This window comes from Pseudomonas sp. Sample_11, assembly GCF_004307505.1.
GTDB classification, from domain to species: domain Bacteria; phylum Pseudomonadota; class Gammaproteobacteria; order Pseudomonadales; family Pseudomonadaceae; genus Aquipseudomonas; species Aquipseudomonas atacamensis.
On sequence record NZ_RCOD01000067.1, the window covers coordinates 1 to 50,436 of the forward strand.

Consider the following 50,436-nt stretch of genomic DNA (forward strand, 5'->3'; position numbering starts at 1 on the left):
GGCGATCTGCACTGGGGTGATTGTGTTCCGGACCATACCTACCTCACATCTCATGAAAAACGCCGCGAAGTGCGACGATTGAAAGAATGTCCGGTGGTCCGGTTCATATACCCTAAGCGTGTATAAAAATTAAATAAACTAACTTTTAGGAATATGTATAGAAGGGTGGATGTTCGGCTTGGTTAACGAGGGTCAGGTGAGAGATAACTGACCTCCCACCCCTGAGCAGGTCTCACTTGGTACGTGATTCAGCGGCCTTGAATTCGGGTTTCAACGGGACTTTTACGTACGGATTCACGCAACCGATTTTCAACGTGCGCGGCGGTGCCCAGCGCGAGTTGTTACCGACCCGGTCGAGGATGCAGTAGGTCACGTCCAGCCGCAGGTCTTCGCCCGCTTCGACAATGACCGCCGGTGGCACCCAGACCTGAATCGGCAGCCCGACGTCGGCCGCAGTGAGCGCCGCCAGATCCATGCGCACATCGCCCCAGCGCAATGTGATGGCGTCGTCTTCTGCCATGTTCAGGTAAGGCTCTATAGTCAGCGGCACGCCGCGTTTGATCTGGCTGGGATTCACGCCTTGACGGCGAATCGCTTCGGGGATGGTCACTGGTGCCAGTTGCTGGTTTTCGTCTTCGCACTGCCCAGTGGGCTGGCCCCCGGGGCAATCGAGTTTGACTTGCACCCGGGTCGCCGCCGACAGTGCCGGACCTTGGCCGACCTGCATCACGCGATAGTGAATGCGCGCGGTGCCATTGGTGATGAAACTCTCCGGCACCCGCAGGCTGACCGACTCACCCACATCGTCTGCGCTGAGGACTTTTGACGCGACATAGCATTTGTTCCAGAACAGTTCGATCAGATCGCCAACGTCCATGTCGCGGTAGGGCGGTACATCGATCAGCAGATGGGCCGCTGTCGCCTGGTTGATGCCGGTTTTTTGTGCGCATGCCAGCGTTGGCGCTGCAAGTTCGGGTGTATGCGAAGTGCGGGTCATCGGTTTCTCTCCTTGAAGTCTTGCAGCGAAATCCGTTTCTGGAAAAAAGGCGCGAATCAACTGGCAATAAAAGCGACAAGTATCTGCTCGGTATTAGTGCGGGTTGTTTGAACTAAGGGGCGCCGGTTGCCGACTAGATAAAAGTCTACGGAGAGGGGTGTCAATAGAGGGGGTTAGTTAATGCGTAAATTACAAGTTAATCAGAAAGCTCCTACGTCATCGAGGCACTAAGCCTAGGTGTAAGCGCGAAATCAGCTACAGATAAACAGCGGTTTTGCGGCGTTTTGTGCGGGTTCGTTCACCGGCAAACGTATGGAAATATGACGAATCGAGAATGTGCGTCATCGTTGCGCAATGTATATCTACGCGCACAAGTAATAAATGTTCAGAAGAATGAAATACCGGGACAGGGATAACTTCCGTCCGTGGAAGTTGAGGGCTGTGGCAGAGAAAGTTCTCAGGCGTGATTCAGAAACTTGCTGAGAAACTGTTTGGTGCGTTCTTCTTTCGGGTTGGCAAACAGTGCCTTGGCTTCACCCTGTTCAACAATTACGCCCTTGTCGAAAAACACCACGCGATTGGCCACGTCACGGGCAAAACCCATTTCGTGGGTGACAATCACCATGGTGCGATTTTCTTCGGCAAGACCGCGAATGGTTGCCAGCACTTCACCGACCAGTTCCGGGTCGAGCGCTGAAGTCGGTTCGTCGAACAGAATCACTTCCGGCTCCATCGCCAGCGCCCGGGCAATCGCCACGCGCTGTTGCTGGCCACCGGAGAGACGGCGCGGATAGGCGTCCTCTTTGCCGGCAAGCCCCACTTTGGTCAACAGCTTTTTACCCAGAGCAACTGCCTGGTCGCGCGGCATCTTCTTGACCACGATCGGGCCCTCGATGACGTTTTCCAAAGCTGTGCGGTGTGGGAACAGGTTGAAATTCTGGAACACGAAGCCGACGTGCTGGCGCAGGTTGCGCACCAGACTCTGCTGCTGGTTCAGCGGGCGGCTGGTATCGATTTCGATATCGCCGACCTTGATCCGGCCGCTGGTGGGTTCTTCGAGGAAATTCAGGCAACGCAGGAACGTCGTTTTCCCCGAGCCACTGGGGCCGATGATCGCGACGACTTCGCCTTCCTTTACCTCAAGGTCGATGCCGTTGAGCACGACCTGACCCTTGAATTGCTTGGTCAGTTTTTCCACGACAATCATCGCGTCAGGACTCCTGGTCGTGCCGATTGACCCGCTCTTCCAACTTGTTCTGCAAGTGCGAAAGCACCGTGGCCAGAATCCAGTAGATCAGCGCGGCGGCAAGATACATGGTGAAGACTTCGAAAGTCCGGGCGGTAATCAGCTGCGCCTGACGGAACAGCTCCGGCACCTGAATGGTCGCGGCCAGCGCCGTGTCCTTGACCAGCGAAATGAAGCTGTTGCCCAGCGGCGGCAATGCCGTGCGCATCGCTTGCGGCAGGATGGCCCGGCGCAGGGTCTGCGCGCGGGTCATGCCGATACTCGCGGCAGCTTCCCACTGACCGCGTTCGATCGAACCGATCGCGGCACGGAGGATTTCACAGGCGTAGGCGGCCATGTTCAGCGAGAAACCGATCAGCGCTGCCGGCAGCGGATCAAGCTCCATGCCCAGTTGCGGCAAGCCGTAATAGATCACGAACAGCTGCACCAGCAACGGCGTGCCGCGAAAGAACGACACGTAAATGCGTGCCAGCCAACTGACCGATTTGAAGCGCGACAGGCGCATCAGCGCGAGGCCGAAGCCCAGCAGCAGACCGAAGAACATCCCGCCGAGGCTGAGGACTACCGTGTAGTACGCGCCCTTCAACAGAAAGGGCGCGGAATCCAGCGCGAGTTGGAAAGCCTCTTCCATTATTTAGTGACGTCTGCGTTGAAGTATTTCTTCGACAGTTTCTCGAGAGTGCCGTCAGCACGCAGTTCGTCGAGCGCCTTGTTCACCGCAGCGAGCAGTTCAGGCTCGCCTTTGCGCAGGGCGATACCGGATTCCTGACGCGAGAAGGCCTCACCGGCAGCGACGGTTTTCGGGGCTTTCTTGGCGTATTCGAGGGCAGCCAGACGGTCGATCAGGATGGCATCGGTACGACCGTTGTTGAGGTCGGCGAACTTGGTCGGATCATCATCGTAGGTGCGCACGTCAGCACCCGGCACGTTGGCGCGAACCCACTGCTCGTAGTTAGTGCCCAGGCCGACACCGACTTTCTTGCCGGACAGGTCAGCGGCAGTCTTGATGTTCAGCGCCGACTCTTTGCTTTTCAGCACGAGGGCCTGGATGCCGGAGACGGTGTACGGTTCGGAGAAGTCATACTTCTTCTTGCGCTCGTCGGAGATTGTCACTTGGTTGACCACCAGATCCAGACGCTTGGATTCCAGTGCGGCGAGGATGCCATCCCATTTGGTCGGCTGGATCTTGGCTTTGACGCCGAGCTTTTGCGCCAGCGCTTCGGACAGCTCGACTTCAAAACCCGACAGCTTGCCGTTCTCGTCGACGAAGCTGAACGGTGGGTAAGTGCCTTCCAGGCCGACGTTGAGCACGCCTTTGTCCTTGATCTGTTGCAACTGCTCACCGGCCACTGCCTGACCGATCAGGCCGGCGCTGAGCGCAAGACCCAGCGAACCGACCAGCAGAGTGCGACGTAGTGCGGAAAAATTCATGACAAGCCCCTGTGTTTTCTTATGGAAGACGCTTAAGGAATGTAGGCAAATTGGTGATTTGAACGACAGCGCTATCCTGCCTTAAAGCAGCTTAAGCGTCTCGCCCGAAATTCGCCTGCGGCGAGACTATAAGATGTCTGTTTTAGACTTGAAAATACTAGATTGTGTTTCTTTTAGAGTTTTTTGGAATATGTGCCAGTTCTGTTGTGGCGAGGAGATTTATCCCCGTTCGGCTGCACAACAGTTGCGAAGTCCTGCGACGTTGTACTCACTTGCGAAAGCAAGGGGCCGCTCCGCGACCCAACGGGGATAAATCCCCTCGCTACAGATATCTGCAATCTGCAGTGATCATCTTGTGAGAAAATCCTTGTAGGCAAACAACGCCGGCGCGCCGCCGGTGTGCAGGAAGATGATCGGGCCGTCATCGAAGCGCTGCCGGCCAATCCCGTCGAGCAGACCGGCCATGGCCTTGCCGGTGTAGACCGGGTCTAGCAACAGACCTTCCTGAGCCGCCAACAGTTTCACCGCCGCCAGCGTTCCGGCATTCGGCTCGCCATAACGCGGGGCGAAATATTCGTCCCACAGCTCGACCTTGAAGCTGGCCGGCAACTCGACGCCCAGCAGCTCCGCCGTGCGTTCGGCCAACCCCTGCACCTTCGGGCGCTGATCTTCTTCACTGCGCGAAACGGTCACGCCGATCACCGGCAGTTGCGGCAGCGCCTCACTCAGCGCCAGTCCGAGGCCACTGTGAGTACCGGCACTGCCCGACGCCAGCACCACTGCGGCGAAATCGAGGCCGCTGTCCTTGATCTGCTCGGCCAGCTCCAGCCCGGCGCGCACATAACCCAGAGCACCAAGGGCGTTGGAGCCGCCGATCGGCACCAGATACGGCTTCTTGCCGTTGCTGCGCAGGCGCACGGCCAGTGCGGTCAGTTGTTCGTCGGCGTTGTCGAGGTTGTCGACCAACTCGACCTTGGTGTCGAACAGATCCAGCAGCAGGCGGTTGCCGTTGCCGGTGTAATTTCCGTCATCAGTGCCCAGCGGGTTTTCCAGGAGCGCCACACAACCGAGGCCGAGTTTCGCCGCCAGCGCGGCGGTTTGGCGCACGTGGTTCGATTGCAGCGCACCGGCCGTGATCAGCGTGTCAGCACCTTGCGCGAGCGCGTCGGCGGCGAGGTATTCGAGTTTGCGCAGCTTGTTGCCACCCATCGCCAGCGGCGTCAGGTCATCGCGTTTGATGTACACCTCGCGACCGAGCCAAGTGGACAGGCGCTCGAGTTTTTCCAGCGGCGTGGGGTGGCTCAGCAGTTCGAGACGGGGGAAGCGTTGCAGCTGTTGTTTGATCATGGGTCCGTACTGGCGCAGAAGAATGAAAGGACTATAGGCACGCGTTTTTGCACGGGCAACCGCCAATCGCTTATAGCCAAATGGACTGAGGCCAGCACTATCGGTTCTTAATCCGTCGGCAAAGGCATGCCGTAAAGTAGGCGCCGATGACGCGGCCAGATAGTCCGGCCGCCCGTAAGGAGTCTTTACCGTGAGCGAGCGTTCCAGCCATTGGCAATTGCAGACCATCGTCAGCCAGCTGCGCAGCGCGCGGGATCAGTGGCGCGCACAGAATGGCCGGGCTTCAGGGGAGCAGGGCGGCCGCGAATTGCCATCGCGAGCGGCGATGGCGGAAATCCTCGAGGCGCTGTGTGGCGCGCTGTTCCCGATGCGTCTGGGGCCGGTCGATCTGCGTGAAGAAAGTGAAGATTTCTACGTCGGCCACACGCTTGATGTAGCGCTGAATGCCTTGCTGGCGCAGACGCGCCTGGAGTTGCGTTACGTTGCCCGCCACAGCGCGCAGGACGACAGTGAAGTCGAAACCCGCGCCATCCAGATCGTGCAGGATTTCGCCTTGGCCTTGCCGGGCCTGCGCACGCTGCTCGACACCGATGTGCTCGCGGCCTATCACGGCGACCCGGCGGCACGCAGCGTTGATGAAGTGCTGCTGTGCTATCCGGGCATTCTTGCGGTGATTCACCATCGCCTCGCGCACCATTTATACCGTGCCGGGCTGCCGCTGCTGGCGCGGATCAGCGCGGAGATCGCCCATTCGGCGACGGGCATCGATATCCACCCGGGCGCGCAGATCGGCCGCAGCTTCTTTATCGATCACGGCACCGGTGTGGTGATTGGCGAAACCGCGATCATTGGTGAGCGGGTGCGCATTTATCAGGCGGTGACGCTGGGGGCCAAGCGATTCCCGGCGGATGAGGACGGCCAGTTGCAGAAGGGTCATCCGCGTCACCCGATCGTTGAGGATGACGTGGTGATTTACGCCGGGGCGACGATTCTCGGACGGATCACCATCGGCAAGGGCTCGACCATTGGCGGCAACGTCTGGCTGACACGTAGCGTGCCGGCGGGGGCGAATCTGACGCAGGCGAATCTGCAGCATGATGACGGGACGCAGAAGTAAGTCTTGAATCTGTGTTGTTGTATCGGGCCTCTTCGCGAGCAGGCTCGCTCCCACATTGGAATGCGTTTCAGATGTGGGAGCGAGCCTGCTCGCGAGATTTCCAGGTCGGATTAAGGTAGTGGCCTTAAGCCAATTCATCAGTGAACGAATCTCTCCAAACCCGCGTCATACCCCTCTTTGGGCGCTGTAGGAAACCTACCGCCCAGCCCTGCGATTAGTCCTTACCACCCCATTCATGTTTAACTTGAACGTTCATTCAAGTTAAACCGGTGGTTCGCTGCCCGCTCACAACAGGAGGCTTGCCTTTGCTGAGTCCGATCATTTCAGCCACGCTTCAAACCTTCGAGGTGCACGTTTCATGAGTGCATCGTCTACCCCCGCCAGCGGTCTGGTACGCATGAATCCGCCGGTGTTCTACTTCGCCGCGACGGTCATTCTGCTGTTTGGTCTTGTCGTCATCGCCATCCCTGAGCAGGCCGGCGCCTGGTTGCTGGAAGCGCAAAACTGGGCGGCCAACACGGTCGGCTGGTACTACATGCTCGCGATGACCCTGTATCTGGTCTTCGTGGTGGTCACCGCCTTATCCGGCTACGGCAAGATAAAACTCGGTGCCGACCACGACGAGCCCGAATTCAGTTACCTGTCCTGGGCCGGCATGCTGTTCGCCGCCGGGATCAGCATCACGCTGTTCTTCTTCTGCGTCTCCGAACCGCTGACCCATATGCTCCAGCCACCGCAAGGCGACGCGGGCACGGCGGATGCGGCGCGCCAGGCGATGCAGATTCTGTTTCTGCATTGGGGCCTGCATGGCTGGGGCGTGTTTGCCTTTGTCGGCATGGCACTGGCCTATTTCGCTTATCGGCACAATCTGCCGCTGGCCCTGCGTTCGGCGCTGTACCCGCTGATTGGTAAACGCATCAACGGCCCGATCGGCTACGCGGTGGACGGCTTCGGCATCATCGCCACGGTGTTCGGCCTTGGTGCCGACATGGGCTTCGGCGTGTTGCATCTGAATTCCGGTCTGGATTATCTGTTCGGCATCGCCCACACCCAGTGGATTCAGGTCGGCCTGATCACCCTGATGATGGGCGCGGCGATCATCGTTGCGGTCTCCGGTGTCGATAAAGGCGTGCGGGTGATGTCCGACATCAACATGCTGCTGGCCTGCGGGCTGCTGCTGTTCGTGCTGTTCGCCGGGCCGACACAGCACCTGCTCAACACGCTGATCCAGAACGTCGGCGACTACCTCGGCGCCCTGCCGATGAAGAGTTTCGACCTCTACGCCTACGACAAACCGAGTGACTGGCTGGGTGGCTGGACAGTGTTCTACTGGGCCTGGTGGATTGCATGGTCGCCGTTCGTGGGCCTGTTCATTGCGCGGATCTCCCGTGGCCGCACTATCCGTGAATTCGTCTTCGGCGTGCTGTTGATCCCGCTCGGTTTCACCCTGGCGTGGATGTCGATCTTCGGCAACAGCGCCTTGGACCAGGTGCTCAATCACGGCATGAGTGCGCTGGGCATGTCGGCCATCGACAATCCGTCGATGAGCATTTATCTGCTGCTGGAAACCTACCCATGGAGCAAGACCGTCATCGCCGTGACGGTGTTCATCAGCTTCGTGTTCTTCGTGACGTCTGCGGACTCTGGCACCGTGGTGCTCTCGACCCTGTCGGCGAAGGGCGGTAACCCGGATGAAGACGGGCCGAAATGGCTGCGGGTGTTCTGGGGCGCGATGACCGCGCTGATCACCAGTGCGCTGCTGTTCTCCGGCAGCATCGATGCGCTGAAGTCGGCGGTGGTGCTGACCTCGTTGCCGTTCTCGTTGATTCTGCTGCTGATGATGTGGGGCCTGCACAAGGCGTTCTATCTGGAATCGCAGAAGCAGATCGCGCAGCTGCATTCGCTGGCGCCGGTCTCCGGTTCGCGGCGTGGCACCGGCGGCTGGCGTCAGCGCCTGAGCCAGGCCGTGCACTTCCCGTCCCGCGACGAGGTGTACCGCTTCATGGAAAGCACAGTGCGCCCGGCGATCGAAGAAGTGACCGCCGTGTTCGTCGAGAAAGGTCTGCACGTCGTCACTCAGCCGGATCCGGCGCATGACAACGTCAGCCTGGAAATCGGTCATGGCGAGCAGCATCCGTTCATCTATCAGGTGCAGATGCGCGGCTATTTCACGCCATCGTTCGCGCGCGGCGGCATGGGTTCCAAGCAACTCAACAATCGCCGCTACTACCGCGCCGAAGTGCACTTGAGCGAGGGCAGTCAGGACTACGATTTGGTCGGTTACACCAAAGAGCAGATCATCAACGACATCCTCGACCAGTACGAACGGCACATGCAGTTCCTGCATCTGGTGCGTTGATCCAGCGGCTGAGCGCCGGGTCTGCTCGGGATTCGGCGCTCAGCAGCATGAACAACACCGTTGCTGCTGCCGGCATGCCGAATACCGCGCTGCCAAGCGCTATTTCCAAACCCAGCGGCCGCCCGCATGAACTACGCCGACTGCGCCATTGATCAGGGTCATCGCAAGCCATAGCGCTGCGAAGCGGTAGGCCATGGTCTGGCGGCTGAAGCCAATGGGGTCGCCGATGTAAAGCATCAGTGCGAGCAGGACCAGGCCGGAGAAAGTGATGATGGTGATGTGCATGGCAGTTTTGGCCTGGTGAATGGGTGTTGCCTGATCGGCCGCCTTCGCGAGCAGGCTCGCTCCCACAATGGATCTCGGCTGGACATGAATTTCATGTTCACAGGAGAACTCTGTGGGAGCGAGCCTGCTCGCGAAGGGGCCAACTCGGTGTCACTTTGAGCATGGCCAATCCAGCGAGGCTGAAGCGCAGGAAAAAATGTGAAACGTTTCAGCAATTGGTCGAACCGGAGGTCGGCGTCGCGCCGCTTGGGCGTATGCTGGGCGGGTTGTTCAGAATTGGATATGAAGGCCGGACGTTGCGGCAGAACCTGGAGCTGGTTCGACCTGCAAATCGCTTTGCCTGATTGATGGGGCTTTTGTGGCGAGGGGATTCATCCCCGTTCGGCTGCGAAGCAGTCGTAAAACCAGCGCATTCGGTACACCAGATTCGCCGAGGTTTCAGGTTTTGGGGCGGCTTCGCCATCCATCGGGGATAAATCCCCTCGCCACAAAGGTGTCCGGTTGCAGATGACTAAAAGACAGACAAGAGAGGATTCGATGACTTACACCGCTGCCGAAAATCGCTACGACTCCATTCCCTACCGCCGCGTCGGCCGCAGCGGTCTGGTGCTGCCGGCATTGTCGCTGGGCCTGTGGCACAACTTTGGCGACAGCACTCCGATCGAGACCCAGCGTGCCTTGCTGCGCACCGCGTTCGATCTGGGCATCAACCATTTCGATCTGGCCAACAACTACGGCCCGCCATACGGCAGCGCCGAGATCAATTTCGGTCGCCTGCTGCGCGAAGACTTCAAGCAATACCGCGACGAGCTGATCATCTCCAGCAAGGCCGGTTGGGACATGTGGCCCGGCCCGTACGGCCAGGGCGGCGGTTCGCGCAAATACGTACTGGCCAGCCTCGACCAGAGCCTGCAACGCCTCGGCCTGGACTATGTGGACATCTTCTATTCGCACCGCTTCGACCCGGACACTCCACTGGAAGAAACCGCCAGCGCCCTCGCCACCGCCGTGCAGCAGGGCAAGGCTTTGTACATCGGCATCTCGTCCTACTCAGGGGTGAAAACCCGAGAAATGGCCGCGCTGCTGAAAGAATGGAAAGTGCCGCTGCTGATTCATCAACCGGCGTACAACCTGCTCAATCGCTGGGTGGAAAAGGATCTGCTCGATACCACTGACGAACTCGGCACTGGCGTCATCGCCTTCACGCCGCTGGCGCAGGGTTTGCTCACCGACAAATACCTCAATGGCGTGCCGGCCGATGCGCGAGTCAATCGTCCCGGCGGTGGTTCGTTGCAGGCTTCGCACTTGTCCGAGGCCAACATCGCTCACGTGCGGGCGCTGAACGAGATCGCCCAGCGTCGCGGCCAGAGTCTGGCGCAACTGGCACTGGCGTGGACGCTGCGTGATCCACGAGTGACCTCGGCACTGATCGGCGCGAGCCGGCCGGAGCAGATCATCGAGAACGTCGGCGCGCTGAAGAATCTGAATTTCAGTGCTGAAGAGCTGGCGGAGATTGACCGGTTTGCCCAGGAGGGCGGGATCAATCTTTGGGAGAAGCCTTCGACAGCCGAATAAGCCGCTGAGAGGATCGTTCCCACGCTCTGCGTGGGAATGCCGCCCGGGACGCTCTGCGTCCCATCTAAAGCCGAACGCGGAGCGTCCGTTGATGCATTCCCACGCAGAGCGAGGGAACGATCATCAGCTATCACTTGAAGAACGGCACATCCCCCAACACCGTCGCCCGCTGCATCACCCGCCGCGCCGGGCGGTAATCATCCACCGCGTAATGCTGCGTCACGCGGTTATCCCAGAAGGCGATGTCGTCTTTCTGCCAGCGCCAGCGAATGGTGAATTCCGGTCGCGTCGCATGGGCGAACAGATACTTCAGAATCGCCTCACTCTCGGTTTCCGACAGCTCGTTGATCTTCGAGGTAAACCCTTCATTGACGAACAGTGAGCGCCGGCCGCTCACCGGGTGCGTACGGATCACCGGGTGCGACAGCGGCGGATTCTTGCGCCGCGCTTCTTCCCACTGCGCCAGCGCTTCAGGCGTGTTGCCGTAGCGCTCGAGTGGAAACGATCGGGTGAAATCGTGGGTGGCGCTCAGACCTTCGAGCAGGCTTTTCATCGGCGCCGACAACGCTTCATATGCCGCGATCCCGCTGGCCCACAACGTGTCGCCACCGAACTCCGGCAGCAACTTGGCGCTGAGCACTGCGCCCATCGCCGGCGTCGGCAGGAAGGTCACGTCGGTGTGCCAAATCGCGTTATCGCGCACGTCGGTGACGGCGGTGTCGAGGATCAGTACTTCCGGTTGTTCCGGCACATTCGGGTAGATCGGGTGAATGTGCAGGTCGCCGAAATAATGCGCGAAGCGTGCCTGTTGCGCTGGCTCGATCGGTTGGTTGCGGAAGAACAGCACCTGATACTTGAGCAGCGCCTGTTCGATGGCGTCGCGGTGTTCCAGGCTCAGCGGCTGGCTGATGTCGACGCCACTGATCTGCGCACCGAGGGCCGAGCTTAATGGGGTGATGCTGAGGGTGCTCATGGTCGTTCTCTTCAATTCGGTGAGACCACCCTTTGTAGGAGCTGCCGAAGGCTGCGATCTTTTGATCTTGCTTTTTAAGAAGATCAAGATCAAAAGATCGCAGCCTTCGGCAGCTCCTACATGGGTGATTCAAAAATTTGTCAGTGCGCCTGGCCGTGCCACGGCACCAGTCTGCGCTGCAATGCGCGCAGGCCCATTTCCATGGCGAAGGCGATCAGGGCGATGACCAGAATCCCCAGCACCACGACATCGGTGACCAGAAACTGCGCGGCCGACTGCACCATGAAGCCCAGGCCACTGGTGGCCGCGATCAGTTCAGCGGCGACCAGGGTCGACCAGCCGACGCCCAGACCAATGCGCACGCCGGTGAGAATGTCCGGCAGGGCGCTCGGCAAAATCACATGGCGAATCAACTGCGCGCGCGTCGCGCCCAATGACTGAGCGGCGCGCAGTTTTGCTGGATCAACCGTGCGCACACCCGTCGCGGTGGCGATGGCAATCGGCGCAAAAATCGCCAGATAGATCAGCAGCACTTTCGACAACTCGCCGATGCCGCACCAAATTACGATCAGCGGCAGATAGGCCAGCGGCGGGATCGGGCGGTAGAACTCGATCAGCGGATCGAGCACACCACGGGCGATGCGGTTGGCGCCGATGGCAATGCCCACCGGCACGGCGGTGAGAATCGCAAAAGCGAGACCCAGGCCGATGCGGCTCAGGCTCGCGCCCAGGTGCTGCCACAGCGTCGAATCCATATATCCCGAGGTCGCCAGCAACCAGCCCTTTTGCAGGACGGCGGAGGGTGGCGGCAGGAACAGCGGTTCGATCAGGCCGGTCGCGGTCACCGCCCACCAGATCGCCAGCAGGCCGAACAGGGTCAGCAGGCTGATCCAGCGAGTGCTGAGGCTGCGGCGCACCGGGATGCTCACCGAAGGTGTTTTCACCGCCGCAGCGGAAACGTCGTAACTGCTCATGCGCGCTCCTGCCGGGGTACGGCGCTGCGTTGCGAGAAGACTTTGCTCAGCACGTGCTCGCGGGTTTCGATAAAACGCGGATCGGATTTGATCGCACGGGCCGACTCGCCAGCGGCATAACGCTGACCGAAATCCAATTGCAGACGCTCAACGATCTGCCCTGGATTCGGCGCCAGCAGAATCAGGTCCGTGGCGAGGAACACCGCTTCTTCAATATCGTGGGTAATCAGAAAAACCGGCTTGGCGGTGCGTTGCCAGACTTGCAGCAACAGCTCCTGCATCTGCTCGCGAGTGAATGCATCAAGCGCACCGAACGGCTCGTCCATCAGCAACACGCGCGGGTCGGCGGCGAGGGCGCGGGCGAGGCCGACGCGTTGTTTCTGGCCGCCGGAGAGTTGCCAGATACGACGGCTTTCGAAACCGGAAAGATCAACCAGCGCGAGCATTTCGCGGGCGATTTTTTCGCGTTTGTCCCTAGCGACACCGGCCAGTTCCAGACCGAACGCGACGTTGGCCAACACATCCTGCCAAGGCAACAAGGCGTCGTCCTGAAACACCACGCCACGTTCGGCGCTCGGGCCTTTGACCGGCACGCCGTCGAGGGTGATGCGCCCGGCACTCGGCTCGACGAAGCCGGCAATCAGGTTCAACAGCGAAGTCTTGCCACTGCCGGACGGGCCGAGGGCTACCAGCAATTGCTGCGGCCCCAGGGTCAGAGAAATATCCGCCAGCACCGGCTCCGGGCTGCCCGGGTACTGTGCGCTGATGCGCTCCAGCTGTAGCAAGGCCATCGCTGTTATCTCCCGATCAGTTGGTGATGTATTTGGCGCTGACGTAAGGCGCGTAGTCCGGCAGGACGGCTTCGACCTTGCCTTGCTCCTTGAGGAACGCGGCGGTGTCAGTGATGGCTTTGGTGGTCGGCGCGCCGAGGTCACTGACCTGATCCGCCGCCAATGGATAGACGTTGCCCTGCAGCAGCAATGGGATGTCGCTGGCCTTGGCGCCGGAGAGTTTGACCAGTTTGTCGACGTTGCTCTGATTGGCCAGCCAGGCCTGCGGATCCTTGCGGTAAGCGGCGTAGGCGTCGAGGGTGACCTTGGCGAACGCGGTGACGATTTCCGGGTGCTTCTCGGCGAAGTCCTTGCGCACGATCCAGGCATCGAAGGTCGGCGCGCCGAACTTGGCCAGCTCGCCGGAGGTGATCAGCACTTTGCCGTTTTCCTTGGCCACGCCCAGTGCCGGATCCCACACGTAAGTGGCGTCGATGTCGCCGCGTTTCCACGCCGCGATGATGGCTGGCGGCGCGAGGTTGAGCACGGTGACTTTCGACGGGTCGATGTTCCAGTGCTTGAGCGCGGCGAGCAGGCTGTAGTGCCCGGTGGAGACGAACGGCACGGCGATTTTCTTGCCGATCAGATCCTGCGGAGTCTTGATGCCGGAGCCGTCGCGCGCGACCAGTGCTTCAGCGGCGCCGATTTGCGTGGCAATCAGGAAGGTTTCTACCGGTACCTTGCGGGTGATCGCGGCGGTCAACGGGCTCGAACCGAGATAGCCGATCTGCACATCGCCGGACGCGATGGCGGCGATGATGTCGGCGCCGTTATCGAATTTGCGCCAACTGATGTCAGCCTTGGTGGCTTTCTCGTAGGCGCCGTCGGCCTGCGCGACTTTGGCCGGGTCGACGGTGGTCTGGTAGGCGACGGTGAGATCGGCCGCCTGGGCCAGGAAGCTTGCAGCGGCCAGTGAGGCGGCGGCGAGCAGGCGAAGCGGGAAATTCAGTTTCAATTGAGAGCTCCAGATCAGGCGACCGAATGTCGGCATGAGTGGAGACTAAATGATCTAAGAATCGCGAAATAAATAACTTTTTCGAATGAGCTTATGAGCGGAAAAATCTAAGGATAGGAGAGGGTGTGGGGATTTCGGATGATTCGTTCGACGTCAGAACTTTGCCCCCTCACCCCAGCCCTCTCCCCCAAGGAGGCGAGGGGGAAAGGGAGCTGATCTTCATGCTTTTCAAGGCCTGAGTTCGGCCCGGTATTTCAGGTCGGTGTAGCTCGCAAGAACAACGCGGTCAGTCCCCTCTCCCTTTGGGAGAGGGTTAGGGTGAGGGGCTTTTAATTGCTGATGGCGAGGATGCTCGCCTGATACGCGCCGACAAACACATCGAAATCGCCTACTTCGTTCTGCTCAAGCTCGGTCTGCTGCGCCAGCGATGCGCGCGCCAGTTCTTCAAACTTCGCTTGCTCGTCAGCCGCCAGCGGCTCGCTGCGGAAGAACTCGGCGTGGGTCTGGCTCTGGCGCAGGGAGAACTGCGCAAAGCTTTCCTTGTGCTCGGCCATGGCCGCCAGTACCTGCGCCGATGGCGTCAGGGACGGGTCGTTGACCTTGGCCAGTTGCGCATCCAGCGCCTTGCTGTGGGCATCGCCGCCGACGCTCTGGTCGAGCATCGCCGCCAGCGGAGCAATCTGTTCCAGCAGTTCAGCGGCCCATTGCTTCATCTCGACCGGCTGACCGTCACGCTGCAATTGCAGGCCCGGACGGCGACCTTCCTTGACCACGCTGAGGAAGTTCGAAGTGGCGTTGCCGCACGAAGTGTTGGTCAGCAGCGGACTGTCGTTCAACGCGCAATACAGCAGGAAGGCGTCGATGAAGCGCGACTCGGTGAGGTCGATGCCCATCGGCAGGAACGGGTTGATGTCCAGGCAGCGCACTTCGACGTACTGAATGCCGCGCGCCATCAGCGCCTGGATCGGCCGCTCGCCGGTGTAGGTCACGCGTTTCGGGCGGATGTTGGAGTAGTACTCGTTTTCGATCTGCAGGATGTTGGTGTTGAGCTGCACCCACTCACCATCCTTGTGCGTACCGACTTCAACATACGGCGCATACGGCGTGGCCACGGCTTCGCGCAGGCTGTCGGTATAGCTCGCCAGATCGTTGTAACACGGTGTCAGGCCGGCCTGGGCGTTGCTCTGATAACCGAGATCGCTCATGCGCAGGCTGGTCGCGTACGGCAGATACAGCGTGTCCGGGTCGAGCTGCTCGAGCTGATGCGAACGCCCACGCAGGAAACCGGCGTCCAGCGCCGGCGAGGCACCGAACAGGTACATCAGCAGCCAGCTGTAGCGACGGAAGTTGCGGATCAGCGCGATGTAGGACACCGACTGGAAATCGCGATCGGTGCCGACGAAACCTTCGGCCTCGCGCAGCAATGGCCAGAGTTGTTCCGGCAGGGAAAAGTTGTAGTGAATCCCGGCGATGCACTGCATGGTCTTGCCGTAACGCAGGGCCAGGCCCTTGCGATAGACGTATTTGAGCTGACCGATGTTGGAGGTGCCGTAATAGGCAATCGGGATGTCTTCCTCGGCCGGCAACGGGCACGGCATCGATGGACTCCACAGGTACTCGTTGCCGAGTTTGCTGTAGGCAAAACGATGAATCTTGTCCAGGCTCGCCAGCGTGTCGGCCGGATCCGGCAGGGCAGGCGTGATGAATTCCAGCAGCGACTCGGAGTAGTCGGTGGTGATCTGTTCGTTGGTCAGCGCGGAACCCAGGGCTTCGGGGTGCGGCGTTTGCGCCAGGCGACCTTCACTGGTCACACGCAGGCATTCACGTTCGATACCGTGCAGGCACTGCTTGAGCAGAGAGAGGTTAGCGCGCTCGCCAAGCAGAGCCAGGCGGCGGTTGAGAAGTTCGCTCAATTTGGATTCCTTCACGCGTCAGTCGCCCCAATATGGGGGTGGGCAGGACGGTCTACAAGGGTGAAGTTGAAACTGGCGTTATCGCCTGGTTTTTCTAGCCGGTCATCCACACACATACCCTGTAGGAGCTGCCGAAGGCTGCGATCTTTTGATTTTGTTTTTCAATAGCAAGATCAAAAGATCGCAGCCTTCGGCAGCTCCTACAGGATTCATTGCGCCGAAATTAACTCAAAATGATGACCGGTAGCTACAGGACAGCGAACGTGCCTTGCGCTTTTGCGACCAGTTTGTCGCCCTGCATCACCTCGGCTTCGACCACCAGCGTGCGCCGGCCCGGGTGGATCACCCGCGCCGTGCACAGCACCTCGCCCTCGGAAACGGCGCGGATGTAGTTGATCTTGCATTCGATGGTCGCACTCTGCTGATCGAAGCCATGGCTGCTGGAACACGCCAGGCCCATAGCAATATCGACCAGACTGAACAGCGCACCGCCGTGCAGTTTGCCGCCACGGTTGCGCAGTTCGGGCTCAAGCGCCAGGGCGACTTGCGCCACCCCGGTTTCGAGACTGTGCAGGCGACAGCCCAACAGCTTGAAAAACGCGCTCTCGACGAGCCCGGCCGGCATGTCCATCAGCGTTTCTTCAACTGCTTGGCGTTGGCGAACAGCGAGGCCATCGCATTGTTTACCGGCGCGGCGGTGACGGTTTCCTTGCGTGGCGCATTGTTCGACGGCTGGCGTTGTGCCGAGCCCGGGCGCGAGCCACGGGCGCCATCGATTTTCTCGCCCGGGGTGTCGCCCATGCGCATCGACAGGCCGACGCGTTTGCGCGGGATATCGACTTCCATGACCTTCACTTTCACCACGTCACCGGCCTTGACTGCTTCGCGCGGGTCCTTGATGAACTTTTCCGACAGCGCCGAGATGTGCACCAGACCATCCTGATGCACGCCGATGTCGACGAACGCACCAAACGCCGTCACGTTGGTCACCACGCCTTCGAGGATCATCCCCAGTCGCAGATCCTTGAGGTCTTCGACGCCTTCCTGGAACTCGGCGGTCTTGAACTCCGGACGTGGGTCGCGACCGGGTTTTTCCAGTTCTTGCAGGATGTCGGTGACGGTCGGCAGACCGAAGGTTTCGTCGGTGAATTTCTTCGGATCCAGACGCTTGAGGAACGCGGCATCGCCGATCAGCGAGCGAATGTCGCGGTCGGTTTCAGCGGCAATGCGCTGCACCAGCGGATAGGCTTCCGGGTGAACCGCCGACGAATCCAGCGGATTGTCGCCGTTCATCACGCGCAAGAAACCGGCGGCCTGTTCGAATGTTTTTTCGCCCAGACGCGCGACTTTCTTCAGCGCTGCACGAGTCTTGAACGCGCCGTGTTCGTCACGGTGAGCAACGATGTTCTGCGCCAGCGTTGCATTGAGGCCGGAAATCCGTGCCAGCAAGGCCACGGAGGCGGTGTTCACATCCACGCCCACGGCGTTCACGCAGTCCTCGACCACGGCATCCAGGCCGCGCGCCAGTTTCAGTTGCGAGACGTCGTGCTGGTATTGGCCGACACCGATGGATTTCGGATCGATCTTCACCAGCTCGGCCAGCGGATCCTGCAGGCGACGGGCGATCGACACGGCGCCACGGATCGACACATCGAGGTCCGGGAATTCCTTGGCCGCCAGTTCCGACGCCGAGTACACCGAGGCGCCGGCTTCGGACACCATGACCTTGGTCATTTTCATCGCTGGATATTTTTTGATCAGCTCGATCGCCAGCTTGTCGGTCTCGCGGCTGGCAGTGCCGTTACCGATGGCGATCAGGTCCACCGAGTGTTTGGCGCACAGCGCGGCGAGAATTGCGATGGTTTGATCCCATTTGTTGTGCGGCACGTGCGGGTAAACCGTGGCGTGGTCGAGCAGCTTGCCGGTGGAGTCGACCACGGCCACCTTGCAGCCGGTACGCAGGCCCGGGTCGAGGCCCAGGGTTGCGCGCGGGCCGGCCGGAGCGGCCAGCAGCAGGTCGTGCAGGTTGTGCGCGAACACGTTGATCGCTTCGGTTTCGGCGCCATCGCGCAGCTCGCCGAGCAGGTCGGTTTCCAGGTGGGTGTAGAGCTTGACCTTCCAGGTCCAGCGCACCACTTCACCGAGCCATTTGTCCGCCGGGCGGTTCTGGTTCTGGATGCCGAACTGCTGAGCGATCATGCCTTCGCACGGATGCATCGTGCCGGGCAGCTCATCGCCGACTTTCAGCGCGGAGCTGAGAATGCCTTCGTTGCGGCCACGGAAAATGGCGAGGGCGCGGTGCGACGGCATGCTTTTCAGCGGCTCGTCGTGTTCGAAATAATCACGGAACTTGGCGCCTTCCTCTTCCTTGCCAGCGATGACGCGGGCACTGAGGATCGCTTCCTGTTTGAGGAAATTGCGCAGCTTTTCCAGCAGGCTGGCGTCTTCGGCGAAGCGCTCCATGAGGATGTACTTGGCGCCTTCCAGCGCAGCCTTGACGTCGGCCACGCCTTTTTCGGCGTCGACGAAGCGCGCGGCTTCGGTTTCCGGCGACAGGTTCGGGTCGTTGAACAAGCCGTCGGCCAGTTCGCCGAGGCCGGCTTCGAGGGCGATCTGGCCCTTGGTGCGGCGCTTCTGCTTGTACGGCAGGTACAAGTCTTCGAGACGGGTTTTGGTGTCGGCGAGCTTGATGTCGCGCTCAAGGGCAGGGGTGAGTTTGCCTTGCTCCTCGATGCTGGCGAGGATGCTGATGCGCCGTTCGTCGAGTTCTCGCAGGTAGCGCAGGCGCTCTTCCAGATGACGCAACTGGGTGTCATCGAGGCTGCCGGTGACTTCTTTCCGGTAACGGGCGATAAAGGGAACGGTAGAACCTTCATCGAGTAGCGCGACGGCCGCTTCGACCTGTTGTGGGCGTACGCCGAGTTCCTCGGCGATGCGGCTGTTGATGCTGTCCATAAAACCACCTGACATAGTATGAAAGCAGGCTCGCAGGCACGCAGATAATGGCCTGGAGGCTGATTGAGCGGCTGGAAAATTGCCGCTGCCTGGATCAAGAAGCTGCCCATTGACCCGTGAAATCGAACAGTTACTGCACAGGGCCGGAAAAAATACCGGCCACTTACGGTAACGATTCAGACGTTGCCTGGCGCAAAACGCCGCGCATTATAACCAGCGTTCTGTCATTCGGGGGCGTTGCAGGCTGTAGGCATAAACCCCGGTTTTCTGGCAGTGAAGGAAAAATCTGCTAACAATGCACACGGTGCGTATAACGACAGCTACGCCATAATGCGCGCCGAGCTAAAAGGAGCATCCAATGAGCAGCACTGCACAAACGGCTGAAGGCGAAAAAATTCTTATCGTTGATGACGATCCGGGGCTGAGCAGCCTGCTGGAGCGTTTCTTCGTCAGCAAGGGCTACCGTGCCCGTACCGTTCCGAACACCGAGCAGATGGATCGTCTGCTGGCGCGTGAAGTGTTCAATCTGGTCGTTCTCGACCTGATGCTGCCGGGCGAAGACGGCCTGACCGCGTGCCGCCGTCTGCGCAGCGCGAATAACCAGATTCCGATCATCATGCTCACCGCCAAGGGCGATGAGCTGAGCCGTATCAAGGGGCTTGAACTGGGCGCCGACGATTACCTGGCCAAGCCGTTCAATCCGGACGAGCTGATGGCGCGGGTCAAAGCGGTATTGCGCCGTCAGGCCGCACCGGTGCCGGGCGCGCCGGGCAGTGAAGACGAAAACGTCACCTTCGGTGATTACGTGTTGTCGCTGGCGACCCGCGAGCTCAAGCGTGGCGATGAAGTGCACATGCTCACCACCGGTGAGTTCGCGGTACTCAAGGCGCTGGTGATGAACGCGCGTCAGCCGCTGACCCGCGACAAGCTGATGAACCTCGCCCGTGGCCGTGAATGGGATGCGCTGGAGCGTTCCATCGACGTGCAGATCTCGCGTCTGCGCCGGATGATCGAACCCGATCCGTCGAAACCGCGTTACATCCAGACCGTCTGGGGTGTGGGTTACGTGTTCGTACCGGATGGCACCGCCACCAAGTGATCGGTGATTTGTAGGAGCGGGTCTGCAAGGCTCTGGTCGCACGGCCATTGCCACAGACTCGCAATCCGCAATATGCGAGCATTGCTCGCTCCTGCAAGTGTGTAGCGGTTAAAGATGAAAACCCCCGTCTGGTTCCCCCAAAGTTTTTTCTCCCGCACCCTCTGGCTGGTGCTGATCGTCGTGCTGTTTTCCAAGGCGCTGACCCTGGTTTATCTGTTGATGAACGAGGACGTGCTGGTGGACCGCCAATACAGCCATGGTGTCGCTCTGACGCTGCGCGCCTATTGGGCCGCCGACGAAGAGAACCGCGCAAAAATTGCCGATGCCGCGACCCTGATTCGTGTGGTCGGCGCCGGTGTGCCGGAAGGCGAGCAGCACTGGCCGTACAGCGAAATCTATCAGCGGCAGATGCAGGCGGAACTGGGTGCCGACACCGAGGTGCGTTTGCGCATGCATTCGCCGCCGGCACTGTGGGTGAGGGCACCGAGCCTGGGCGATGGCTGGCTGAAAGTACCGCTGTATCCGCATCCGTTGCGCGGCCAGAAAATCTGGAACGTGCTCGGCTGGTTCCTCGCCATCGGCCTGTTGTCGACGGCGTCGGCATGGATTTTCGTCAGCCAGCTCAACCAGCCGTTGAAGCGCTTGGTGTATGCCGCGCGGCAACTCGGCCAGGGCCGCAGCGTGCGCCTGCCGATCAGTGATACGCCGAGCGAAATGACCGAGGTTTATCGCGCCTTCAACCAGATGGCCGAGGACGTCGAACAGGCCGGGCGTGAGCGCGAGCTGATGCTGGCCGGGGTTTCCCACGACTTGCGTACACCGCTGACGCGCTTGCGCCTGTCGCTGGAACTGATGGGCGATCACACCGACCTCACCGACGACATGGTCCGCGACATCGAAGACATGGATGCGATTCTCGACCAGTTCCTCGCGTTCATTCGCGATGGTCGAGACGAGTCGGTGGAAGAGGTCGACCTCAGCGATCTGGTGCGCGAAGTCGCCGCGCCGTACAACCAGAACGAAGAGAAAGTGCGCCTGCGCCTGGAACCGATCCAGCCGTTTCCGCTGCGTCGAGTGTCGATGAAACGCCTGCTCAACAACCTGATCGGCAACGCCTTGAACCATGCCGGCACCGGTGTTGAGGTCGCGGCTTATGTGTCCGGAGATACCAGCGCGCCGTATGTGGTCCTGAGCGTGATGGACCGTGGCGCGGGGATTGATCCGTCCGAGCTTGAAGCGATCTTCAACCCGTTTACCCGAGGTGATCGGGCTCGCGGTGGCAAAGGCACCGGGCTGGGGCTGGCGATCGTGAAAAGGATTGCGGCGATGCATGGCGGCAACGTCGAATTGCGCAACCGGTCCGGGGGTGGGCTTGAAGCCCGCGTGAGATTGCCGCTGGGGTTGATGTTGCCCCGAGATGCGGTTTAGAAGCAGCTACAAGCTACAAGCTACAAGCTACAAGCAAGAGCGATTTCACTTGCCGCTTGAAGCTTGCCGCTAGCAGCTGCTTCTCTACCCCTTGCCCTTGGTGCGGGTCATATTCGGCCCGCCATTCTTTTCCAGATGCTCGATGATGATCCCGGCGACATTCTTGCCCGTAGTGGTTTCGATGCCTTCCAGTCCCGGCGACGAGTTCACTTCCATCACCAGCGGACCGTGATTGGAGCGCAGGATATCCACACCCGCCACCGCCAGGCCCATGACCTTGGCAGCGCGTAACGCGGTCATGCGCTCTTCCGGTGTGATCTTGATCAGGCTGGCGCTGCCGCCGCGATGCAGGTTGGAACGAAACTCGCCCGGTTTGGCCTGGCGCTTCATTGCCGCGATCACCTTGTCGCCGACCACGAAGCAGCGGATATCCGCGCCGCCGGCCTCCTTGATGTATTCCTGAACCATGATGTTCTGCTTCAGGCCCATGAACGCTTCGATCACCGACTCTGCCGCCGTCGCGGTTTCGCACAGCACCACGCCGATGCCCTGAGTGCCTTCGAGTACCTTGATCACCAGCGGTGCGCCGTTGACCATGGCGATCAGGTCGGGGATGTCGTCCGGCGAGTGGGCAAAACCGGTGACCGGCAAACCGATTCCGCGCCGCGACAGCAGCTGCAGCGAACGCAATTTGTCCCGCGAGCGGGCAATCGCCACCGACTCGTTGAGCGGGAACACACCCATCATTTCGAACTGACGCAACACCGCGCAGCCGTAGAACGTCACCGACGCGCCGATCCGCGGGATCACCGCGTCGAAACCTTCCAGCGGTTTGCCGCGGTAATGGATCTGCGGCTTGTGGCTGGCAATGTTCATGTAGGCGCGCAAGGTGTCGATCACCACCATTTCATGCCCGCGCTCGATTCCGGCTTCGACCAGACGGCGGGTGGAATACAGACGCGGATTACGCGACAGCACAGCGATCTTCATGCAACACCTGTGGAGGAGGTAGATACCGGGAACACCGGCTTGTCTTGTACATACTTGATGCCCGGATTGACCACCAACTGGCCATCGATCAGGGCTTTGGAACCGAGCAACAGGCGATAGCGCATGGACTTGCGGCAGGCCAGGGTGAACTCCACCGGCCAGACCCGATCACCGAGGGCCAGCGTGGTGCTGATCACATAGCGCACCTGGGCATGGCCATTGGAACTCTTGATGGTTTTGCGCGTGACCAGTGGCGCTTCGCAGCGCCGGTGACGCAACTGCACCACGGTGCCGAGATGCGCAGTGAAGCGCACCCATTTCTCGCCGTCGCGTTCGAACGGTTCGATATCGGTGGCGTGCAGGCTGGAGGTGCTGGCGCCGGTGTCGATTTTTGCGCGCAGGCCCGCGACTCCCAGGCCCGGGAGCGCCACCCACTCGCGCAGACCGACAACGGTCAAATGATCAAATGTCTTCAAAGAAAAAAACCAAGGGTTAACGCTTCCAGGCCTCGTCCGGCACCTGGGCCAACGCTTTGAATGCAGGTCTGGCGAACCAGTAGCCCTGCATCAGAAATATTCCACAGTCCGCGAGGAAATCCCGTTCCCCGGCGCTTTCTATGCCTTCGGCAATGACTGTAACGTCCAACTCCGCACACATTGTGACAATCCCCCGCACGATCACCTGACGGACACGGTCCTGGTCAACATCGCGGATCAGCGCCATGTCGAGTTTGATCAGGTCCGGTTGGAAATCAGCCAGCAGATTGAGCCCCGAATAACCGGCACCGAAATCGTCGATGGCGGTCTTGAAGCCGAATTCGCGGTATTCACGCAGAATATTGGTCAAATGGCGATAATTATCTACGTGCTCGATTTCCAGGGTTTCGAAAATCAGTCGGTCGATCGGAAAGTTGTGTTTGCGTGCGGCCTCCAGTGTGCTGCGAATGCATAGCTCTGGACGGTAGACGGCGTTGGGCAAAAAGTTGATCGACAAGTGTGTCTGCATATTAAGGCTCGCCGCGCCTTCGATGGCGCGGGTCCGGCAGAGCTGGTCGAAACGGTAGCGGTTGTCTTCTGTAACCTGATTTAACACCGACAGTGCACCTTCCCCGGCCACGCCTCTTACCAACGCTTCGTGGGCAAACACCGATTCATCGCGCAGATCGACGATCGGCTGGTAGGCGAAGGCAAAATCGAAATCCAGCGGTTCGCTCTGCTGGCAGCCCTGGCAACCGCCCTTGGGTGAGGTCAACGAAGTTGGAAATTTAGTCACGCGGTCACTCCAGGCCGGTCAGGCGGCGAAGATCACAGTCTATCTGGAGGGCTGAGTTCTTGCGCCCGACAGAAACGGTAGTACAGTTCCGACTACTGGCTGAGCGAGGAATTCATATGGGACAGAAGCAGGAGGAGGACGACAAGGTCCGTCTCGATAAATGGCTATGGGCAGCGCGTTTCTACAAGACCCGTGCATTGGCCAAAGCCGCCATTGAAAGTGGCAAGGTGCATTGCCGTGGCGAGCGCTGCAAACCTGGCAAGGAGCCGCGCATCGGTGATGAGTTCGAGATTCGTACCGGCTTCGAAGTGCGCACGGTGAGGGTCGAGGCATTGTCGATCGTGCGTCGTGGCGCACCCGAGGCGCAGACCTTGTATGCCGAGACCGAGGCGAGTGTTGCCAAGCGTGAAGCAGCTGCGGCGATGCGCAAGGCGGGATCGTTGGGCGTGAGCACCGATGGCAAGCCGAGCAAGAAACAGCGGCGTGATCTGTTCAAGTTTCGCGGTAGCAACGACGAGTAAAAAGATCGCAGCCTGCGGCAGGTCCTACAGTTGGAATGCGATCCCTGTAGGAGCTGCCGAAGGCTGCGATCTTTTCGAGGCTCCACCATTTACCGGGCGGAAATTACACTCATCCGCGACACCATCGGCAGCTTGCCCAGCAACGCGAAAACCGGCGCGGTCAGCTTCAACCAGAAGTTCGCCGCGTGATAGGCAAACGGTGTGTAGTAACCCCAGCCCAACGCCCACACCGCCAGCAGCACGCCGCCGATGTAGTCGTCCTGACCCCAATGCGCGCCGGCCACCAGACGCGGCAGCATGAACAACACGGCCAGACCCCATACTGTTAGAAATTGTCCGACGGTGCGGCTGAACACGCCCATGAACAACGCCCAGATCAACAACACTGAGGCATGATCACCGGGGAAACTCTGGCCGGAACGGTCCTTCAGCTCCCAGGTTTTTTCCAGGTGCGGAAAGTAATCGCTGATGTGCACGGCGCCCTCAAGCACCATTGACGGGCTGCTGTGCTGCCAGCCCATGTGATCGGCGAATTTGGAAAACAGCGCGCGGATCACCACCATCAGCAGCAGGATCGAGAAAAAACCGAAGAACGCGCGACGCACGTCGATCGCCCTGAAGACCCAGTCGCCCTTGATCAGCAGCGTCAGCAGAATCAGTCCGACGACGATGTCGAACGGGCGCAGACTTGCAATTGCCCAAATGTGGAGCCATATCGGGTTGCTGGCCAGCGGTGCATTCAGCGAGCGGAACAGCCACTCGTCGAAAATCACACACAGCATCTGGCCGGTAGGCCATAACCAGAAAGCCAGTAGCGCCAACGGCACTACGTTACACAGAACCAGCCGGCCGAGGTTCCACCTTGATTGGAACAAACCCGGATTGTTCATAAAATGCCTCCCATGGCGAAAAAGCGCCGGCACCAAAAAAAGTGCCAGCAAGCGCAAATTTTCACGTTTTGTAATCATTTTGTCATCACATTCAGATACCCAGACCTATGACCGACCTAGCGGATACCGATTTCACTCAACGCTTCATCTTCGATGACAGCGACACTCGCGGCGAACTGGTAGCGCTGGAGCGCAGCTACGCTGAAGTCCTCGCCAAACACCCGTACCCGGAACCTGTCGCGCAGTTGCTCGGCGAACTGATGGCGGCCGCTTCGTTGCTGGTCGGCACGCTCAAGTTCGATGGCTTGCTGATTTTGCAGGCACGCTCGGAAGGGCCGATTCCGCTGCTGATGATCGAGTGCTCCAGCGAGCGTGAGATCCGTGGTCTGGCGCGTTACAACGCCGAGCAGATCGCCGCAGACGCCACCCTCAGCGATCTGATGCCGGACGGCGTTCTGGCCCTCACCGTCGACCCGACTGTTGGCCAGCGCTATCAGGGCATTGTCGATCTCGACGGCGAAACACTGTCGGACTGTTTCACCAACTATTTCGTCATGTCGCAGCAGGTTGGCACGCGTTTCAAGCTGTTCGCCGACGGTCGTCGTGCCCGCGGCATGCTGTTGCAACAACTCCCCGCCGATCGCTTGAAAGACGAAGAGGATCGCGCCGCCAGCTGGCAGCACCTCACCGCGTTGGCCAGCACTCTGAGCGCCGATGAGCTGCTGAGCCTGGACAACGAAACCGTCCTGCATCGCCTGTACCACGAAGAACAAGTGCGCCTGTTCGATGTGCAGCATTTGCGCTTCAGTTGCAGTTGCTCGCGGGAACGCTCCGGCAATGCGCTGGTCAGTCTTGGGCTGGAAGATGCGCTGGCGCTGGCAGCCGAGCAGGGCGGCAAAGTCGAGATCGATTGCCAGTTCTGCAATCAGCAGTACCTGTTCGACGCGGCCGATATTGCTCAATTGTTCGCTGGCGCGGGCGTCGATACGCCGTCAGATACCCGTCACTAAAACGGTTCAGCGCAGGTAAATTCACTGCGGAATGACGGAATATCGCCGTTACGACGGGAGGACCCTACTCTTTTTGGGCTTTTCTGGCATAATCCGGCCCACTTTTTTCGCGGTAGTAGTGCACGACTTTCTACTACAAAACGTTTGGAGCACACTCGGCCACTGGCCGACGGGGAACCTCATGACGCAAGCCAATAACGCCGTGTACACCGATCTGAGTGTTGATGATCTGGTAAAAGAAGCCCTGAATCGCGGTGAAGGCGAGCTTGCCGATACCGGCGCTCTGGTTGTTCGCACCGGTCACCGCACCGGCCGTTCGCCAGTCGACCGTTTCATCGTTGAAGAGCCTTCCACCCAGGCTGCTATCGCCTGGGGCCCGATCAACCGCAAGTTCCCGGCCGACAAGTTCGATGCCCTGTGGGCTCGCGTCGAGGCCTTCAACAACGCGCAAGAGCACTTCGTTTCCCACGTGCATGTAGGCGCGGCGGAAGATCACTACCTGGCCGTGAAAATGACCACGCAGACTGCCTGGCAGAACCTGTTCGGTCGTTGCCTGTTCATCAACCCGGCCCAGTACAACCCGGCTGGCCGTGAAGAATGGCAAGTGCTCAACGTCGCCAACTTCGAGTGCGTGCCTGAGCGTGACGGCACCAACTCCGATGGTTGCGTGATCATCAACTTCGCGCAGAAGAAAGTGCTGATCGCCGGCATGCGTTACGCCGGCGAGATGAAGAAAGCCATGTTCTCGGTGCAGAACTTCATGCTGCCGGCCGCTGACGTGCTGCCAATGCACTGCGCTGCCAACATCGGCGAAGACGGCGACGTGACCCTGTTCTTCGGTCTGTCGGGCACCGGTAAAACCACCCTGTCGGCCGACGAAAGCCGTTACCTGATCGGTGACGACGAACACGGCTGGGGCGAAGGCGTGGTGTTCAATATCGAAGGCGGTTGCTATGCCAAGTGCATCGACCTCTCCGAGAAGAACGAGCCGGTCATCTGGAAAGCCATCAAGCACGGTGCGGTGCTGGAGAACGTCGTTATCGACGACGCCAAGCACGCCGACTACGCCGATGTCAGCCTGACCCAGAACAGCCGCGCCGCCTACCCGCTGGAGCACGTTGCCAAGCGTTCCGAGAAGAACCTGGGTGGCGAGCCAAACGCGGTGATCTTCCTGACCTGCGACCTGACCGGCGTGCTGCCGCCAGTGTCGATCCTCAACGAAGAGCAAGCGGCCTACCACTTCCTGTCCGGCTACACCGCACTGGTGGGCTCGACTGAAATGGGTTCGGGCAGCGGCATCAAGTCGACCTTCTCCACCTGCTTCGGCGCACCGTTCTTCCCGCGTCCGGCTGGCGAATACGCCGAACTGCTGATCAAGCGCATCCGCGGCTTCGGCTCCAAGGTCTACCTGGTCAACACCGGCTGGACCGGCGGCGGCTACGGCGTCGGCCAACGCTTCAACATCCCGACCACCCGCGCGGTGATCGCAGCGATCCAGAGCGGCGCGCTGATCGGTGCCGCCACCGAGCACCTCGACACCATCAACCTCGACGTGCCTCTGGCGGTCCCGGGCGTCGACACCAACCTGCTCAATCCACGCAACACCTGGGCTGACAAGGCTGCGTACGACGAGGCAGCGAAAGCATTGGCCGGTCTGTTCATCGAGAACTTCAAGAAGTTCGAAGTGAGCGACGCGATCAAGGCGGCTGGGCCGAAGTTGTAAGTAGTGGTTTGCGGTGAATAAAAAACCGCCCTTTGGGGCGGTTTTTTCATGGGCGAAGATTTGGGTAAGCTCATCTCAACGGCGATTCGTCACTTGCCGTGTAGCAGTATTCATTCATTTTTGGCGTGATACGGCCAGAGTAATGCCACTTAACATTACTGCAAAATGATCCTCTAGCTAAGGCCATTGCCGCCGTGCATGCATGACACGCAGCACTTCCACCCGGTCTTTTTTGATTGCGTAGACGATGACGTAGTTGGCGGCCGCAACGATTTCACGTGTTCCGAGGACCCTGCCCTTTCGGTACAAGGTTGGGCGCTGTCTTGCTATTTCCCCTTTTGATTCGAACATTTCATCGAGATCCGCAGCAGCGTCTGGGTTGTCCTGACCGATTCGATCCATTATCCGGTCACGGTCAGCAAGCGCTTCCGGGCGCCAGACCAACTTCATCAGCGCCCTCGTTGACGCAGGGCATCACGCTTGGCGGCGAATATTCGGCGAGCATCTTCATCGCTGATACTTGGCCTTGGATCATCGATGCTGATCTGCACCTGTCGCTTGAACCATTCCTCATAAGCGGCCGCTTCATGGGCTTGTTTCAATGCTTCAGAGCGATCCGGCCGGGCGTAGGTTTTCAGTTGCAACGGGTCATAACCGGAGGCATCCACGTTGAACTGGCTGATGCCCAAGCCCTGCAGATAGGTCACCAGCGTCTCCAGCTTCTTGAACAGGCGCGCCTGACCACTGCGTTGTGCTGTCAGTGCGCATTTACGGCTGCCTTGCCGAATCTCGACCGACCAGCCTCCTGGTTTCGCGACGATGATTGTGCCGCTCACAGAACCGTTTTCGACCAAGCGAAGGAGGGTGCTGTGATCGATGATTTCGGTGCTGGTCATAGATGCGAGCCCTTCGATGAGTAATGGCTCCCATCGTACGCAATCAATAGTAGTTTGCAAAATTTGACTCCTGATGTTGGATACGCCGTGTGCAGCGATGATGTTTCGTTTGTTGCTGGGCCGGGGCTTTCGGACTTGCAGCAGGTCGCAGCCGTCCTGTGTCAGCGGATACAGAGCGTGGGTGATGTGGGTGTCGCTGACCAAAGCAGTGACACCCATGACTATAGGTTCGCACCACCACCTCGTGATAGCCGACAAGGCATCGCGTGAAGTAGGAACGGGACGAACAATTCGCCAGACGTTGCTACCGATTCTTAAACGCTTTTCAACGCAAATGTTGGTAGCCAGAAATATCCAGCAGGCTTGTGGTCAGTCCGGTTTCCGGGCGGTAGATCGTGCCTTTGACTGCTGAAAACGGCATGCCTTTGCTGCCCAGTGAGACATAGCGCTCGCCTTTGTCCAGTTCGGTGAAATAGGTGTAGGACTGGCTGTGCATCTTCTTGTAGCGGGCTTCGTCGCTGACGATGGTGCCGGTGAAGCGCAGTAGGTCGGCATCGCTCAGGTTGAGGGTTTTGCTCAGTGGCACGCCCCAGCGCTTGAGGCAGGTTTCCGCCAGATGGCGAACGATGCGGCCGGGCTCGATCAGCGCATTGAGGTCGCTGCTGTTGATGGGCTCGCCGCCGAGCGCCGTGGCGTTGCCAGCAAGGGTGGCGTGGCGACCGGCCATTGGATAGATCGAAGTCCTGGTGCCGGTAGCGGTTTGCGGGATCACGCAGCTGAAGCCTTTTGAGCGCTCGTCGCGGGCATAGAAGGCGATGTATTCCTTGACGTTGGATTCGAGTTTGACGCGGTTTTCCTGGAAGTTGCCAATTCCCGGGACTGGATCAATCGCAAAGATATTCACCGGAATATGTTTGAGCGCAGCGTCCCTGGACATTGCATTGGCAAGCATATGGCAACTGATACCACCCCGGCTCCAGCCGAGCAGATTGACACGCGTCGGAATAATGCCGTCCTTGCGGAAAGTCTTGATGATCTGTTCCTGCAACTTCTGTTGCGTGATACTTCGGTCGCCATAGTTATACTGGCGCCAGAACCAGGAACCTTCCTCTTTTACATCTTCAATAGGAATGCCTGCGGCTTTCAGACGGTTATATTCTGCCTCGGTAAGTTGTTTACGTTGCCAATCGCATTTGCCTTTGATGATATTCAACGCGTGCTGCACGTTTTCATCCCAGCCTTTGCCGAACAGCGTGCCGGACAAGCCGTATTCAGAGGTCTTGGTGAAAAGGTCGTCGGCTTGCAGATTGCCGCTGCCAGGGCCGTCGACGACGATCCACTCGGCAAATTCGCGTCCGCTGTGGTGTGCAGCGAGCGTAGAAACGATTTCGCCGTCCCAGAAGTTTTTATGTTTGTCATCAAACTTGTTGGAGCCGGTGCCGCAGAAAAAGATTGTTAAAGTTGTCATTTCGTTGCTCTTGCTTATGTATAAGAGCAGTCAAGTTAGTTTTAGGCGGTGTTAAAAATAAAGGGCGTTGTTGTGTCTGCGTTTGTAATGTGAAGTTTGTTATATATATGTAGCTGAGCTTTTCGAAAGTATGTCGAGGCGCTTTGATTGTTAAACGCTTGGTTTTCGCTTCCCATGTATCATTCAGTATCGATTCAACCCCGACCTTTTCTCGACTCGCTGCAATCGCCCGCTAGGCTTTGGGCATGGCACCAGTCAAAGGAGTGACAGTAAATGCACCACACCCTGGAACAGGTTTTTGGTTATCCACAGTTTCGCCCCGGTCAGGAGGCCGCTGTCAGCGCGGTCCTGGCGGGGCGCTCCGCGGCGGCGATCTTTCCCACCGGCTCCGGCAAATCGCTTTGCTATCAGCTGCCGGCGCTTTTACTGCCACACCTGACATTGGTGGTTTCGCCGTTGCTGGCGTTGATGCAGGATCAACTGGCGTTTCTCAAGCGCCACGGTATCTCCGCAGGCAGTATCGATTCGGCGCAGAGCCGCGAGGATACCAACGACGTCATGGCCCGTGCGCGTTCGGGGGAATTGAAGATTCTGATGATCTCCGTCGAACGCCTGAAAAATGAACGCTTCCGCAATTTTCTGCAGCAGGTGCCGATCTCGTTGCTGGTAGTCGACGAAGCTCACTGCATTTCCGAATGGGGCCACAACTTTCGGCCGGACTACCTGAAATTGCCGGACTACCAACGTCAGTTCAACATCCCGCAGGCCTTGCTGCTCACCGCCACGGCGACACCAAAAGTCATCGCCGACATGCAGGCCAAATTCGCCATATCTCCGGACGATGTAGTGACCACCGGTTTCTATCGGCCCAACCTCAACCTGCTGGTCGAGCCTGTACGCGGTCAGGACAAGCGCCGGCGTCTGGTCGAATGGATGAGCGAGCGTCCCGGGCAACCGAGCATTGTCTACGTGACGTTGCAGAAGACCGCCGAGCACATCGCCGAGCATCTTCAACGCAACGGAATTCAGGCCGAGGCATACCACGCAGGTTTGCCCCACGATCAGCGTGAAGACATTCAACGTCGCTTCATGGCCGGGCAGTCCAATTGCATTGTCGCCACCATTGCCTTCGGCATGGGCATCGACAAGAGCGACATCCGTAACGTCGTGCATTTCGATCTGCCCAAATCCATCGAAAACTACAGCCAGGAAATCGGCCGCGCCGGACGCGACGGACAGCCCTCCGACTGCCTGGTACTAGCGAATCGCGACAGCCTCAATGTGCTGGAAAACTTCGTCTACGGTGATACGCCCGAGCGCGACGGGATTCGCTATGTGCTCGATGAACTCAAAGCCTCGGTCCCGGAAGGGCAATGGGAATTTCTGCTTGGGCCACTGGCGGATCAGAGCAACATTCGCTCGTTGCCGTTGAAGACTTTGCTGGTGCAGCTGGAACTGCGGGGCCTGATCGCGCCGCGCTACGCTTATTACGCTGAATACCGCTTCAAATATCTGCTTGAGCCTGAAGCATTGCTCCAGCGCTTCGAAGGCGAGCGCAGGGATTTCGTTGCGGCGATCATCAGAACGTCCACGCGAGCGCGCACCTGGGCCACGGTGGATTTCGAGGCGATGTATTCGCAGTATTCCGCCGAGCGCAATCGCGTGGTGACAGCGCTTGATTACTTCCAGGAAAAAGGCTGGGTCGAGCTTGAAAGCAAGCAAATGACCGAGGTTTACAGCCTGCTGCACAGTGATTTTGCCAGCGACGCCCTGAGCGCTGAGCTGCACGAGTACTTCACTCGTCACGAAGAGACTGAAGTGGCGCGAATTCACGCCATGCTTGAGGTGTTCGCCACCGAACGCTGCCTGGGTTATCGCCTGGCCGAGTATTTCGGTGACCACAATGCCCCTGAACATTGCGGCCATTGTTCGGTATGTCACGGCCAGATCGCGCGGTTGCCGGAGCCGCCGCCATTGCCGCCGCTTGTGGATAAAAACTTCGCGCAGCTGTGTCGTGAATTTATCCACAGGCATGAGCAGCACACAGGCAGCCTTCCGACGGCCGAACGCCTGACACGGTTCCTGTGCGGAATCAGCGTGCCGTTGTTCACCAAACTCAAGGCGCGGGCGATACCGGGTTTTGCTGCGTTGGAAGAGTATCCCTACGCAGAGGTCCGCGAGTGGGCGGACAGTCACTTGCTCGATTAAGCAGAGAGTCTGTGGTCGCTGCATCCATCCGCTGAATGTCGATCATCACGCTAATAAACTTCAAAAACCGCCGTTGCCTGACTAAGGTTGGAATCTGTCTTTGGGCCACCCACAAGAGAACAACATGAGCCAGACAAGCTTCGAGATTCAGCAGGCTGCCGTGATCGGCGCGGGCACCATGGGCCGTGGCATCGTCATGTGCCTGGCCAATGCTGGCGTGAACGTGCAATGGGTGGATAACAATCCACAGATGCTTGAGCAGGCGCTGACGACGGTCGCGCAAACTTATGCACACAACGTGCGCCAGGGCCGCATTGATCAGGCCGAGGCGGATGCGCGAATGGCTCGCGTATCTGCAGCGGCGGATTACGCGGCGATCCGCAACGTCGATCTGGTGATCGAAGCGGTGTACGAGAACCTCGAACTGAAGCAGAAGATCTTTCGCGAGCTGGATGGCCTGCTCAAGCCTGAGGCCCTGCTGGCGAGCAACACCTCGGCGCTGGACATCGACGCCATCGCAGCTGCGACCCGGCGCCCGGCACAGGTGCTGGGTCTGCACTTCTTCAGCCCGGCGCACATCATGAAACTGCTGGAAATCGTTCGCGGTGCGCAGACCTCGCCAGCGGCGCTGGAGGCCGCGCTGGCACTCGGCAAGCGCATGGGCAAGGTCAGCGTAGTGTCGGGCAACTGCCACGGTTTTATCGGCAACCGCATGCTGCATCCGTATGTACTGGAAGCGCGCAAGATGCTCCTCGAAGGTGCTTATCCACAGCAGGTGGATGCCGCGCTGCAAGGTTTCGGCTTCGCCATGGGGCCGTTTCGCATGTACGACGTGGTCGGCATCGATCTGGAATGGCGTGCTCGGCAGCTAGCTGGCAAGGGGCAGGATGCGCCCGAGGTTCAGGTGGATAACCGCCTGTGTGAGATGGGTCGGTTCGGGCAGAAGTCCGGCAACGGCTACTACCACTATGAGCCGGGCAGTCGCCAGGCCGAGCATGATCCCGAAGTGGACGCGCTGGTGCTGCGAGTCAGCGAAGACCTGGGTTTCCAGCGTCGCGACATCGGTCCTGAAGAAATCCTCGAGCGCTGTTTGCTGGCGCTGGTCAACGAAGGCGCGAAAATTCTGCAGGAAGGCATTGCCGGCTCGGCCCACGACATCGATCTGGTGTACTTGAACGGCTATGGTTTTCCAGCAGAAAAGGGTGGGCCGATGGCGTGGGCGGATCAGCAGGGGCTAGCGGATATCCATCAGCGCTTGCTGGCGCTGGAGACACGCCAGGGCGATCAGTGGAAGCCGGCGCGGCTGATTGGCGAACTGGCGGCGCAGGGGAAGGGGTTTGCTGATCGTTGACACCGGTCGGCTGTGCTGACGGCTTCGCGGGCAAGCCCGCTCCCACAGGTAAAGTGTTCGTCATCATGATCAAATTCAATTAAGAGAATGCGAGAACCCTGCATGAATCAACGCTGCGACTACCCCCACTTCCAGCCCATCACCACACGCTGGCACGACAACGACGCCTACGGTCACGTCAACAACGTTACCTACTACAGCTTCTTCGACACGGCGGTGAACACTTATCTGATTCAGGTCGGTGGCCTGGATATTCATGACGGCGAAGTGGTGGGATTCGTGGTCAGTTCCGCCTGCGATTACTTTGCCTCGATCGCTTTCCCCGATCTGATCGAGATCGGGCTGCGGGTTGGCAAGCTGGGCAACAGTTCGGTGCAATACGAACTGGCTGTGTTCAAGGTTGGCGAAAGCGAGGCGTGTGCGGCGGGGCGGTTCGTGCATGTGTTTGTCGATCGGGCGAGCAATCAGCCGGTGCCGATTCCGGCAGGTTTGCGTGGGGCGCTGGAGCGGCTGGTGGTCTAGACGCGCAAAAAAAATCGCAGCTAAAAAGCTGCGATTTTTTGTTCAAGCCTTCGCCTTAGTGGTGGCGATAGTACTTGTGATGCTTGCGGTGGCCGTAGGCATGGCCGCGACCTGGATGACCACGGTCGCGGTAGTAGCGACGGTCATCATGGCGACGGTCGTAGCGACGATCATCATCGTCGCTCTTGTTGCCCATGTAGTTACCCAGCGCGCCGCCTGCACCGCCACCAGCGGCGGAGCCGATCAGGCTGCCGGTGGTGCCGCCGAGACTGCGGCCAACCACGTTACCGCCGGCTGCACCCAGTGCACCACCAATGGCTGCTTCGCCACGGCTGCGCTTGTCTGCGCCGACCGCACTACCACCCGCGCCGCCCAGGGCTGCGCCGATGGTGGAACCTGTATTGCCGCCTAACGATTGACCGACGACCGAGCCAAGAACCCCGCCCAATGCGCCGCCCACACCTGCTTCGGTGGTGCCTCCGGCAGAAGCGAAGCCACTGACCAGGCCAAGGGACAACAAGAGAATCGAGGAGAACTTCATAGAGGATGAGCCTCAAAGGGATGACGGCGCCGATCCTGAGGCTCTGCAATGGGCGTGACAATCAAAATCCGACGAATAACACGACTTGTATACAATAATGCAAGTTACTGTTTTTTCACCGGAACTTAACCGATTTTCGCCGGTCTTTAGCTACTTCGGACAGGCCGTTTTCATGCAGAAACGGCCTTTTTTGTGGGCGGTCGAAAATCTTTGCCACGGCAGATCTGTTGACAGGTCGATGGCTTTCGCGAGCAGGCTCGCTCCCACATTTGAAATGCATTCCAACTGTGGGAGCGAGCCTGCTCGCGAAGGGGCCGGATCTGGCTCCGCGGTTAAGCGGATTTAGCCATGATCAACCCCGTCTCACTCGCCGCTTCCAGCCGGATCGCAATGAACTTCGACGTCGGCGTGTGGCTGCCATCGCCAGTGCTCTCCAGCGGCACCAGCGGATTGACTTCCGGATAGTACGCCGCCGCCTGCCCCGCAGGAATGTCGAACGCCAACAATGTAAAACCTTTCACCCGGCGCTCGCGACCGTCGTCCCAGATCGACACGATGTCGGCCTTCTGTCCCGGACGGAAGCCCAGACGAATGATGTCGGCCTCGTTGGCGAACAGCACGTCACGCTGGCCCTTCACGCCACGGTAGCGGTCGTCGAGACCATAGATCGTCGTGTTGTACTGATCGTGGGAACGCATCGATTGCAGGATCAGATCCGGCACCTGGCCGGTGGCGCGGGTGCGTTCGTGAACCAGATCTTCCGGCAACTGGTTGGCGCGGAAGTTGGCCCGGCCTGATGGCGTATTCCACTTGCGTGCCCCGGCGGAATTGCCCAGATAGAAGCCGCCCGGGTTTTTGATCTTGTCGTTGAAGTCTTTGAAACTCGGGATGGTGTCGGCGATCAGTTCGCGAATGCGCCCGTAATCGGCTACCAGCCAGTTCCAGTCCACCGGTTGGCTGCCGAGAGTGGCGGCAGCGATGCCGGCGATGATCGACGGTTCCGAGCGCATCTGGTTCGACAGCGGCTGCAACTGGCCGTTGGACGCGTGGACCATGCTGAACGAGTCTTCCACGGTGACCGCTTGCGGGCCTTCGGTCTGGATGTCGATGTCGGTACGGCCCAGGCACGGCAGGATCAGCGCGTCTTTACCGTGAGCGAGGTGGCTGCGGTTGAGTTTGGTGCTGATCTGCACAGTCAGGTCACAGTTGCTCAGCGCTTCGAAGGTGCGCGAGCTGTCCGGCGTGGCCTGGGCAAAGTTGCCGCCCAAGCCGATGAACACCTTGGCGCGACCTTCGGCCATCGCATGAATCGCCTCGACCACGTTGTGGCCATTGTGGCGCGGCACCTTGAACTGGAAGCGACGCTCCAGCGAGTCGAGGAACGCCACCGGTGGACGCTCGTTGATGCCCATGGTGCGGTCGCCCTGCACGTTGCTGTGACCACGCACCGGGCACAGACCGGCGCCAGGTTTGCCGATATTGCCGCGCAGCAGCATCAGGTTGGCGATTTCCTGAATGGTCGGCACCGAATGACGGTGCTGGGTGATGCCCATGGCCCAGCACATGATCACGTTCTTGCCTTTGGCGTACATGCGCGCAGCTTGTTCGATCTCGACCAGGGTCAGGCCGGACTGCTCGACGATCTGCTCCCACGAGGTGTCGTCGACGATGGCCAGATACTCCAGCACGTTAGCGCTGTGGGCATTGAGGAAATCATGGTCGAACACCGCCGGCTCGCCTGCCTTCTGCGCATCGCGTTCCCATTGCAGGAGGAACTTGGCCATGCCGCGCAGCACCGCCATGTCGCCGCCGAGTGCCGGGCGGAAGTACGCGGTGTTGGTCGGCTTGTCGCCGTTGGTGAGCATTTCGATCGGGTGCTGGGGATGCTGGAAACGCTCCAGACCGCGCTCTTTCAGCGGGTTGATGCACACCACCTGGGCGCCGCGTTTCACCGCTTCACGCAACGGTTCGAGCATGCGCGGATGGTTGGTGCCGGGGTTCTGGCCCCAGACGAAAATCGCGTCGGCGTGTTCGAAGTCGTCGAAGGTCACCGTGCCTTTGCCGACACCGACGCTCTGCGCCAACGCCACGCCGCTGGCCTCGTGGCACATGTTCGAGCAGTCAGGAAAATTGTTGGTGCCGTAAGCTCGCACGAACAGCTGATACAGATACGCCGCTTCGTTGCTGGCGCGTCCCGAGGTGTAGAACTCGGCCTGATCCGGGCTTGGCAGATTGCGCAGGTGCTTGCCGATCAGGGCGAAGGCATCTTCCCAACTGATCGGCTTGTAGCGATCGGACTCGGCGTCGTAGACCATCGGCTCGGTCAGGCGGCCCTGATATTCCAGCCAGTAATCGCTCTGCTCCAGCAGGGAAGTGACGCTGTGCTTGGCGAAAAACTTCGCATCGACGCGACGCTTGGTCGCTTCCCAGTTCACCGCTTTGGCACCGTTCTCGCAGAACTTGACCATGCCGCTTTCCGGCGAATCACCCCAGGCGCAACCCGGGCAGTCGAAACCGCCGTTCTGGTTGGTCTTGAGCATCATGCGCAGGTTTTTCAGGGCGTTGTCGCTGGTCAGCCACGCCTGGGCCACACTGATCAGGGCGCCCCAGCCGCCAGCGGCACCTTTGTAAGGCTTGTAGCGCGGGACAGGTTTCTGGTCGGCTTGATGATGTTGGCTCACGCTTGATTCTCCATCGCGGGGCTGTACACCCGCGGCGCACTTTTCTGCGGCAGGTGGATGAGATTGAGGTTATGGCGCCGGGCCCATTGCACGGCCAGGCCGGTGGGTGCCGACAGGCTGACCAGGGTCTGGATCCCGGCACGCAAGACTTTCTGGATCAATTCGAGGCTGCAACGGCTGGTGACAATCGCCAGGCCGCCTTCGGTAGAAATCTTCTGGCGGATCAACCCGCCGATCAGCTTATCGAGGGCGTTGTGTCGGCCGATGTCTTCGCGGCCGAGCAGCAATTCGCCGCTGGCATTCATGAACACCGCAGCATGCACCGCGCCGCAGTGCTGGCCGAGCGGCTGGAACGCGCCGATGCGCTGGCGCAAACCGTCGAGCCATTCGATCGGTGGCAAGGCTGCGCCCGCCAACACTTTGAGCTCAGGCAGCGCCTGTTCGACGGCTTCGACGCCGCACAGTCCGCAGCCGCTGGTGCCGGCCAACTGCCGACGCTGCTGTTTGAGGTTCCAGAACGCGCGGTTGGCAATAGTCACCTGCGCGTATTGCGCCGAGCCTGCGCCCGTCAGTTGCAGATCGTAGATATCGCTGGAGTCTTCGATGATGCCGCTGCCGAGGCTGAAACCGACGATGAAATCTTCAAGGTCGGTCGGTGTAACCAGCATCACTGCCTGGCTGATGCCGTTGTAGGCGATCGCCAAGGCAACTTCCTCGGCCAGCGCAGTGCTGGCCGATGCCTCAAAGGGTAGATCGCTGTAGCTGTAGGTCTGGCTGGCGGCAGGCGCGGGCGTTTCAATTGCTGGCGCCGCGCAGGCTGGGCGCTTGGCGTTCATGGCATCACCGACGGTTTGATCTAGGTCAAGACTAGGCGCGGCAAGTTGTCGCGTCTAATCGCTATTACCGATCTACCGATAGATGCCGTCGATCAAGCGTCTTTTGACGATTTCTGATAAAGCGCGAAACAGGCTTCCGCCAGCGCTGAACGCGGCGCGCCACGGCGCATGATCAGGCCCAGCGGCGCGAGGGTGTGGGCATTTTCGATCGGTTGCAGACGCAGGTGATCAGCAAGGGTTTCCGCGCCGCCATCGAGCGGCATGATCGCGCAGCAAAAACCGCCGTGTACTGCTTGCAGCAGTTGATGCACGGCGTCGGTTTGCAACAGCGGTTGCGGGGTCAGGCCACGGCTGTGGAAGTTGTGGTCGATGGACTGGCGAAAGTGCATGCCGCTGGTGAGCATGCACAGCGGCAGTTCGATCAGCGATTCCCAGCTCAGGGGTTCTTCGCCGAAGTTGAACGAGCGCTCGTCATAGAGCAGGCCCATGCGCGTCTCGTTGAAGGCCAGCGAATCGAAGCGCTCGCTGTCCAGGCGCTCCAGATACGACACGCCAATGTCGATGCGGTTGTTCGCCAAGTGTTCGAGCACCTGCTCGGAGCTCAGCGACGACAGTTCGAAGCGCAGTTCCGGGTGCGCCGCATGCAGACGTTGCATCAGCGGCAACGGATCGAAGCTCGACAGCGGCACCACGCCCAGGCGCAGCGTACCGATCAGGTTACCGCGACAGGCCGCCGCTTCTGCCTGCAGGCCGTCGTAAGCCGCCAGCACCGTGCGCGCCCACGCCAGCACGCGCTCGCCCGGCGCGGTGAAACCTTCGAAGCGCTGGCCACGGTTGACCAATGGCAGATCAAGTTCTTCTTCGAGGCTGCGCAAGCGCATCGACAGGGTCGGCTGGGTGATGTGGCAGCGCGCGGCGGCCTGGCCGAAATGGCGGGTTTCGTCGAGGGCGATGAGGAATTTCAGCTGCTTGATGTCCATCTTCGCTCCGGGCGGTTGGCGGGGTGTGGCGATTCTACCGCCTGCGGCGCGGCAGCGTCATTGGTCGGACTGGAACCGGGTTTGGCTGGGGTGGTCTAGGCTTGGACGACTGACCCTTTATTACATGGAGTGAATGCGATGAGCCTTTTGAGTTTTGTCAAAGAAGCCGGTGAGAAACTGCTTGATCTGTTGACTCCCGGAAACGCCAATGCCAGCGAGCAGTTGAAGGAACATATCAGCAAGGTCGGGCTGGGCAATCCCAACGTGCAGGCGACCGTGGATGGCGACAAGGTGACAATCACCGGTGAGGTGGCGAGTCAGGAAGAGAAGGAAAAGATTGTGCTCGCGGTGGGCAACATTGCTGGCGTGGGCAGTGTGGATGATCAGATCACCGTGACCGGGCCGGTGGTGGTTGCGGCAGAGTTTGTCGAGGTCAAAGCAGGTGACACACTCAGCGCAATTTCACTGCGCGTCTATGGCAATGCCAACCAGTACGAGAAGATTTTCGAAGCCAACAAACCGATGCTCAAGGATGTGAACAAGATTTATCCGGGGCAGAAGCTGCGCATTCCCAAATAACGCAGTCATGTAGGAGCTGCCGAAGGCTCGGGCCGCGATCGGACGATCTTTTGAATTTGACTTTAAAAAAAGCAAATCAAAAGATCGCAGCCTTCGGCAGCTCCTACAGGGATCAGAGCCCGGCAATGAGATCGCGGTAGTCTTCGACGGCGGCAAACTCCTCTGTGTCCTTCGGCCCTCTGCGGCTGTCCGGTTCTTTCACCGCCAGCAAGTGCGCCACGCCAAAATCCCGTGCACTGCGCAGGATCGGCAAGGTGTCGTCGATAAACAGGCTGCGCGCCGGATCAAAACCGATGTTCGCCTGCAAGGCATCCCAGAACTGCGGGTTCTCCTTGGGATAACCATAGTCGTGCGAGCTGATCAGCCGCTCGAAGTACGGCGCCAGTTCGATCCGTTCCAGTTTCAACGACAGCGAATCGCGGTGCGCATTGGTGATCATGATCACCCGTTTTCCTGCGCGTTTGATTGCATCGAGAAAGGTATCGGCATCGGCGCGCAGGGCGATCAAGTGGGCGGTTTCCTGTTTCAGTTCACGCACCGACAATTTCAGTTCCGCGCTCCAGAAATCCAGGCAGTACCACTGCAACTGGCCGGCGTGGCGTTCGAACAGCGGCTGCAATTCCAGCTCGGCCATGGCCCGGCTGATGCCGTGCAGTTCGGCGTAGCGCTGGGGCAGGTGTTCGAGCCAGAAATGGTTGTCGAAGTGCAGATCCAGCAGCGTGCCGTCCATGTCGAGCAGAACGGTATCGATGTCGGACCACGGTAAAGAAGGCATGGCAACGTCTCGAACGGTGAAAAGATATCCGACGCAAACAATCGGGAAAGCCGCGTTATAGTAGCGCGTTCACGCCAAGGAGCTTTGCATGCGCCAGAAACCCACCGTACTCGCCCGCGAGATCGTCGCCACCAGTCGCCTGTTTCGCGTCGAAGAACTCAAGCTGCGATTTTCCAATGGCGTGGAGCGCACTTACGAGCGTCTGGTCGGCAAGGGCGCGGGTTATGGCGCGGTGATGATCGTCGCGATGCTTGATGCCGAACACGCAGTGTTGATCGAGGAATACTGCGGCGGCACCGACGAATACGAACTGTCTCTGCCCAAAGGCCTGATCGAGCCGGGCGAAGATGTGCTGGCGGCGGCCGAGCGGGAACTCAAGGAAGAGGCCGGTTATGGCGCGCGCCAGTTGGAACATCTGACCGAGCTGTCGCTGTCGCCCGGTTACATGAGCCAGAAAATCCAAGTGGTGCTGGCCACCGACCTGTATGAAGAGCGGCTGGAAGGCGATGAGCCGGAGCCGATGCGGGTCGACAAGGTCAACCTGCGCGAACTGTCGGCGCTGGCGCAGAATCCGCAATTTTCCGAGGGCCGCGCCTTGGCGGCGCTGTATCTGACCCGCGACCTGCTGAGCCAGCGCGGGGTGTTCAGCTATGAGTGAGACGTCGATGAATTTTCCCCATCCGCTGATGGCACCTGTGGTTGCGCTGGCTTTACAGGCTGGCGAGGCGATTCTGCCGTTCTGGCGTGCAGGCGTCGAAGTCACGGCCAAGTCCGATGATTCGCCGGTGACGGCTGCCGATCTGGCTGCGCATCACCTTATCGTTGCCGGGCTGACGGCGCTGGATCCGAGCATTCCGGTGCTCTCGGAAGAGGACGCCGACATCCCGCAAAGCGTGCGCGCCGGTTGGCAGCGCTGGTGGCTGGTGGATCCGCTGGACGGTACTAAGGAGTTCATCAGCGGTAGCGAGGAATTCACCGTCAACATCGCGCTGATCGAAAATGGCCGGGTGGTATTTGGCGTGGTGACGATGCCGACCAACGGTCGTTTTTACGTCGGCGGTGCCGGGCTCGGTGCATGGCGTGGCGACGAGGGCGCTACGCCGGTAGCGATTCGGGTGCGCGATGTGCCTGCGCCGGGCGAGGCGTTTACCGTGGTGGCCAGCCGTCGCCATTCAAGTCCCGAGCAAGAGCGTTTGCTGGCCGGGTTGAGCGCCAGTCTTGGTGAGCTGCAACTGGCCAATATCGGCAGTTCCTTGAAGTTTTGCCTGCTGGCTGAAGGTGCTGCCGATTGCTATCCGCGACTGGCGCCGACTTCGCAGTGGGACACGGCGGCAGCGCAGGGCGTGCTGGAAGGGGCGGGGGGCGAGGTACTGGATTTGAAGGGTGAAGCGTTCAGTTACCCTGCGCGGGAATCGCTGTTGAACGAGTTTTTTCTGGCGCTGCCGGCGAAGGCTGCGTGGCGCGGGCGGTTGTTGGAGCTGGCCCGAGGCTAACTGCCTGATCCGCAATTCCCCTCACCCCAGCCCTCTCCCCCAGGAGAGGGAGCCGACCGAGTTGTCTGGCGCTATGCATCGACCCGGAGAATCGAGTCGATTGTGGATTCGGCGAAGCAGTTTCAGGTCGACTAAAATCTGCAGCATCCCCGTATCGGTTCCCTCTCCCTCGGGAGAGGGCTAGGGTGAGGGGCTGTTGATCTTCAACGGTGCAAAACGTACTGCCCGGTAAATCTCACCGCCTCGTCCTCGCTTCCCGCATTCAAAATCCGCGTATCCAGCGTCAACCGCGCCCGTCCGTATCGCCGATACATCGCCACAAAGCGCTTCCATACCGCGGCCTCCGGCGCCGGGCAAATGGCCACGGCGTCCCCGGTCACCGGCAGCGGATAACTGATCTGTCCTTCCTGAATGACGATGTGTCCGTCGGTAATCCCTTCTTCCTTCAAGCGTAGATGCAACCAGCCCCAGCCGGCCAGCACCGCGCCGCAGTAGAGGCTGCCGCCAAACATGGTGCTCTTGTGATTGACGTTGGGCGCAAGTGGCAGGTGCAGGCTCAATTGCTGCTCACGCCACTCGAGCACTTTGAGGCCCATCTCGGCGGTCAGCGGAATGTCGTGATGCAGCACCGTTTGCAGGTATTCGCTTGCGCTGCTCATTCGTTGTCTTCCCCGTGGCTGCTGTCGCCGAAATTCAGACCGTGTTTGCGCAGCTTGTCATGCAGGGTCTTGCGCGGAATACCCAAGGCTTCGGCGAGGCTGCGTACCGAGCTGTGCGAGCGCGCGAGTTCGGCGGCGATCAGCGATTTCTCGAAGTTTTCCACTTGCTCGCTGAGGCCGCCACTGACCACTTCTACCGGCGTGCCACCGCTGCCATCAGCGCTGTTGTCCAGTGCCAGCTCAAGCCCAAGGGCGAAGCGTTCGGCGGCATTTTGCAGTTCACGTACATTGCCCGGCCAGGTGTGGCGCAGCAGTAGGGCGCGGTGTGCCGGTTGCAGCTCGTGGGGGGGCAAGCCGTGACGGGCGCTGGCTTCATCGGCGTAATGCTGGAACAGCACCAGTGCGTCTTCGCCCCTTTCGCGCAGCGGCGGGATGCGCAGCGGCGCGACGTTGAGGCGGTAATACAAGTCGGCGCGGAAGCGACCCTGATCCGCCGCTTGGCGCAGATCTTCCTTGGTCGCGGCGATGACGCGGATGTCCAGCGGGATCAACTGATTGCCGCCCAGACGCTCGACGACTCGCTCCTGCAGCATGCGCAGCAGTTTCACTTGCACGTCCATGCTCATGCTTTCGATTTCGTCGAGAAACAGCGTGCCGCCGTTGGCGAATTCGAATTTGCCGATGCGGCGTTTCTGCGCGCCGGTGAAAGCACCGGGCTCGTGACCGAACAGCTCGCTTTCCACCACCGATTCCGCCAGGGCGCCGGCATTGATCGCCACGAACGGGCCGTTGCGGCGGCTCGACAAGTCGTGCAGCGCGCGGGCAACCACCTCTTTACCAGCGCCGGTTTCGCCGAGGATCAGCACGTCAGCCTTGGTCGCCGCCAGCGCACCGATCTGCTCACGCAGGCGCAGCATCGGTGTCGAATGGCCGACCAGTCGCGCGCTCAATTCGTTGCGGTCGCTCAAGGCCAGACGCAGGCTGCGGTTGTCCAGCACCAGCCGCCGTAGCGCGAGGGCGCGACGGACGCTGTCGAGCAGCGCATCGCTGGCAAAGGGTTTTTCCAGAAAATCGTAAGCGCCGGCGCGCATCGCCTGCACTGCCAGCGGTACGTCGCCATGGCCAGTGATCAGCAGCACCGGCAGCTCCGGATCCTGTGCATGCAACTCGCTCAACAGTTCGAGGCCGTCCATGCCCGGCATGCGGATGTCGCTGACCACCACCCCCGGCCAGTCACGCTCAAGTTGCGCGGCCAGGCCCTTGGCTTCGGACAGCGGCAGGATTTTCAGGCCGGCCAGGTCCAGGGTCTGGCCGAGGGCCTGGCGCAAGTGCGGATCGTCGTCGATCAACACTACCTGGATGCGATTGTCGATGGTCATGCACTTCGATCCTCGGACGGTTGCAGGCTGACTCCGGGCGCGCCGGCGCGCAGGCGCAGGGTGATCAGGGCACCGCCTTGTTTGTGGTTGGCGAACGACAGCTCGCCACCAAAGGCGCGCATCAGCGTTTCACAAATGGCCAGTCCCAGACCCAGACCCTGGGTGCGGGTCTTGGTGGTGTAAAAGGGCTCGCTGGCGCGGCCAAGGGCTTCCATGCAGAACCCGGGGCCGTTGTCGCGAATGTACAGATTGACGCCGTCGGCGGTGGCTTCGGCACTCAGCCACAATTTGCGCGGCGGGCCTTTTTCGGTGAGCGCATCGAGGGCGTTGGCCAGCAGATTGCCCAGCACCTGACGCAAGCGGGTTTCGCCGGCCTCGACCCACAGCGTGGCTGCGGGCAAGTCGCGGATCAATTCGACCTCCATGCTGCGCCGACGTTTGGCCAGCAATGCCAGCGCATCGTCCAATGCCGGTTGCAGAGCGACGCTTTCCGGTGCGTGGCGATCGCGGCGGGCGAAGGCGCGCAGGTGGGCGATGATCGAGGCCATGCGCCCGGTCAGTTCGCTGATCAGCTTGAGGTTGCCGCGCGCGTCCTCGGTGCGCTGATGATCGAGCAGCACTTCGGCGTTTTCCGCATAGCTGCGAATCGCCGCCAGCGGCTGATTGAGTTCGTGACTGATGCTCGCCGACATGGTCCCCAGCGCCGACAGTTTGCCGGCCTGGACCAGATCGTCCTGGGCGCGCACCAGCTCCTGCTGGGCCTGCTCACGCTCGAGCACTTCCTGTTTCAAACGCCGGTTGAGGCCCTCCAGATCGCTGGTACGTTCGGCCACCCGGCCTTCCAGTTCGCGGCGGGCCTTGGCCTCGAAAGCGATGCGCTCCAGATAATGCCGGCGACGTTGCATCATCAAACCCACCAGCAGCATCACCACCAACAGCGTGGCACCGCCGATCGCAACCACCGTGCGCACCGGACGATCGATCAGCGTGCGCGGGGCGAGAATGCTCACGCTCCAGCCGGTTTCGGCGATGTCGTGAGTCTGCGTCAGCCAAGCGTCGGCGCTCAGGTTCAGCGGCCGCGGTTCACGGGTCGGGTAGGGCTGGATTGCGGTGATTGCGGCGCGCTCGGCATCGCTCAATGCACGGGTGGAGCGGAAACGCCATTCCGGGCGCGACGTCAGGATGACCACGCCGTTATGGTCGGTCACCAGCAATTGTTCCGGGGTTTTGCCCCACAGGCTTTCGGTGTGGTCGAGGTCGACCTTGATCACCAGCACGCCGATGATTTTCTCGCCGCTGCGCACAGCCGCGGCGAAGAAATACCCGCGTTTGGCCGAGGTGGTGCCGAGGCCGAAGAAGCGTCCGAGGCGCCCGGCCATGGCTTCGCTGAAATACGGGCGGAAGGCGAAGTTGCGGCCGACGAAGCTGTCGCGTTTGTCCCAGTTCGACGCCGCCAGCGTCTGGCCGGACGTGTCCATCAGGTACATGACTTCAGCGCCGGTCTGCGCGGCGATGTTTTTCAGCAGGCGATTGGCGTTGCCTTGGGTCACGCCGTCGTCCGGCGCACCGAGTACCGCGCGCAGGGCCGGCAGATCGCCGAGAATCTGCGGCAACACTTCATAGCGATGCAGGGTGCCGAGCAGATTGGCGACGTAAAGATCAAGGGTCTGGCGATTCTGCCCGGCGAGTTCGCTGCGGTAATAGCGTTCGGCGAGGTGTTCCAGCGGCCACAGCAGCGGCGCCAGGCACAGGGCCAACAGTGCGAGGCTGCGCCAGCGAGGTCTGCGGGGGAGCGGTGGTTTCATGTGCCGGATACGCCTGTAGGGACAGGCGCATTATGCCCGGCCTCAGGCGAAGACGTCAGCGTCCTTGAGCAGCGCAGCCGCCTGGTCCTTGGCCGACAGCTTCGGCGCTTCGTCCAGTTGCCAGTCGATGCCCAGCGCCGGGTCGTCCCAGCGAATGCTGCGCTCGGAGGACGGGTCGTAATAGTTGGTGGTCTTGTAGAGGAATTCGGCGAACTCGCTCAGCACCACGAAACCGTGAGCGAAACCTTCCGGTACCCATAGCTGACGATGGTTTTCCGCCGACAGGCGCACCGCCACCGATTTGCCGAAATGCGGCGAGCTGCGACGGATGTCCACCGCCACATCGAGCACTTCACCCGCGGTCACGCGAACCAGTTTGCCCTGGGTGTTCTGCAACTGGTAATGCAGGCCACGCAGCACGCCTTTTTGCGAGCGCGAATGGTTGTCCTGCACAAACTGCGTTTCCAGGCCGGTAGCGTCCTGAAACGCCTTGGCATTGAAACTCTCGTAGAAAAAACCGCGCTCGTCGCCGAACACCTTGGGTTCGATGATCAGAACACCGGGCAGATCGGTGGTGATGACATTCATGAGGATTTCCATAGACAGGTTTGAATGGGCGACATTCTTGCGCAAAGCGCTGCGGGGCGCGAGTGTTGGGTTTGAATTGGAGCGTTCATTGAAGCCGGGGGTTGCGTAACCGCCAAGGCAATGGCGATATAAGCGCCTAATAAAATTTCAGGGGTCGTTTCATGCCGCTCGCCACGTTGATTCATCGCGCCAGTTTGCCCGGTCCGCAGGTTTCAGAGGCGCAGGCGCTGCAATGGCTGGCCGAATATTACGGGTTCAGCGGCACGTTGCAGGCGCTGGGCAGCCAGCAGGATCTGAATTATCGCGTCGACAGCGCGCGTGGACGCTTTGTGCTGAAAGTCTGTCGTGGCGACTACGCTCTTGTGGAGTTGCAAGCCCAGCACGCCGGGCTCAAATACTTGGCCGAGCATTCGGCGATCAAGGTGCCTCGTGTCATTTCAGCCAACAACGGTGCAGATCTGTTGTCGTTGCAAGCCAATGGCGAAACGGTGCATGTGCGGTTGTTGGAGTACATCGACGGGCAGCCGTTGACCGACTTCGATCATCTTGGCCAGGACGTGGTTGCCGGGTTTGGCCGACTCTGTGGCGAGATGGATCTGGCCTTGGCAGGTTTCAATCACCCGGGTCTTGAACGCACCTTGCAGTGGGACGCGCGACACGCCAACGCTTTGATCAGTCATCTGTTGCCGGTGATCACCGACGCGCAGCAGCGTGCGGCGATCAGCGCTGCCGCCGAGCAGGCCGAGCGCCGTTTGCAGCCGCTGCTGGACAAACTGCCGGTGCAGGCGATTCACATGGACATCACCGATGACAACGTCGTCTGGGCGCGTGATGCCCAGCGGCATTGGCAGTTGCAGGGAGTGATCGACTTCGGTGATCTGGTGCGCACCTGGCGTATCACCGATCTGTCGGTGACCTGTGCGGCTTTGCTGCATCACGCCGATGGCGATCCGTTGGTCATCCTGCCGGCGGTCAAGGCTTATCACGCGGTCAATCCGTTGCAGTACGCTGAGCTTCAAGCGCTGTGGCCATTGATCGTGGCGCGGGCGGCGGTTCTGGTGCTCAGTGGCGAGCAACAGGTGAGTATCGACCCCACCAATACCTATAGCCGCGACAATCTCAGTCACGAGTGGGAAATCTTTCGCGTCGCGACATCGGTGCCACAGGCGCTGATGGAAGCGGCGATTCTCACAGCCGTGGGACAGACCGTGCCAGAGGCCGAAAACACAGAATTTGCACCGTTGTTGCCAGGGCTGGTCGGGCGCGAATTCGCGCTGATCGATCTGGGCGTGTTGAGCCCGCACTTCGAGGCGGGCAATTGGGAGCAGCCGGGCATTGATCAGCGCTTGCTGACAGAGGCCGAAGCGGTCCATGGGCTGGCGGCGACGCGTTATGGCCAGTACCGCTTGTCACGCACCCGCCCGGACAGTGCGACTGAACCGGATACGTTCCCGTTGCATGTCGAATTGCGTGTGCCGACCGGAACCGAAGTGCAAGCACCGTTCGCCGGCATTCTGAAGCAAGCGGCAAACGGTGCGCTGCAACTCGATGGCCCACAGTTCAGCGTTCGCCTGTGGGGCGTGACGCCCGTTCTTGAACATGGGATGGCAGTGGATAGAGGCCAGAAACTCGGTGAAGTCACTGGGCCGCTGATTGTGCAGTTGTGCCGAGAAGCAGAGCTCGACGCGCCGCTGTTCTGCACGCCGTCCCGTGCATCGGCGTGGCAGGCGTTGTGCCCGTCACCGGCGATGCTGCTCGGGCTGGCCTGCGACGCCGAGCCTGAGCTGGACGCGAAAACCCTGCTCGAACGCCGCGATGCCAGTTTCGCCCGCACGCAAAAACACTATTACGTTGACCCACCGCGCATTGAACGCGGCTGGCGCAATCACCTGATCGACATGCAGGGCCGTTCGTATCTGGACATGCTCAACAACGTCGCCGTGCTCGGCCACGGTCACCCTCGGATGGCGGCGGTCGCGGCGCGGCAGTGGTCGTTGCTCAATACCAATTCGCGTTTCAACTACGCGGCGGTCGCCGAGTTTTCCGAGCGCTTGCTGAAGCTGGCGCCGAAAGGCATGGATCGTGTGTTTCTGGTCAACAGCGGCAGCGAGGCCAATGACCTTGCGATTCGCCTGGCCTGGGCCTTCAGCGGCGGGCGCGACATGATCAGCGTGCTCGAGGCGTATCACGGCTGGACGATCGGCGCCGATGCGGTATCGACGTCGATTGCCGACAACCCGAAGGCCCTGGAAAGTCGCCCGGACTGGGTGCACCCAGTGCCAGCGCCGAACACGTATCGCGGCGAATTCCGTGGCGCCGATTCGGCGCCGGATTACGTGCGCAGCGTCGAGCATCATCTGCAAAAACTGGCCGAGCAAAAGCGGCAACTGGCCGGTTTCATCTGCGAGCCGGTCTACGGCAATGCCGGGGGTATTTCTTTACCGCCGGGCTATTTGCCGCAGGTGTATGAAAAAGTCCGCGCGCAGGGTGGAGTATGCATCGCTGACGAAGTGCAGGTCGGTTACGGGCGCATGGGCCATTTTTTCTGGGGTTTCGAAGAGCAGGGCGTGGTGCCGGACATCATCACCATGGCCAAGGGCATGGGTAACGGTCAGCCACTTGGCGCGGTGATCACTCGCCGGGAAATCGCCGAGGCGCTGGAGGCCGAAGGCTATTTCTTCTCGTCGGCGGGCGGCAGTCCGGTCAGTTGTCAGATCGGCATGGCGGTGCTCGATGTGATGGAGGAAGAAAAGCTCTGGGAAAACGCCCAGGTCGTCGGCGGCCACTTCAAGGCGCGCCTGGAAGCGTTAATCGATAAACATCCGTTGGTCGGCGCGGTGCACGGCTCCGGGTTTTATCTCGGGCTGGAGCTGATCCGCAATCGCCAGACGCTGGAACCGGCAACTGCCGAGACTGCATTGCTGTGTGACCGCCTGCGCGAGTTGGGGATCTTCATGCAGCCGACGGGCGATGACTTGAACATCCTCAAGATCAAACCACCAATGGTGACGTCGCGCCAGAGCGTGGATTTCTTTGTCGACATGCTGGATCGGGTGCTTACCGAAGGTCTGTAAGCAAGGCACATCCCCTGTGGGAGCGAGCCTGCTCGCGAAAGCTGTGTATCAGTCGCCACATGCGTTGAATGACACAGCGCATTCGCGAGCAGGCTCGCTTCCACATTTGTTTTCGGTCTTAAGTTCGATTTGTATCGATTTAATTAGCTTTCAAGGGAATAAATTACTGATTTATAGCTTTTAAGGTCGATATTTATCGGTTATAAAGTCGCCATTGCTCCGGCATGGTGATCTCTTGTCCGGTGCGCGCGTTTTCTTTTCGGTTGAATTCTTCGACCGTCAAAGCACTAGCCCGGAGATGATTCATGAGCCGTATCGTTACCGTCGCCGCCACGCAGATGGCCTGTTCGTGGGACCTGGAAGCCAACCTCGAAACCGCTGAAAGACTGGTCCGCGAAGCCGCCGCCAAAGGCGCACAGATCATCCTCATCCAGGAACTGTTCGAGGCACCGTACTTCTGCCAGAAGCCGAATCCGGATTACCTGCAACTGGCAACGACGGTTGAAGAAAACGTGGCCATCAAGCATTTCCGGAAAATCGCCAAAGAGCTGCAAGTGGTGCTGCCGATCAGCTTCTACGAACTGGCCGGGCGTGCACGCTTCAACAGCATCGCGATCATCGACGCCGACGGCAGCAACCTCGGGATTTATCGCAAGAGCCATATCCCCGACGGCCCGGGCTATCACGAAAAGTATTACTTCAACCCGGGCG

44 protein-coding genes and 1 pseudogene are annotated in these 50,436 nt (G+C 60.1%); 16 read left to right on the forward strand and 29 right to left on the reverse strand.

The features are described 5' to 3' along the window. Positions 1 to 232: 232 nt before the first annotated feature. The 5 genes from D8U60_RS18675 to D8U60_RS18695 all read right to left on the reverse strand — a co-directional run bounded on the left by D8U60_RS18675 (position 233) and on the right by D8U60_RS18695 (position 5,021). A complete protein-coding gene (locus D8U60_RS18675; RefSeq protein ID WP_122698827.1) occupies positions 233 to 997 on the reverse strand; it encodes a hypothetical protein in 765 nt (254 codons plus the stop codon). Positions 998 to 1,454: 457 nt separating this feature from the next. Further along, positions 1,455 to 2,204, reverse strand: coding sequence for an L-cystine ABC transporter ATP-binding protein TcyN (gene tcyN, locus D8U60_RS18680; RefSeq protein ID WP_076565047.1), 750 nt, complete (start codon positions 2,202 to 2,204; stop codon positions 1,455 to 1,457). A 4-nt stretch (positions 2,205 to 2,208) separates the two neighbouring features. Beyond that, a complete protein-coding gene (tcyL, locus tag D8U60_RS18685) occupies positions 2,209 to 2,874 on the reverse strand; it encodes a cystine ABC transporter permease (RefSeq protein WP_016772200.1) in 666 nt (221 codons plus the stop codon). Next, positions 2,874 to 3,674: a cystine ABC transporter substrate-binding protein gene (gene tcyJ, locus D8U60_RS18690; protein ID WP_122508407.1), complete on the reverse strand. Its 801-nt coding sequence runs from the start codon at positions 3,672 to 3,674 to the stop codon at positions 2,874 to 2,876. Before tcyJ ends, tcyL begins: the two co-directional genes overlap by 1 nt. A 348-nt stretch (positions 3,675 to 4,022) precedes the next feature. After that, on the reverse strand, positions 4,023 to 5,021 hold the full coding sequence (locus D8U60_RS18695) for a D-cysteine desulfhydrase (RefSeq protein ID WP_130900659.1): 999 nt from the start codon (positions 5,019 to 5,021) through the stop codon (positions 4,023 to 4,025). A 190-nt stretch (positions 5,022 to 5,211) separates the two neighbouring features. Between D8U60_RS18695 and epsC the strand changes: the two genes are divergently transcribed. Both epsC and betT read left to right on the forward strand, forming a co-directional pair. Further along, entirely contained in the window at positions 5,212 to 6,138 is a 927-nt protein-coding gene (epsC, locus tag D8U60_RS18700; protein WP_024011175.1) for a serine O-acetyltransferase EpsC, read from the forward strand. Between the two features lie 397 nt (positions 6,139 to 6,535). After that, the gene (gene betT / locus D8U60_RS18705) at positions 6,536 to 8,497 is read left to right on the forward strand and encodes a choline transporter BetT (RefSeq protein WP_167333564.1); all 1,962 of its coding nucleotides are present in this window, start codon (positions 6,536 to 6,538) and stop codon (positions 8,495 to 8,497) included. Between the two features lie 28 nt (positions 8,498 to 8,525). On the opposite strand, the pseudogene D8U60_RS18710 reads toward betT, so the two are convergent. Continuing rightward, a pseudogene (locus D8U60_RS18710) lies at positions 8,526 to 8,782 on the reverse strand (hypothetical protein); the annotation flags it as partial. Positions 8,783 to 9,319: 537 nt separating this feature from the next. Between D8U60_RS18710 and mgrA the strand changes: the two are divergent. Further along, positions 9,320 to 10,357, forward strand: coding sequence for an L-glyceraldehyde 3-phosphate reductase (gene mgrA / locus D8U60_RS18720; protein WP_016772192.1), 1,038 nt, complete (start codon positions 9,320 to 9,322; stop codon positions 10,355 to 10,357). Positions 10,358 to 10,487: 130 nt separating this feature from the next. On the opposite strand, the gene tauD is transcribed toward mgrA, so the two are convergent. The 7 genes from tauD to D8U60_RS18760 all read right to left on the reverse strand — a co-directional run bounded on the left by tauD (position 10,488) and on the right by D8U60_RS18760 (position 18,957). Next, positions 10,488 to 11,330, reverse strand: a complete 843-nt coding sequence (tauD, locus tag D8U60_RS18725; RefSeq protein ID WP_130900661.1) for a taurine dioxygenase — start codon at positions 11,328 to 11,330, stop codon at positions 10,488 to 10,490. Positions 11,331 to 11,470: 140 nt separating this feature from the next. Beyond that, positions 11,471 to 12,304 carry a taurine ABC transporter permease TauC gene (gene tauC, locus D8U60_RS18730; protein WP_122881282.1) on the reverse strand — a complete coding sequence of 278 codons (834 nt, stop codon included), beginning with the start codon at positions 12,302 to 12,304 and terminating at the stop codon, positions 11,471 to 11,473. Next, on the reverse strand, positions 12,301 to 13,095 hold the full coding sequence (tauB, locus tag D8U60_RS18735; RefSeq protein ID WP_024011178.1) for a taurine ABC transporter ATP-binding subunit: 795 nt from the start codon (positions 13,093 to 13,095) through the stop codon (positions 12,301 to 12,303). The genes tauC and tauB overlap by 4 nt, the downstream gene beginning before the upstream one ends. A gap of 16 nt (positions 13,096 to 13,111) precedes the next feature. Further along, complete coding sequence (tauA, locus tag D8U60_RS18740) at positions 13,112 to 14,089, reverse strand: taurine ABC transporter substrate-binding protein (protein ID WP_024011179.1); 978 nt, start codon at positions 14,087 to 14,089, stop codon at positions 13,112 to 13,114. Positions 14,090 to 14,418: 329 nt separating this feature from the next. Beyond that, a complete protein-coding gene (gene gshA / locus D8U60_RS18745) occupies positions 14,419 to 16,002 on the reverse strand; it encodes a glutamate--cysteine ligase (protein WP_041477477.1) in 1,584 nt (527 codons plus the stop codon). 247 nt (positions 16,003 to 16,249) lie between these two features. Continuing rightward, positions 16,250 to 16,633, reverse strand: a complete 384-nt coding sequence (locus D8U60_RS18755) for a PaaI family thioesterase (RefSeq protein WP_071174065.1) — start codon at positions 16,631 to 16,633, stop codon at positions 16,250 to 16,252. Continuing rightward, positions 16,633 to 18,957 (reverse strand): Tex family protein, encoded by a 2,325-nt coding sequence (locus tag D8U60_RS18760; RefSeq protein ID WP_130900662.1) that lies wholly within the window; start codon positions 18,955 to 18,957, stop codon positions 16,633 to 16,635. Before D8U60_RS18760 ends, D8U60_RS18755 begins: the two co-directional genes overlap by 1 nt. Before the next feature lie 358 nt (positions 18,958 to 19,315). Between D8U60_RS18760 and ompR the strand changes: the two genes are divergently transcribed. Both ompR and D8U60_RS18770 read left to right on the forward strand, forming a co-directional pair. Beyond that, entirely contained in the window at positions 19,316 to 20,056 is a 741-nt protein-coding gene (ompR, locus tag D8U60_RS18765; protein WP_016772186.1) for a two-component system response regulator OmpR, read from the forward strand. Between the two features lie 114 nt (positions 20,057 to 20,170). Next, a complete protein-coding gene (locus D8U60_RS18770; RefSeq protein WP_016770645.1) occupies positions 20,171 to 21,484 on the forward strand; it encodes an ATP-binding protein in 1,314 nt (437 codons plus the stop codon). 84 nt (positions 21,485 to 21,568) lie between these two features. Here D8U60_RS18770 and rimK read toward each other — a convergent pair whose 3' ends face one another. Genes rimK through D8U60_RS18785 form a run of 3 tightly spaced genes read right to left on the reverse strand, consistent with a single transcriptional unit; the run spans position 21,569 to position 23,746 of the window. Continuing rightward, positions 21,569 to 22,474, reverse strand: a complete 906-nt coding sequence (rimK, locus tag D8U60_RS18775) for a 30S ribosomal protein S6--L-glutamate ligase (protein WP_024011184.1) — start codon at positions 22,472 to 22,474, stop codon at positions 21,569 to 21,571. Next, positions 22,471 to 22,932 carry an ATP-dependent zinc protease gene (locus D8U60_RS18780; RefSeq protein ID WP_172667902.1) on the reverse strand — a complete coding sequence of 154 codons (462 nt, stop codon included), beginning with the start codon at positions 22,930 to 22,932 and terminating at the stop codon, positions 22,471 to 22,473. Before D8U60_RS18780 ends, rimK begins: the two co-directional genes overlap by 4 nt. A 34-nt stretch (positions 22,933 to 22,966) precedes the next feature. Next, on the reverse strand, positions 22,967 to 23,746 hold the full coding sequence (locus D8U60_RS18785; protein WP_122698818.1) for an EAL domain-containing protein: 780 nt from the start codon (positions 23,744 to 23,746) through the stop codon (positions 22,967 to 22,969). A 116-nt stretch (positions 23,747 to 23,862) separates the two neighbouring features. Here D8U60_RS18785 and D8U60_RS18790 point away from each other — a divergent pair, with 116 nt between their 5' ends. Continuing rightward, on the forward strand, positions 23,863 to 24,267 hold the full coding sequence (locus D8U60_RS18790) for a S4 domain-containing protein (RefSeq protein WP_122611135.1): 405 nt from the start codon (positions 23,863 to 23,865) through the stop codon (positions 24,265 to 24,267). A gap of 89 nt (positions 24,268 to 24,356) precedes the next feature. Here D8U60_RS18790 and D8U60_RS18795 read toward each other — a convergent pair whose 3' ends face one another. Then, complete coding sequence (locus tag D8U60_RS18795; protein WP_122611134.1) at positions 24,357 to 25,157, reverse strand: phosphatase PAP2 family protein; 801 nt, start codon at positions 25,155 to 25,157, stop codon at positions 24,357 to 24,359. A 107-nt stretch (positions 25,158 to 25,264) separates the two neighbouring features. Between D8U60_RS18795 and hslO the strand changes: the two genes are divergently transcribed. Together hslO and D8U60_RS18805 are read left to right on the forward strand one after the other, a co-directional pair. Further along, the gene (gene hslO / locus D8U60_RS18800) at positions 25,265 to 26,167 is read left to right on the forward strand and encodes an Hsp33 family molecular chaperone HslO (RefSeq protein ID WP_016772180.1); all 903 of its coding nucleotides are present in this window, start codon (positions 25,265 to 25,267) and stop codon (positions 26,165 to 26,167) included. A 181-nt stretch (positions 26,168 to 26,348) separates the two neighbouring features. Next, entirely contained in the window at positions 26,349 to 27,890 is a 1,542-nt protein-coding gene (locus tag D8U60_RS18805; RefSeq protein ID WP_130900663.1) for a phosphoenolpyruvate carboxykinase, read from the forward strand. 177 nt (positions 27,891 to 28,067) lie between these two features. On the opposite strand, the gene D8U60_RS18810 is transcribed toward D8U60_RS18805, so the two are convergent. The 3 genes from D8U60_RS18810 to D8U60_RS18820 form a co-directional block, all read right to left on the reverse strand. Continuing rightward, a complete protein-coding gene (locus D8U60_RS18810; RefSeq protein WP_073471523.1) occupies positions 28,068 to 28,340 on the reverse strand; it encodes a type II toxin-antitoxin system mRNA interferase toxin, RelE/StbE family in 273 nt (90 codons plus the stop codon). After that, the gene (locus D8U60_RS18815) at positions 28,340 to 29,005 is read right to left on the reverse strand and encodes a hypothetical protein (RefSeq protein ID WP_241663554.1); all 666 of its coding nucleotides are present in this window, start codon (positions 29,003 to 29,005) and stop codon (positions 28,340 to 28,342) included. Before D8U60_RS18815 ends, D8U60_RS18810 begins: the two co-directional genes overlap by 1 nt. Positions 29,006 to 29,111: 106 nt before the next feature. Next, positions 29,112 to 30,254, reverse strand: coding sequence for a hypothetical protein (locus tag D8U60_RS18820; RefSeq protein WP_130900664.1), 1,143 nt, complete (start codon positions 30,252 to 30,254; stop codon positions 29,112 to 29,114). 273 nt (positions 30,255 to 30,527) lie between these two features. On the opposite strand from D8U60_RS18820, the gene D8U60_RS18825 reads away from it, so the two are divergent. From D8U60_RS18825 to D8U60_RS18835, 3 genes are all read left to right on the forward strand, one after another. After that, positions 30,528 to 32,462, forward strand: coding sequence for an ATP-dependent DNA helicase RecQ (locus tag D8U60_RS18825; protein WP_130900665.1), 1,935 nt, complete (start codon positions 30,528 to 30,530; stop codon positions 32,460 to 32,462). 124 nt (positions 32,463 to 32,586) lie between these two features. Further along, a complete protein-coding gene (locus D8U60_RS18830; protein WP_122611129.1) occupies positions 32,587 to 33,813 on the forward strand; it encodes a 3-hydroxyacyl-CoA dehydrogenase in 1,227 nt (408 codons plus the stop codon). Between the two features lie 102 nt (positions 33,814 to 33,915). Beyond that, on the forward strand, positions 33,916 to 34,335 hold the full coding sequence (locus tag D8U60_RS18835) for a thioesterase family protein (RefSeq protein ID WP_071174077.1): 420 nt from the start codon (positions 33,916 to 33,918) through the stop codon (positions 34,333 to 34,335). A 55-nt stretch (positions 34,336 to 34,390) separates the two neighbouring features. Here D8U60_RS18835 and D8U60_RS18840 read toward each other — a convergent pair whose 3' ends face one another. The 4 genes from D8U60_RS18840 to D8U60_RS18855 all read right to left on the reverse strand — a co-directional run bounded on the left by D8U60_RS18840 (position 34,391) and on the right by D8U60_RS18855 (position 39,373). After that, positions 34,391 to 34,876, reverse strand: coding sequence for a glycine zipper domain-containing protein (locus tag D8U60_RS18840; protein WP_039756448.1), 486 nt, complete (start codon positions 34,874 to 34,876; stop codon positions 34,391 to 34,393). Between the two features lie 332 nt (positions 34,877 to 35,208). Then, positions 35,209 to 37,557, reverse strand: coding sequence for an FdhF/YdeP family oxidoreductase (locus D8U60_RS18845; protein WP_130900666.1), 2,349 nt, complete (start codon positions 37,555 to 37,557; stop codon positions 35,209 to 35,211). Beyond that, entirely contained in the window at positions 37,554 to 38,393 is an 840-nt protein-coding gene (fdhD, locus tag D8U60_RS18850; protein ID WP_130900667.1) for a formate dehydrogenase accessory sulfurtransferase FdhD, read from the reverse strand. Before fdhD ends, D8U60_RS18845 begins: the two co-directional genes overlap by 4 nt. Positions 38,394 to 38,485: 92 nt before the next feature. Further along, positions 38,486 to 39,373, reverse strand: coding sequence for a LysR family transcriptional regulator (locus D8U60_RS18855; RefSeq protein WP_130900668.1), 888 nt, complete (start codon positions 39,371 to 39,373; stop codon positions 38,486 to 38,488). Between the two features lie 138 nt (positions 39,374 to 39,511). On the opposite strand from D8U60_RS18855, the gene lysM reads away from it, so the two are divergent. Next, positions 39,512 to 39,952, forward strand: a complete 441-nt coding sequence (gene lysM, locus D8U60_RS18860) for a peptidoglycan-binding protein LysM (RefSeq protein WP_122601389.1) — start codon at positions 39,512 to 39,514, stop codon at positions 39,950 to 39,952. Between the two features lie 112 nt (positions 39,953 to 40,064). Here the strand turns inward: lysM and yrfG are convergent, their stop codons facing one another. After that, positions 40,065 to 40,727 carry a GMP/IMP nucleotidase gene (gene yrfG / locus D8U60_RS18865; RefSeq protein WP_130900669.1) on the reverse strand — a complete coding sequence of 221 codons (663 nt, stop codon included), beginning with the start codon at positions 40,725 to 40,727 and terminating at the stop codon, positions 40,065 to 40,067. A gap of 88 nt (positions 40,728 to 40,815) precedes the next feature. Between yrfG and nudE the strand changes: the two genes are divergently transcribed. Together nudE and cysQ are read left to right on the forward strand one after the other, a co-directional pair. After that, complete coding sequence (gene nudE, locus D8U60_RS18870) at positions 40,816 to 41,385, forward strand: ADP compounds hydrolase NudE (protein ID WP_016772166.1); 570 nt, start codon at positions 40,816 to 40,818, stop codon at positions 41,383 to 41,385. A gap of 7 nt (positions 41,386 to 41,392) precedes the next feature. After that, positions 41,393 to 42,220, forward strand: coding sequence for a 3'(2'),5'-bisphosphate nucleotidase CysQ (gene cysQ, locus D8U60_RS18875; RefSeq protein WP_130900672.1), 828 nt, complete (start codon positions 41,393 to 41,395; stop codon positions 42,218 to 42,220). Positions 42,221 to 42,423: 203 nt separating this feature from the next. On the opposite strand, the gene D8U60_RS18880 is transcribed toward cysQ, so the two are convergent. Genes D8U60_RS18880 through rfbC form a run of 4 tightly spaced genes read right to left on the reverse strand, consistent with a single transcriptional unit; the run spans position 42,424 to position 46,651 of the window. Next, a complete protein-coding gene (locus D8U60_RS18880) occupies positions 42,424 to 42,879 on the reverse strand; it encodes a thioesterase domain-containing protein (protein WP_130900670.1) in 456 nt (151 codons plus the stop codon). Beyond that, positions 42,876 to 44,258, reverse strand: a complete 1,383-nt coding sequence (locus D8U60_RS18885; protein ID WP_016772163.1) for a sigma-54 dependent transcriptional regulator — start codon at positions 44,256 to 44,258, stop codon at positions 42,876 to 42,878. Before D8U60_RS18885 ends, D8U60_RS18880 begins: the two co-directional genes overlap by 4 nt. After that, positions 44,255 to 46,063 (reverse strand): ATP-binding protein, encoded by a 1,809-nt coding sequence (locus D8U60_RS18890; protein ID WP_122699903.1) that lies wholly within the window; start codon positions 46,061 to 46,063, stop codon positions 44,255 to 44,257. The genes D8U60_RS18885 and D8U60_RS18890 overlap by 4 nt, the downstream gene beginning before the upstream one ends. Before the next feature lie 42 nt (positions 46,064 to 46,105). Continuing rightward, positions 46,106 to 46,651, reverse strand: a complete 546-nt coding sequence (gene rfbC, locus D8U60_RS18895; RefSeq protein ID WP_016772161.1) for a dTDP-4-dehydrorhamnose 3,5-epimerase — start codon at positions 46,649 to 46,651, stop codon at positions 46,106 to 46,108. A gap of 161 nt (positions 46,652 to 46,812) precedes the next feature. Between rfbC and D8U60_RS18900 the strand changes: the two genes are divergently transcribed. Together D8U60_RS18900 and D8U60_RS18910 are read left to right on the forward strand one after the other, a co-directional pair. Next, on the forward strand, positions 46,813 to 49,725 hold the full coding sequence (locus tag D8U60_RS18900; protein ID WP_130900671.1) for an aminotransferase: 2,913 nt from the start codon (positions 46,813 to 46,815) through the stop codon (positions 49,723 to 49,725). Positions 49,726 to 50,030: 305 nt separating this feature from the next. After that, a partial coding sequence (locus D8U60_RS18910) for a nitrilase-related carbon-nitrogen hydrolase (protein WP_277751558.1) occupies positions 50,031 to 50,436 on the forward strand: 406 nt, incomplete at its 3' end.

What these genes read in the sequence shown, in the direction of transcription:
- D8U60_RS18790 (WP_122611135.1), top strand. Translation starts at nt 23,863, where the DNA reads ATGGGACAGAAGCAGGAGGAGGACGACAAGGTCCGTCTCGATAAATGG.
- tcyL (WP_016772200.1), bottom strand. Translation starts at nt 2,874, where the DNA reads ATGGAAGAGGCTTTCCAACTCGCGCTGGATTCCGCGCCCTTTCTGTTG.
- ompR (WP_016772186.1), top strand. Translation starts at nt 19,316, where the DNA reads ATGAGCAGCACTGCACAAACGGCTGAAGGCGAAAAAATTCTTATCGTT.
- D8U60_RS18675 (WP_122698827.1), bottom strand. Translation starts at nt 997, where the DNA reads ATGACCCGCACTTCGCATACACCCGAACTTGCAGCGCCAACGCTGGCA.
- D8U60_RS18760 (WP_130900662.1), bottom strand. Translation starts at nt 18,957, where the DNA reads ATGGACAGCATCAACAGCCGCATCGCCGAGGAACTCGGCGTACGCCCA.
- tcyJ (WP_122508407.1), bottom strand. Translation starts at nt 3,674, where the DNA reads ATGAATTTTTCCGCACTACGTCGCACTCTGCTGGTCGGTTCGCTGGGT.
- D8U60_RS18855 (WP_130900668.1), bottom strand. Translation starts at nt 39,373, where the DNA reads ATGGACATCAAGCAGCTGAAATTCCTCATCGCCCTCGACGAAACCCGC.
- D8U60_RS18880 (WP_130900670.1), bottom strand. Translation starts at nt 42,879, where the DNA reads ATGAGCAGCGCAAGCGAATACCTGCAAACGGTGCTGCATCACGACATT.
- tauD (WP_130900661.1), bottom strand. Translation starts at nt 11,330, where the DNA reads ATGAGCACCCTCAGCATCACCCCATTAAGCTCGGCCCTCGGTGCGCAG.
- D8U60_RS18835 (WP_071174077.1), top strand. Translation starts at nt 33,916, where the DNA reads ATGAATCAACGCTGCGACTACCCCCACTTCCAGCCCATCACCACACGC.
- D8U60_RS18885 (WP_016772163.1), bottom strand. Translation starts at nt 44,258, where the DNA reads ATGACCATCGACAATCGCATCCAGGTAGTGTTGATCGACGACGATCCG.
- D8U60_RS18825 (WP_130900665.1), top strand. Translation starts at nt 30,528, where the DNA reads ATGCACCACACCCTGGAACAGGTTTTTGGTTATCCACAGTTTCGCCCC.
- D8U60_RS18890 (WP_122699903.1), bottom strand. Translation starts at nt 46,063, where the DNA reads ATGAAACCACCGCTCCCCCGCAGACCTCGCTGGCGCAGCCTCGCACTG.
- tauB (WP_024011178.1), bottom strand. Translation starts at nt 13,095, where the DNA reads ATGGCCTTGCTACAGCTGGAGCGCATCAGCGCACAGTACCCGGGCAGC.
- lysM (WP_122601389.1), top strand. Translation starts at nt 39,512, where the DNA reads ATGAGCCTTTTGAGTTTTGTCAAAGAAGCCGGTGAGAAACTGCTTGAT.
- D8U60_RS18840 (WP_039756448.1), bottom strand. Translation starts at nt 34,876, where the DNA reads ATGAAGTTCTCCTCGATTCTCTTGTTGTCCCTTGGCCTGGTCAGTGGC.
- D8U60_RS18795 (WP_122611134.1), bottom strand. Translation starts at nt 25,157, where the DNA reads ATGAACAATCCGGGTTTGTTCCAATCAAGGTGGAACCTCGGCCGGCTG.
- D8U60_RS18755 (WP_071174065.1), bottom strand. Translation starts at nt 16,633, where the DNA reads ATGGACATGCCGGCCGGGCTCGTCGAGAGCGCGTTTTTCAAGCTGTTG.
- nudE (WP_016772166.1), top strand. Translation starts at nt 40,816, where the DNA reads ATGCGCCAGAAACCCACCGTACTCGCCCGCGAGATCGTCGCCACCAGT.
- yrfG (WP_130900669.1), bottom strand. Translation starts at nt 40,727, where the DNA reads ATGCCTTCTTTACCGTGGTCCGACATCGATACCGTTCTGCTCGACATG.
- rfbC (WP_016772161.1), bottom strand. Translation starts at nt 46,651, where the DNA reads ATGAATGTCATCACCACCGATCTGCCCGGTGTTCTGATCATCGAACCC.
- tcyN (WP_076565047.1), bottom strand. Translation starts at nt 2,204, where the DNA reads ATGATTGTCGTGGAAAAACTGACCAAGCAATTCAAGGGTCAGGTCGTG.
- fdhD (WP_130900667.1), bottom strand. Translation starts at nt 38,393, where the DNA reads ATGAACGCCAAGCGCCCAGCCTGCGCGGCGCCAGCAATTGAAACGCCC.
- hslO (WP_016772180.1), top strand. Translation starts at nt 25,265, where the DNA reads ATGACCGACCTAGCGGATACCGATTTCACTCAACGCTTCATCTTCGAT.
- D8U60_RS18815 (WP_241663554.1), bottom strand. Translation starts at nt 29,005, where the DNA reads ATGGGTGTCACTGCTTTGGTCAGCGACACCCACATCACCCACGCTCTG.
- rimK (WP_024011184.1), bottom strand. Translation starts at nt 22,474, where the DNA reads ATGAAGATCGCTGTGCTGTCGCGTAATCCGCGTCTGTATTCCACCCGC.
- D8U60_RS18820 (WP_130900664.1), bottom strand. Translation starts at nt 30,254, where the DNA reads ATGACAACTTTAACAATCTTTTTCTGCGGCACCGGCTCCAACAAGTTT.
- betT (WP_167333564.1), top strand. Translation starts at nt 6,536, where the DNA reads ATGAATCCGCCGGTGTTCTACTTCGCCGCGACGGTCATTCTGCTGTTT.
- D8U60_RS18805 (WP_130900663.1), top strand. Translation starts at nt 26,349, where the DNA reads ATGACGCAAGCCAATAACGCCGTGTACACCGATCTGAGTGTTGATGAT.
- D8U60_RS18810 (WP_073471523.1), bottom strand. Translation starts at nt 28,340, where the DNA reads ATGAAGTTGGTCTGGCGCCCGGAAGCGCTTGCTGACCGTGACCGGATA.
- cysQ (WP_130900672.1), top strand. Translation starts at nt 41,393, where the DNA reads ATGAATTTTCCCCATCCGCTGATGGCACCTGTGGTTGCGCTGGCTTTA.
- D8U60_RS18770 (WP_016770645.1), top strand. Translation starts at nt 20,171, where the DNA reads ATGAAAACCCCCGTCTGGTTCCCCCAAAGTTTTTTCTCCCGCACCCTC.
- tauC (WP_122881282.1), bottom strand. Translation starts at nt 12,304, where the DNA reads ATGAGCAGTTACGACGTTTCCGCTGCGGCGGTGAAAACACCTTCGGTG.
- D8U60_RS18695 (WP_130900659.1), bottom strand. Translation starts at nt 5,021, where the DNA reads ATGATCAAACAACAGCTGCAACGCTTCCCCCGTCTCGAACTGCTGAGC.
- D8U60_RS18900 (WP_130900671.1), top strand. Translation starts at nt 46,813, where the DNA reads ATGCCGCTCGCCACGTTGATTCATCGCGCCAGTTTGCCCGGTCCGCAG.
- D8U60_RS18830 (WP_122611129.1), top strand. Translation starts at nt 32,587, where the DNA reads ATGAGCCAGACAAGCTTCGAGATTCAGCAGGCTGCCGTGATCGGCGCG.
- mgrA (WP_016772192.1), top strand. Translation starts at nt 9,320, where the DNA reads ATGACTTACACCGCTGCCGAAAATCGCTACGACTCCATTCCCTACCGC.